55 protein-coding genes and 1 other RNA gene (1 of these 56 running past the window's edge) are annotated in these 56,495 nt (G+C 64.9%); 35 read left to right on the top strand and 21 right to left on the bottom strand.

The annotated features are described in order from the left end of the window. A protein-coding gene (locus TVC13_RS06280; RefSeq protein WP_422400369.1) for a DUF6541 family protein crosses the window boundary here: on the bottom strand, positions 1–692 show its 5' end (the start). It extends 1,276 nt beyond the left edge of the window; 692 of the gene's 1,968 nt are visible here — the first part of the coding sequence; its start codon is at positions 690–692; its stop codon lies beyond the left edge, outside the window. A 131-nt stretch (positions 693–823) separates the two neighbouring features. Here TVC13_RS06280 and TVC13_RS06275 point away from each other — a divergent pair, with 131 nt between their 5' ends. From TVC13_RS06275 to TVC13_RS06260, 4 genes are all read left to right on the top strand, one after another. Beyond that, positions 824–1,774: a glycosyltransferase gene (locus TVC13_RS06275; RefSeq protein WP_422400368.1), complete on the top strand. Its 951-nt coding sequence runs from the start codon at positions 824–826 to the stop codon at positions 1,772–1,774. A 107-nt stretch (positions 1,775–1,881) separates the two neighbouring features. Continuing rightward, positions 1,882–2,589, top strand: coding sequence for a glycosyltransferase family 2 protein (locus TVC13_RS06270; protein ID WP_422400376.1), 708 nt, complete (start codon positions 1,882–1,884; stop codon positions 2,587–2,589). Beyond that, positions 2,586–3,002, top strand: coding sequence for a DUF2304 domain-containing protein (locus TVC13_RS06265; protein ID WP_422400367.1), 417 nt, complete (start codon positions 2,586–2,588; stop codon positions 3,000–3,002). Before TVC13_RS06270 ends, TVC13_RS06265 begins: the two co-directional genes overlap by 4 nt. Further along, positions 2,999–3,745: a glycosyltransferase gene (locus TVC13_RS06260; RefSeq protein WP_422400366.1), complete on the top strand. Its 747-nt coding sequence runs from the start codon at positions 2,999–3,001 to the stop codon at positions 3,743–3,745. The genes TVC13_RS06265 and TVC13_RS06260 overlap by 4 nt, the downstream gene beginning before the upstream one ends. 81 nt (positions 3,746–3,826) lie before the next feature. Here the strand turns inward: TVC13_RS06260 and TVC13_RS06255 are convergent, their stop codons facing one another. Further along, positions 3,827–5,806 (bottom strand): GH25 family lysozyme, encoded by a 1,980-nt coding sequence (locus tag TVC13_RS06255; protein ID WP_422400365.1) that lies wholly within the window; start codon positions 5,804–5,806, stop codon positions 3,827–3,829. A 293-nt stretch (positions 5,807–6,099) separates the two neighbouring features. Here TVC13_RS06255 and TVC13_RS06250 point away from each other — a divergent pair, with 293 nt between their 5' ends. Genes TVC13_RS06250 through TVC13_RS06220 form a run of 7 tightly spaced genes read left to right on the top strand, consistent with a single transcriptional unit; the run spans position 6,100 to position 10,685 of the window. Then, a complete protein-coding gene (locus TVC13_RS06250; protein ID WP_422400375.1) occupies positions 6,100–7,326 on the top strand; it encodes a CpaF family protein in 1,227 nt (408 codons plus the stop codon). Continuing rightward, complete coding sequence (locus TVC13_RS06245) at positions 7,323–8,177, top strand: type II secretion system F family protein (protein ID WP_422400364.1); 855 nt, start codon at positions 7,323–7,325, stop codon at positions 8,175–8,177. Before TVC13_RS06250 ends, TVC13_RS06245 begins: the two co-directional genes overlap by 4 nt. A gap of 20 nt (positions 8,178–8,197) precedes the next feature. Next, the gene (locus TVC13_RS06240; protein ID WP_422400363.1) at positions 8,198–9,109 is read left to right on the top strand and encodes a type II secretion system F family protein; all 912 of its coding nucleotides are present in this window, start codon (positions 8,198–8,200) and stop codon (positions 9,107–9,109) included. 48 nt (positions 9,110–9,157) lie between these two features. Continuing rightward, positions 9,158–9,388 (top strand): hypothetical protein, encoded by a 231-nt coding sequence (locus TVC13_RS06235; protein ID WP_422400377.1) that lies wholly within the window; start codon positions 9,158–9,160, stop codon positions 9,386–9,388. Positions 9,389–9,428: 40 nt separating this feature from the next. Then, positions 9,429–9,773: a TadE family protein gene (locus tag TVC13_RS06230; protein WP_422400362.1), complete on the top strand. Its 345-nt coding sequence runs from the start codon at positions 9,429–9,431 to the stop codon at positions 9,771–9,773. Next, positions 9,754–10,212 (top strand): hypothetical protein, encoded by a 459-nt coding sequence (locus TVC13_RS06225; protein WP_422400361.1) that lies wholly within the window; start codon positions 9,754–9,756, stop codon positions 10,210–10,212. Before TVC13_RS06230 ends, TVC13_RS06225 begins: the two co-directional genes overlap by 20 nt. Beyond that, positions 10,209–10,685: a pilus assembly protein TadG-related protein gene (locus TVC13_RS06220; RefSeq protein WP_422400360.1), complete on the top strand. Its 477-nt coding sequence runs from the start codon at positions 10,209–10,211 to the stop codon at positions 10,683–10,685. The genes TVC13_RS06225 and TVC13_RS06220 overlap by 4 nt, the downstream gene beginning before the upstream one ends. Position 10,686: 1 nt before the next feature. Here TVC13_RS06220 and TVC13_RS06215 read toward each other — a convergent pair whose 3' ends face one another. Next, positions 10,687–10,983 carry a hypothetical protein gene (locus tag TVC13_RS06215; RefSeq protein WP_422400359.1) on the bottom strand — a complete coding sequence of 99 codons (297 nt, stop codon included), beginning with the start codon at positions 10,981–10,983 and terminating at the stop codon, positions 10,687–10,689. A gap of 159 nt (positions 10,984–11,142) precedes the next feature. On the opposite strand from TVC13_RS06215, the gene prfB reads away from it, so the two are divergent. From prfB to TVC13_RS06135, 16 genes are all read left to right on the top strand, one after another. Further along, positions 11,143–12,261: a peptide chain release factor 2 gene (gene prfB / locus TVC13_RS06210; protein ID WP_422400358.1), complete on the top strand. Its 1,119-nt coding sequence runs from the start codon at positions 11,143–11,145 to the stop codon at positions 12,259–12,261. A 240-nt stretch (positions 12,262–12,501) separates the two neighbouring features. Further along, positions 12,502–13,701 carry a substrate-binding domain-containing protein gene (locus tag TVC13_RS06205; RefSeq protein ID WP_422400357.1) on the top strand — a complete coding sequence of 400 codons (1,200 nt, stop codon included), beginning with the start codon at positions 12,502–12,504 and terminating at the stop codon, positions 13,699–13,701. A 12-nt stretch (positions 13,702–13,713) separates the two neighbouring features. Then, positions 13,714–14,472 (top strand): ABC transporter ATP-binding protein, encoded by a 759-nt coding sequence (locus tag TVC13_RS06200; protein ID WP_422400356.1) that lies wholly within the window; start codon positions 13,714–13,716, stop codon positions 14,470–14,472. Continuing rightward, the gene (locus tag TVC13_RS06195) at positions 14,472–15,236 is read left to right on the top strand and encodes an ABC transporter ATP-binding protein (protein WP_422400355.1); all 765 of its coding nucleotides are present in this window, start codon (positions 14,472–14,474) and stop codon (positions 15,234–15,236) included. The genes TVC13_RS06200 and TVC13_RS06195 overlap by 1 nt, the downstream gene beginning before the upstream one ends. 3 nt (positions 15,237–15,239) lie before the next feature. After that, a complete protein-coding gene (locus tag TVC13_RS06190; RefSeq protein ID WP_422400354.1) occupies positions 15,240–16,118 on the top strand; it encodes a branched-chain amino acid ABC transporter permease in 879 nt (292 codons plus the stop codon). Further along, positions 16,115–17,242 (top strand): branched-chain amino acid ABC transporter permease, encoded by a 1,128-nt coding sequence (locus TVC13_RS06185; RefSeq protein WP_422400353.1) that lies wholly within the window; start codon positions 16,115–16,117, stop codon positions 17,240–17,242. Before TVC13_RS06190 ends, TVC13_RS06185 begins: the two co-directional genes overlap by 4 nt. Beyond that, entirely contained in the window at positions 17,239–18,801 is a 1,563-nt protein-coding gene (locus TVC13_RS06180) for a class I adenylate-forming enzyme family protein (RefSeq protein ID WP_422400352.1), read from the top strand. Before TVC13_RS06185 ends, TVC13_RS06180 begins: the two co-directional genes overlap by 4 nt. Then, entirely contained in the window at positions 18,798–19,433 is a 636-nt protein-coding gene (locus TVC13_RS06175; protein ID WP_422400351.1) for a TetR/AcrR family transcriptional regulator, read from the top strand. Before TVC13_RS06180 ends, TVC13_RS06175 begins: the two co-directional genes overlap by 4 nt. Then, complete coding sequence (locus TVC13_RS06170) at positions 19,430–20,197, top strand: 3-hydroxybutyrate dehydrogenase (RefSeq protein WP_422400350.1); 768 nt, start codon at positions 19,430–19,432, stop codon at positions 20,195–20,197. The genes TVC13_RS06175 and TVC13_RS06170 overlap by 4 nt, the downstream gene beginning before the upstream one ends. Further along, positions 20,194–21,111 (top strand): alpha/beta fold hydrolase, encoded by a 918-nt coding sequence (locus tag TVC13_RS06165; RefSeq protein WP_422400349.1) that lies wholly within the window; start codon positions 20,194–20,196, stop codon positions 21,109–21,111. The genes TVC13_RS06170 and TVC13_RS06165 overlap by 4 nt, the downstream gene beginning before the upstream one ends. Positions 21,112–21,316: 205 nt before the next feature. After that, entirely contained in the window at positions 21,317–22,180 is an 864-nt protein-coding gene (gene ftsE, locus TVC13_RS06160) for a cell division ATP-binding protein FtsE (RefSeq protein WP_422400348.1), read from the top strand. Then, positions 22,177–23,088 (top strand): permease-like cell division protein FtsX, encoded by a 912-nt coding sequence (gene ftsX / locus TVC13_RS06155; protein WP_422400347.1) that lies wholly within the window; start codon positions 22,177–22,179, stop codon positions 23,086–23,088. Before ftsE ends, ftsX begins: the two co-directional genes overlap by 4 nt. Positions 23,089–23,138: 50 nt before the next feature. Further along, the gene (locus tag TVC13_RS06150) at positions 23,139–24,569 is read left to right on the top strand and encodes a peptidoglycan DD-metalloendopeptidase family protein (protein WP_422400346.1); all 1,431 of its coding nucleotides are present in this window, start codon (positions 23,139–23,141) and stop codon (positions 24,567–24,569) included. Between the two features lie 85 nt (positions 24,570–24,654). After that, positions 24,655–25,128, top strand: a complete 474-nt coding sequence (smpB, locus tag TVC13_RS06145; RefSeq protein ID WP_422400345.1) for an SsrA-binding protein SmpB — start codon at positions 24,655–24,657, stop codon at positions 25,126–25,128. A 94-nt stretch (positions 25,129–25,222) separates the two neighbouring features. Continuing rightward, positions 25,223–25,592: a transfer-messenger RNA gene (ssrA, locus tag TVC13_RS06140) on the top strand. Positions 25,593–25,870: 278 nt separating this feature from the next. Beyond that, on the top strand, positions 25,871–27,544 hold the full coding sequence (locus tag TVC13_RS06135; RefSeq protein WP_422400344.1) for a DUF726 domain-containing protein: 1,674 nt from the start codon (positions 25,871–25,873) through the stop codon (positions 27,542–27,544). Between the two features lie 67 nt (positions 27,545–27,611). Here the strand turns inward: TVC13_RS06135 and TVC13_RS06130 are convergent, their stop codons facing one another. The 5 genes from TVC13_RS06130 to TVC13_RS06110 form a co-directional block, all read right to left on the bottom strand. After that, on the bottom strand, positions 27,612–29,483 hold the full coding sequence (locus tag TVC13_RS06130; protein ID WP_422400343.1) for a hypothetical protein: 1,872 nt from the start codon (positions 29,481–29,483) through the stop codon (positions 27,612–27,614). Positions 29,484–29,604: 121 nt separating this feature from the next. Continuing rightward, a complete protein-coding gene (locus tag TVC13_RS06125) occupies positions 29,605–32,802 on the bottom strand; it encodes a type I restriction endonuclease subunit R (RefSeq protein WP_422400342.1) in 3,198 nt (1,065 codons plus the stop codon). Next, positions 32,803–33,924: a restriction endonuclease subunit S gene (locus TVC13_RS06120; protein WP_422400341.1), complete on the bottom strand. Its 1,122-nt coding sequence runs from the start codon at positions 33,922–33,924 to the stop codon at positions 32,803–32,805. It abuts the gene before it with no gap. Then, positions 33,924–35,537 (bottom strand): type I restriction-modification system subunit M, encoded by a 1,614-nt coding sequence (locus TVC13_RS06115; RefSeq protein ID WP_422400340.1) that lies wholly within the window; start codon positions 35,535–35,537, stop codon positions 33,924–33,926. Before TVC13_RS06115 ends, TVC13_RS06120 begins: the two co-directional genes overlap by 1 nt. Then, positions 35,537–37,582: a hypothetical protein gene (locus TVC13_RS06110; protein ID WP_422400339.1), complete on the bottom strand. Its 2,046-nt coding sequence runs from the start codon at positions 37,580–37,582 to the stop codon at positions 35,537–35,539. The genes TVC13_RS06115 and TVC13_RS06110 overlap by 1 nt, the downstream gene beginning before the upstream one ends. A 243-nt stretch (positions 37,583–37,825) precedes the next feature. Here TVC13_RS06110 and TVC13_RS06105 point away from each other — a divergent pair, with 243 nt between their 5' ends. The 3 genes from TVC13_RS06105 to TVC13_RS06095 all read left to right on the top strand — a co-directional run bounded on the left by TVC13_RS06105 (position 37,826) and on the right by TVC13_RS06095 (position 39,612). Beyond that, on the top strand, positions 37,826–38,335 hold the full coding sequence (locus TVC13_RS06105) for a hypothetical protein (RefSeq protein WP_422400338.1): 510 nt from the start codon (positions 37,826–37,828) through the stop codon (positions 38,333–38,335). Between the two features lie 77 nt (positions 38,336–38,412). Further along, complete coding sequence (locus TVC13_RS06100) at positions 38,413–38,997, top strand: hypothetical protein (RefSeq protein WP_400486659.1); 585 nt, start codon at positions 38,413–38,415, stop codon at positions 38,995–38,997. Positions 38,998–39,051: 54 nt separating this feature from the next. Then, positions 39,052–39,612 (top strand): hypothetical protein, encoded by a 561-nt coding sequence (locus tag TVC13_RS06095; protein WP_422400337.1) that lies wholly within the window; start codon positions 39,052–39,054, stop codon positions 39,610–39,612. Positions 39,613–39,846: 234 nt separating this feature from the next. Here the strand turns inward: TVC13_RS06095 and TVC13_RS06090 are convergent, their stop codons facing one another. Genes TVC13_RS06090 through TVC13_RS06080 form a run of 3 tightly spaced genes read right to left on the bottom strand, consistent with a single transcriptional unit; the run spans position 39,847 to position 42,682 of the window. Further along, positions 39,847–40,419, bottom strand: a complete 573-nt coding sequence (locus TVC13_RS06090) for a hypothetical protein (RefSeq protein WP_422400336.1) — start codon at positions 40,417–40,419, stop codon at positions 39,847–39,849. After that, complete coding sequence (locus tag TVC13_RS06085; RefSeq protein WP_422400335.1) at positions 40,416–42,317, bottom strand: hypothetical protein; 1,902 nt, start codon at positions 42,315–42,317, stop codon at positions 40,416–40,418. The genes TVC13_RS06090 and TVC13_RS06085 overlap by 4 nt, the downstream gene beginning before the upstream one ends. Beyond that, positions 42,314–42,682, bottom strand: coding sequence for a DUF6507 family protein (locus tag TVC13_RS06080; protein ID WP_422400334.1), 369 nt, complete (start codon positions 42,680–42,682; stop codon positions 42,314–42,316). Before TVC13_RS06080 ends, TVC13_RS06085 begins: the two co-directional genes overlap by 4 nt. Before the next feature lie 388 nt (positions 42,683–43,070). Between TVC13_RS06080 and TVC13_RS06075 the strand changes: the two genes are divergently transcribed. Continuing rightward, complete coding sequence (locus TVC13_RS06075) at positions 43,071–43,766, top strand: uracil-DNA glycosylase (RefSeq protein ID WP_422400333.1); 696 nt, start codon at positions 43,071–43,073, stop codon at positions 43,764–43,766. 13 nt (positions 43,767–43,779) lie between these two features. Here TVC13_RS06075 and TVC13_RS06070 read toward each other — a convergent pair whose 3' ends face one another. Beyond that, positions 43,780–44,154 (bottom strand): hypothetical protein, encoded by a 375-nt coding sequence (locus TVC13_RS06070; RefSeq protein WP_422400332.1) that lies wholly within the window; start codon positions 44,152–44,154, stop codon positions 43,780–43,782. A 91-nt stretch (positions 44,155–44,245) separates the two neighbouring features. After that, positions 44,246–44,743, bottom strand: a complete 498-nt coding sequence (locus TVC13_RS06065; protein ID WP_422400331.1) for a DUF1269 domain-containing protein — start codon at positions 44,741–44,743, stop codon at positions 44,246–44,248. A gap of 226 nt (positions 44,744–44,969) precedes the next feature. Here TVC13_RS06065 and TVC13_RS06060 point away from each other — a divergent pair, with 226 nt between their 5' ends. Beyond that, a complete protein-coding gene (locus TVC13_RS06060; protein WP_422400330.1) occupies positions 44,970–46,673 on the top strand; it encodes an alpha-glucosidase in 1,704 nt (567 codons plus the stop codon). A gap of 48 nt (positions 46,674–46,721) precedes the next feature. Here the strand turns inward: TVC13_RS06060 and TVC13_RS06055 are convergent, their stop codons facing one another. The 7 genes from TVC13_RS06055 to TVC13_RS06025 form a co-directional block, all read right to left on the bottom strand. Continuing rightward, complete coding sequence (locus tag TVC13_RS06055; protein ID WP_422400329.1) at positions 46,722–47,819, bottom strand: carboxylate-amine ligase; 1,098 nt, start codon at positions 47,817–47,819, stop codon at positions 46,722–46,724. Between the two features lie 118 nt (positions 47,820–47,937). Next, positions 47,938–49,035, bottom strand: coding sequence for a carboxylate-amine ligase (locus TVC13_RS06050; protein ID WP_422400328.1), 1,098 nt, complete (start codon positions 49,033–49,035; stop codon positions 47,938–47,940). Between the two features lie 112 nt (positions 49,036–49,147). Next, positions 49,148–49,930 (bottom strand): class I SAM-dependent methyltransferase, encoded by a 783-nt coding sequence (locus TVC13_RS06045; RefSeq protein ID WP_422400327.1) that lies wholly within the window; start codon positions 49,928–49,930, stop codon positions 49,148–49,150. A gap of 1 nt (position 49,931) precedes the next feature. Next, complete coding sequence (gene hisN, locus TVC13_RS06040) at positions 49,932–50,747, bottom strand: histidinol-phosphatase (RefSeq protein ID WP_422400326.1); 816 nt, start codon at positions 50,745–50,747, stop codon at positions 49,932–49,934. A gap of 88 nt (positions 50,748–50,835) precedes the next feature. Next, positions 50,836–51,954 (bottom strand): ribosome small subunit-dependent GTPase A, encoded by a 1,119-nt coding sequence (gene rsgA / locus TVC13_RS06035; protein ID WP_422400325.1) that lies wholly within the window; start codon positions 51,952–51,954, stop codon positions 50,836–50,838. 2 nt (positions 51,955–51,956) lie between these two features. Beyond that, positions 51,957–53,291, bottom strand: a complete 1,335-nt coding sequence (gene aroA, locus TVC13_RS06030; protein WP_422400324.1) for a 3-phosphoshikimate 1-carboxyvinyltransferase — start codon at positions 53,289–53,291, stop codon at positions 51,957–51,959. A gap of 5 nt (positions 53,292–53,296) precedes the next feature. After that, a complete protein-coding gene (locus tag TVC13_RS06025; protein WP_422400323.1) occupies positions 53,297–53,878 on the bottom strand; it encodes a DoxX family membrane protein in 582 nt (193 codons plus the stop codon). Between the two features lie 259 nt (positions 53,879–54,137). Between TVC13_RS06025 and TVC13_RS06020 the strand changes: the two genes are divergently transcribed. Further along, a complete protein-coding gene (locus TVC13_RS06020) occupies positions 54,138–54,911 on the top strand; it encodes a sigma-70 family RNA polymerase sigma factor (protein ID WP_422400322.1) in 774 nt (257 codons plus the stop codon). Next, positions 54,908–55,168 (top strand): mycothiol system anti-sigma-R factor, encoded by a 261-nt coding sequence (gene rsrA, locus TVC13_RS06015; RefSeq protein WP_422400321.1) that lies wholly within the window; start codon positions 54,908–54,910, stop codon positions 55,166–55,168. The genes TVC13_RS06020 and rsrA overlap by 4 nt, the downstream gene beginning before the upstream one ends. An 86-nt stretch (positions 55,169–55,254) precedes the next feature. Here the strand turns inward: rsrA and TVC13_RS06010 are convergent, their stop codons facing one another. Further along, on the bottom strand, positions 55,255–55,329 hold the full coding sequence (locus TVC13_RS06010) for a 50S ribosomal protein bL37 (protein WP_369299106.1): 75 nt from the start codon (positions 55,327–55,329) through the stop codon (positions 55,255–55,257). Positions 55,330–55,474: 145 nt separating this feature from the next. Here TVC13_RS06010 and TVC13_RS06005 point away from each other — a divergent pair, with 145 nt between their 5' ends. Next, positions 55,475–56,440: a zinc-binding dehydrogenase gene (locus TVC13_RS06005; RefSeq protein ID WP_422400320.1), complete on the top strand. Its 966-nt coding sequence runs from the start codon at positions 55,475–55,477 to the stop codon at positions 56,438–56,440. The last annotated feature ends 55 nt before the right edge of the window (positions 56,441–56,495 follow it).

The following is a 56,495-nucleotide window of genomic DNA, read 5'->3' as shown; positions in this document are numbered from 1 at the left end:
ACCACGATGCCGGCGCCCAGGACGGCCGCGGGTGCCAGGTTGGCGAGCCGGCGCACGGCGAACAGCACGCTCAGCGGCCAGACGGCGGCGGACACGGCAATGATTGCTGCACTGGTGGCCGCGGTCACCGGAACACCGGAAAGCTGAACAATCAAGGAAACGATCCCGTGCCAGGCGGCGGGATAGAAATACGCCGGCTGGTCCGCGGTAGTCATGGACGTCAGGGTGAGTGAGGAGGCGTTGCCCGTATCCAGGATGTAACGGACTGCGTTGAGGTGGAAATTGTTGTCGAAGGTCTGGGAAAAGTTCTCCGGGGCACCGATGACGTGCACCACTTGCCAGCCGATGAGCAGGAACGCTGCTGCCGCTGCAGCAAACCAAGGCCCCTGATGCCGGAGGAAGGAATGCTCTGCGGACCCTGCACTCCGTGCTGGGTACCAGGAGAAACGTGTGATGCCGTAGCAGGCAGCAAGGACCAGCACCGTGAGCACCAGGACCGGAAGGATGCTCCAGGCAATCCCGGCGAAGGGTGCCGCAATGGCGCTGACGCTGACAAGCGTGACCGTCACCAGCGGTGCTACCGCTACAGCGTCAAACAGGCGAAGCCTCAGGGTCAGGCTGATAGCCAAACCAGGCACGATAAGAAGTGCCAGGGCTATGAGTATTGCGGGAAGGGCCCCGAGCCAATCCATGCGTGAAAATCCTCCGGTGTGTAGGCGGGCTGCAAGGCCCCGCCAATTCTAGCTGTTTAGCGCGCAGAACCCCGATTCGGCCTTGCGGCAAAGTGGCGGGGGCTTAGCGAGTTCTATAGCCTGTAGCTACTATGCGTATACGTGGCGGGGCGTCAGAACCGCAAACCCGGCCGACACCAGCCATCACTACTGCCGGCACCGCGGCCGTCATTACTGCCTTCAACCCACCCGTCGAGCTGGCGGGCCGAGTGGCTTCGATGCTCGACGAGTTCCGCGCCGTGGCAGTCGTCGACGACGGATCAACGGACGGAAGCGGGGTATTGGCCGAGGTCGAACGCCTCGGCGCCACAGTCATCAGGCACGGCAGGAACGAGGGCATCGGTGCGGCCCTGAACACAGGCATAACGGCACTGCTGGATCGGCACACCGGCCTTTCCTACATTGTGACCTTCGACCAGGACTCTGAACCGCCCGCCGGACTGCTGCACAAATATGAGCAGGCACGTCAGGCTGCCGCTGCGGACGGACTCGCGGTGGGCTCCGTCAGCCCCGAAAGCGTCTCCGGGAGCCGGGTGCTGAGCCGGGGCGGAAGCGGCGGCTACCTGGAAGTCGCCGAGCCCATCCAGTCGGCCCTGCTTCTCTCACGGGCTGCACTGGACACTGTCGGTGGTTTCGATGAGGGTCTCTTCATCGATGGCGTGGACACAGACTTCTACTGGCGACTGCGGAAAGCCGGCTTCTCCGCGGTCGCTGCTCCCGGCGTCGCGCTGGAACACTCACTGGGAACGCGCACGCAGGCACGTTTCCTGGGCCGCCCGCTGCGGGTCCGGAACCAGCCTGTTGAGCTGATGCAGAGCGCCCCGTTCCGCTACTACTACATCGGCCGGAACCGCATCCACCTGCTGCGCCGGTATTTCAGCACCCAGCCGAGCTGGATGCTGCGCGGACTGGCCCTGGACCTAAGGCATGTGATTGTTGTCGGCTTCCTGGGAACAGAGCGCAGGCAGCGGCTGCGGTATTTTGTAAAGGGGACCGCCGACGGGCTGCGGGGCCGCACAGGCAAAGCCCAGGACACGAGGTGAGGAAGTCAATGGACGCCTCGGCAGCGAACACTCAACCACAGCAGAATAGGTATGCAGAGCGCGTGGAACAAGCTGAAAAACCAACGGCCGGACGGCTGCTGGTCATCATGCCTGCCTGGAACGAATCCGCCTCGGTAGGCAACACCGTTGCGGAAGTCATCCGGACAGTGCCCAACTGCGACGTCCTGGTCGTGGACGACGGATCAACGGACAACACAGCAGACCTGGCTGAAGCGGCAGGTGCTGCGGTGCTTCGGCTGCCCTTCAACCTTGGCGTCGGCGGCGCCATGCGCGCAGGCTACAAGTACGCGCAGCGGTGGAACTACAGCCAGGCGATCCAGGTGGATGCGGACGGCCAGCACGATCCCAAGGACCTGATCAACGTGGTCAAGGGGCTGGAAGTTGCTGACATCTCCATCGGAGCACGGTTCGCGGACAAGGGAAACTACGAAGTCCGGGGTCCGCGCAAATGGGCGATGGTCTTCCTCGGCTGGGCAATTTCCCGGATTGCCAAGACCAGGCTCACGGACGTCACGTCAGGCTTCCGGGCAGCAAACACCAAGGCCATCGCGCAGTACTGCGAGCACTATCCGGCTGAGTACCTTGGGGACACGATCGACTCGCTGGTCGTTGCAGTGCGTTCCGGCCTGACCGTAACGCAGGTGCCCGTGGAGATGCGTCCCCGGCAGGGCGGACAGCCCAGCCACAATCCAGCCAAGGCTGCCCTCTACCTGGGCCGCAGCGGATTCGCGCTGCTGATCGCCATGACCCGCAAAAAGACCCGGCTCGCCGGCACGGAAGGAGCAGCAGAATGAACACAGTGCTGCCGTTCATCCTGGCGCTCGCCGTCGTCGGTTCCGTCATCTGGCTGCTCCGCCAGCGCAAGCTGCGCGAGAAGTATGCTGCACTCTGGATCGTGGTAGGCCTGGTCACCCTGATCTTGGCGGGTTTCCCCCAGCTGCTCGACTGGGCTACCCAAATCTCCGGCTTCGCGCTGCCCTCCAACCTTCTTTTTATGCTGGCGATCTTCCTGCTGATGGGCGTGTGCCTGCACCTCTCGCTGGAAATCTCCGTGGTGGAGGACGAGACGCGTGCACTGGCAGAGGAAGCCGCCATCCTGCGCAGCCAGCTTGACGGCCTGCAGAACCAGGTGGAGCGCCTGCAGCATCAGGTCTCGGCCGCCGACGGCGGAAGCGCGGAGCAGCTGCCGCCGGGAGAACACCAGTGAGCGGAGAAGTACGGGCCAGCGTCTGTATGGCCGCCTACAACGGATCCCGCTGGATTGGCGAGCAGATCGAATCGATCCTCGCGGACCTGGGCCCGGAAGACGAATTGGTTGTCGTGGATGACAAATCCACGGACAACACAGCGGACGTCGTCGCCGAAATCGGTGACCCCCGGATCCGCCTGGTGCGGTCCGAAGTCAACGAACGCTACGTCCGGACTTTCGGCAAGGCAGCAGCCCTGGCCCGCGGGCAGTACATTTTCCTGGCGGACCAGGACGACATCTGGGTCCCCGGCCGGACAGCAAAGATGATCGATGCCCTCGGAAAGACCGCCATGGTTGCCGGGAATGTTGCCCTCTTCGGCGGGCCGGCGGAGAACGCACCATGGTCCTTGCGCGCCAGGGACTCAAAACGGCGCCTGGCCAACATCACCGGAGTCATGGTGGGGTACCGCCCCTACTACGGCTGCGCCATGGGCTTCCGCCGCGACTTCGCGGACGTTGTACTGCCCATGCCGCGGTTCCTCTACGAATCGCACGATCTCTGGATGGCGCTGGCCGGCAACCTGGCGGGTGAAATGACGCACCTGGGTGAACCGGTGCTGTACCGCCGGCTGCACGAGGACAACGAGACTCCACGCCACTGGCGCCGCCTGGACCGGATCCTCAAAGCACGCTGGATGCTTCTGCGGGCACTGGTCACCGCAGGTTACCGTCTCCGGCGGCGGAACCGCCGGGCTGCCTGAGCTCCAGCCTTTATCCCGTATAACAACAACAGCGGACTCCCCCGAAAGGGTGTCCGCTGTTGTTGTTGGTGTGCACGCTGCCTAACGCGCTACGCCAACGTTCGTCCCGGTGCCCCGGTCCCACCGCCCGGTTAGCGGGCGGTCCCCGGGGTTGCCGAACTGGAAGCTGGTGCTGGCCGTCGGCCGGATGTTGCTGTTGGTCAGGTACCAGTAGCTTCCGCGTTTTACGCCCACGGTGCTGAACCGGTCATTGTTCCAGTCCCCGGAGACCGGGGTGTCTCCGGCGTTGCCGAACAGGAAGGCTCCGGCAACACCGGGGCGGATGTTGCTGTTGGTCAGGTAGAAGCGCTGGGCAACGCCCTCCGGGCGGGCAACTCCGAGGGTGTCGTAGCCGTCTCCGTCCCAGTCTCCAACAAGGGCGGTGTCGCCGACGTCACCGAACGCGAAGACGCCGTCCGCTACGCCGCTGGTATTGGAGTTCTTCAGGTAGACCGTGCCGTTGCGGAAGACGCCGATGGTGTCCCGGCCGTTTCCGTCCCAGTCGCCGCAGATGGGCTGGTCTCCGGGGTCCCCATACCGGACCTCCTGCGCGGCTGCTGCGCCGGTCAGGGACTCGCGGATGTACCAGGTGCCTCTGCGGAAGGCCGCGGGGGTGGCGATGCCGTCCCCGTTCCAGTCGCAGGTCAGGTACTGGTCGCTGCCGTTTCCGTACTCGAGGCCCTTCACCGGGTTGCTGCGGAAGTACAGCTGTCCCGGGCGTCCCACCGAGGCCTGGCGCGCGAAGCTGCGCAGCTGGGCGACTGAGCCCTGGTAGACGTTTGAATCGCCTTCGAACGGGCCGGTGCTGCTGTACTGCCAGAGCGTGTATCGGGACCAGCCGTTGGGCAGGGCGCCGGGGCCGGTGGTGTTGTAGGCAGCGATGTGCAGGGGCTGCCCCGCGAAGGCACCGGAGTTGCCGGTGCAGGTGCGCCACCAGTCCGTGGTGGTGTAGATCATTGGCAGGCGCCCCGTGCGGGCTGCGACTGTCTGCGAGAAGTCCCTGATCCAGGACACCATCTGGCCGGCGGTCATGTTGTAGCAGGTGTTGCCGAGGGAGGGGTAGGGGTTGTATTCGATGTCCAGCAGCGGGGGAAGGGTATTGCCGTCGGGGGACCATCCGCCGCCGTTGTTCACGAAGTAGTTGGCCTGGGCGGCACCGCTGGAAACGTTGGGGATGGCGAAGTGGTAGGCGCCCCGCAGCATTCCCACAGACGAAGAGCCGGTGTACTGGCTGGAGAACAGCGGGTTCTTGTAGGACGTGGCCTCAGTGGCCTTGACGTAGGCGAAGCGCGCGCCCTGGTTCCAGGCGCGGCTCCAGTTGACGGCCGGCTGGTGGCTGCTGACATCCATGCCCTGCAGCCCGGCGGGCTGCCAGGTAGCGGCGAGTGAGATTCCCGGGGCGCTGGAGGTGTGCTGCAGTGCGGGGACGGCCAGCGGCACGCTTGCTTCTGCTGCGGCGGCCGCCGGCGAAGCAACCTCGGGGGCGTCACCCGCGGATACATCGCTGGAGAGATCCGTGGCGAGTTCCGGATCTGCCAGGCCGCTGATGATCAGTTTGTCCTCGGCATCGAGGCGCTCCGCGATTTCCCCGCTGCCGGGGGCCTGCGGATCACGGGTTTCTTCCAAGCGCTCAAGGCCCTGGCCCATCTTGGCGCCCAGGATACCGATGATTTCGGCAAGCTCCTCCTCGGTCAGCGCGGAGGGGTCCGGGACCTCGACCTCAGCGGGTTCCGGGACAGCAGGGGACGTAGACGGCGTGGCCTGTTCCGGTGTGGTTCCCGGAGCCGGGGCCGGCAGCTGCTCTGGAACTTCTGTGGGTTCCGGCGACGAAGGTGCTGGGTTCTCCGGCAGCGCCGGTGCGGATTCAGCGGGATTCGGAATCCCGGGTGACGGGCTGGCCGGAGCGGTTTCGGTGACGGCACTGTCCGGGGGGAGCTGTGCGGCAGCAGCGGGTGCCGTGGTGGCGGCAAGTGCCAGGCAGAGCAGGCCTGCCAGCACGGGAGCGGATGAACGGTATTTCACGGGGTCTCCAGATGCAGTGGACTTCAACCTGAACCTTACCGGGACTGGTGAGAATACTGTGACCCGTGACAGGTCTGGAATCTATAGCGGGAATGCCGGAAATCGAAAGGGTCCACGGCTGCTGTAAACGCGCCCGCGGCAAGTTCCCCACAAAGGTGTTTTCCACATTAGGCACCCTTCACTCTCGTCAGCCGGGGTTTATTCACCTATTCTCGCCGGCATGGCCGGACCGGCCTGGAGGTTCTGTCTCATTAAGCGGCAGGAATGCCGTTCGGATGACCCGGGGGAGCGCGATGGACGCGGTGCGTATTGTCGAAGACGAGGTGCGCGAGCTCATCCGTGTCCGTGGCCTGGACCCGGCACGCCAGGCCGGCGAGGTCCGGCGCCTGGTGGAAGCAGCGGTACAGGATTACGACGAACGCTCCCTGCTCGGAACCCTCCCGCCCCTGGGCCATCTTGATAAGGCCCGGAAGCATGTCTTCGACGCGGTCGCCGGGTATGGAGCGCTCCAGCCGCTGCTCGATGATCCAACCGTCGAAGAAGTGTGGATCAACTCGCCCGGTGAGGTTTACGTCGCCCGGGACGGGCGTTCTGAGCTGACAGCGCTGAACCTCTCATCGGATCAGGTCAGGGACCTGGTCGAGAGGATGCTGAAGTCCTCCGGCCGCCGGCTGGACCTCTCCTCGCCGTTTGTCGATGCTGCCCTGCCGGACGGCTCGCGCCTGCATGTGGTCATTCCGGACGTGACCCGCAGGCACTGGGCGGTCAACATACGCAAGTTCATCGTCCGGGCCAGCAGGCTGGACCACCTTGTGGAACTGGGGACCCTAACGCCCCAGGCCGCCCGGTTTCTCTCCGCGGCGGTGGCCGGCGGACTTAACATCCTGGTCTCCGGGGCAACACAGGCCGGTAAAACAACCATGCTGAACTGTCTGGCGGCATCCATTGGGGCCCGGGAACGGGTTGTCACGGTTGAAGAGATCTTTGAACTGCAGCTGCCCCTGCGCGACGTCGTGGGCCTTCAGTGCCGCCAGCCCAACCTGGAGGGGACAGGAGAGATCCCGCTTCGGCGCCTGGTCAAGGAGGCCCTGCGGATGCGGCCGGACCGCCTGATCGTGGGTGAGGTCCGGGAGGCCGAGAGCCTGGACATGCTGATCGCCTTAAATTCAGGCCTTCCCGGGATGTGCACGGTCCACGCCAACAGCGCGCACGACGCCGTCACTAAGATCTCCACGCTGCCGCTGCTGGCGGGGGCAAACATTTCAAGCGCCTTCGTTGTCCCTACCGTGGCTTCCTGCATCGACCTGGTGGTCCACTGCGCGCGCACCCCTGCAGGACGGCGCGAAGTTACCGAGATCCTTGCCTTGGGCCGCCGGGTGGAAAACGGGGTTATCGAGTCAACGCTGGTTTTTCAGCGGGAGAGCGGACGGCTGGTTGCCTCGCCGTCCTCGCTGCCCTCCCCGGACAAGTTTGCCCGGGCCGGAATGAACCTGGCTGAGCTCCTGGAGCCGGCAGCATGACCGCGGCTGCCGGACTGGCCCTGGGGCTGGGTCTGTTCCTCATCTGGTCCTCCTGCTGGGTCCTCCCGGAACAAGCGGCAAAGGTGCGCCGCCCGGGACGCATCGAAGAGCTGCTGAAGTCCGCGGGCATCAGCCGGGTGACCCCGGGAGGCCTGGTGCTGAGCAGCGTCCTGCTGGGCCTGCTGGTCCTGCTGACCGTTTGGGTGCTGACCGCATCCCTTCCCATCGCCGGCTGCTTTGGCCTCTTTGCCTCCGCCGTACCGGTCAGCGCGGTGCGGTGGCAGGCACGTCGGCGCAACGCTTCGCTGCTGGAGCTGTGGCCCGACGCCGTTGACCACCTGCGCTCAGCGATCCGCGCCGGAATGTCGCTGCCCGAGGCCCTGATCCAGCTTGGGGACAAAGGACCCGCGGAGCTTCGTGCACCCTTCCGCGAGTTCGGGGCGGATTACCGCTCCGGAGGCTCGTTCGACGGCGCTCTGGATAGCCTCAAGGAGCGGCTGGCAGATCCGGTGGGAGACCGAATCGTGGAGTCGCTTCGGCTGACCCGCCAGGTGGGCGGCTCGGACCTGGGACGCCTGCTGGGAACGCTGGCGGAGTTCCTGCGGGAGAACGCGAGAACACGCAGCGAACTGCTGGCCAGGCAGTCATGGACCATCAACGCGGCACGCCTGGCAGTAGCAGCGCCCTGGATTGTGCTGGTGCTGATGTCCGGCACTCCCGAAGCGGTGGACGCGTACAACACGCCGGCCGGAGCTGGTGTCCTTGCCGCAGGCATGATTATTTCCGTGGGCTGTTACCAGCTGATGCTCCGCATCGGTGCACTGCCTGCAGAGAAACGGGTTCTGCGGTGAACGGCGTCTGGCCTGCGGCCGTGCTGGCAGGAGCAGGACTGGGAGTGGGGCTGTGGCTGGCCGTTGTGCGCCTTCCTTTCCTCCGTCCGCTGTCCTTTGCGGACCGGATCGCACCGCAGCTGCGTTCAGTTACACCGGGGTCCAGGCTCCTTGTAGCACCGGATGTGACTCCGTTTGGTCCGCTGGAGAAGGTCTTCCGGCCAGTCCTCACAGAACTGGTCGGCAAGCTGGAACGCCTTAATCCGGCAGCCTCAGCGCTGCAGAAGCGTCTGGACCGCGCCGGCAACCGCATCACCATCCTTGAATTCCGCTCCAGCCAGCTGTTGTTTGCGGGTGGCGGCCTGCTGCTCGGCGGCACGGGAGCGGTATGGCTGGCTGCACAGGGCCAGGTTTCGATTCCGGCCGTGGCGGTGCTGTCCCTGGCCTCCGGGCTGGTCGGCTACCTGTTCCGCGATTACCTGCTTACCCGGGAGGTGGCACGCCGAGAGACGCTGATGCTCGCGGAGTTCCCCAGCCTGGCGGAAATGATGGCGCTGGCAGTCGGCGCCGGAGAGAGCGCCGGCGGCGCCCTTGAACGGGTTGCCCGTACCTCGCACGGCGAACTGGCGGGCGAGTTCGGAAGGACCCTTGCCGAGACCAGATCGGGAGTGCCGCTGCTGACTGCTTTGGGCAACCTGTCCAGACGCACTCAGCTTGCTCCGCTGTCCCGGTTCGTGGACGGAATCTCAGTCGCAATCGAACGCGGCACGCCGCTTGCCGACGTGCTTCGGGCCCAGGCACAGGACGTACGCGATCTCGCTAAGCGCGAGCTGATGGAAGAAGCGGGAAAGAAGGAAATCGCCATGATGGTCCCGCTGGTCTTCGGTGTCCTGCCGCTAACCGTCCTTTTCGCCATATTCCCCGGCCTGTCACTGCTCAGTATTGGTCTGTGACGGCCGGCAACCCGCAAAAGATGTGCCACCCCCAAGAAAGGAACCCCCATGAAAACCCGAACCGATCTCCGAACGCTGCCGGCCCTGCTGGCCGCCAGCCTGATGGTCAGGCTGCGCGCTGCCATGTTCCCGGAGCGGGGAGAAAACGAGCGCGGCGACGTACCCGGATGGGTAATGATCACCCTGATGTCAGCCGTCCTCGTTGCAGCGATCCTCACCGTAGCCAGGCCCGCGCTGGTGACCCTCTTTGAATCTGCGATCGCCCAGGTCCGGCAGTAGCGGCAGGGATGCCCCCGCCGGCGAGGAGGGATCCGCCGTCGTGGACTTCGTCCTGGTCGGGGCCCTGCTGACTGTTATTGTGCTGGCAGTAATTCAGCTTGCGCTCGTCCTTCATGTGCGGAACACCCTGATCGATGCGGCTTCCTCGGGAGCCCGCTACGGAACACTCGCCGACAGAAAGCCCCAGGACGGCGTGGAACGGACCAGCCAGCTGATTTCCCGAAGCCTGAATCCGGGATTCGCCCAGGACATCACCCACACACGCGTCACGGGGTCCGGCAGCTCAATGCTCCAGGTGAGAGTCCGTGCGCCGCTGCCGGTCATCGGCCTGATTGGCCCGCAGGGAGGAATCGAGGTGACCGGTCATGCGTACTGGCCTGACTGACCCCGCGGGCACAGTTCAGGGAGGCGGAGAGACGGAGGAGGGCAGCGCGGCGGTGGAGTTTGTCTTCCTGGGCGTCCTGCTGCTCATTCCATTGGTCTACCTAATTATTACGGCGGGCCAGGTCCAGGGGGCTGCCTACGCCGTGGTCGGCGCTGCTGACCACGCTGCCAAAGTGTATGCATCCGCGCCGCCGGGAGACGCACCGGGGGAACAGGCCACTGCGGCGGCGGAGCTGGCGCTGGCAGACTTCGGATTTGATCCCCGGGCCCTCGAACTGCAGATTTCCTGCAGCCCGGAGTGCGGTACGCCCGGGTCAACAGTGACGGTCACCGCAGCGATGGACGTTCCGCTGCCCGTAGTGGGTTCGGTGCCGGGCCTGAACCTGGCGCCGGTGCGCGTGGATTCAACCTCGATGCAGAAAGTGGAGAGGTTCGGATGACACCGGCAAGGCAGGGGAAACCGGAGAGCTCACCGGACAGCGGCGAGTCCGGCCAGGTGGGGGTCCTCATCATCGGGTACGTGCTGCTGGCGCTGCTGGTGATCACCGTCATCGCAGGGGCGTCGTCGGTATACCTGGGGCACAAGAAACTTCTCTCGGCGGCAGACGGCGCGGCGCTCGCCGCCGCAGACACCTTCTCGCTCTCACAGGTACAGGGCACCGGAGGAAGCACACCCGCCGCCGTGCTGGAGGGAGCCATGGTGAGGGCCGAAGTGCAGCGCTACCTGCAGGAAAGCCGTGCGGGGGAGCGAATTGCTTCGCTGCAGATCGCTCCCGAAACCGGCACTCCGGACGGCCGCACAGCGCGGGTGGTGCTCACCGCCGTCGTGCACCCGCCGATCGTGAACTTCCTGGTGCCGGACGGGATCCGCATTACTGCAGAGTCCGACGCGCGGGCCCGGCTGACGCGCTGAGCTAGGAGGCTTTGGCCTGCTCCACAGGCGGGTAGTGCCCCCAGCCGCCGTGGTCCACCTCCAGCAGCGTGCCGTCGTCGGCATAGCAGAGGGTGACCCGCTCACCGTAGAGGTCGCAGTCGGGGTCGGGGCAGCGGTCACGCAGTGAACCGGTGAAGTCAGCGGCGTCGTACTGGTCCCAGTCGTCCAGTTTGCCCAGAGCCCAGGGATCGCCCTGTTCCGCCAGTTCCTCCAGCTCCTCGCGGCAGTAGCTGTGTCCGCGCTCGGGATGGCGGATGGGTGAGGGGGAAGCGTTCATCGGATTCTCGAAGCTCCTTTCCGGATCGGACAGCACCAATGTACTCCCGGGGCCCTGACATCAAGGCGGTCATCGCCCGGTGCGCCGCAGGTCCGCTGTTTCGCCGGACAGACACAGTCCGGGCCGGGAAACCGGGGCATGGCGTAGTCTGTAATCACCATGGCTGAAATCGATTTTCCCGCAGAAATCCGCGCTCTCCGCTCAACGTTTGCCTCCATCGAGGACGTCTCCGACGTCGCTGCGATGAAGGAGGACATTGCTGAACTCAGCGAGATGGCAGGGGAGCCCAACCTCTGGGATGACCCGGACGCTGCGCAGAAGATCACCTCCAAGCTCTCGCACAGGCAGAGTGCACTGGAACGGCTGCAGAAACTCGAGGCGCGTATTGACGACCTGGAAGTCCTGGTTGAGCTCGCCCAGGACGAGTCCGACGCCGACAGCAAGGCCGAGGCCGTGGCTGAACTGGAGTCGCTGCGCAAGGCCCTGTCCGAGCTTGAGGTGGTGACCCTGCTCTCCGGCGAATATGACGAGCGCGAGGCGGTAGTGACGATCCGCGCCGGCGCCGGCGGAGTGGACGCCGCTGACTTTGCCGACATGCTGCTGCGCATGTACCTGCGCTGGGCCGAGCGCCACGGGTATCCCACCCAGGTCCTGGATACCTCCTACGCCGAGGAAGCCGGCCTGAAGTCGGCCACCTTTGAGGTTAAGGCCCCCTACGCCTTCGGCACCCTGGTGGTGGAGGCCGGAACGCACCGCCTGGTGCGCATCAGCCCGTTCGACAACCAGGGACGGCGCCAGACCTCCTTCGCCGCCGTCGAGGTCATTCCGCTGATCGAAGCCACGGACCACATCGACATTCCGGACAATGAGATCCGCGTGGACGTGTTCCGTTCCTCCGGCCCGGGCGGGCAGTCCGTGAACACCACGGACTCCGCAGTCCGCCTGACCCACATCCCCACCGGCACTGTCGTCTCCATGCAGAACGAGAAGTCCCAGCTGCAGAACCGTGCCGCCGCCATGCGCGTGCTCCAGTCCCGGCTCCTGCTGCTGAAGAAGGAACAGGAAGACGCCGAGAAGAAGGCCTTCGCCGGAGACGTAAAGGCGTCCTGGGGTGACCAGATGCGCTCCTACGTGCTCAACCCGTACCAGATGGTCAAGGACCTGCGCACCGAGCACGAAGTTGGAAACACCTCCGCAGTGTTCGACGGCGAGATCGACGACTTCATCGACGCCGGCATCCGCTGGCGTGCCAACGGCAGCGTCTCTGCCCGCAACTAGCGCTTCGGGGCGGGGAACGAAGCCGCCCGGCTCTACACCTGTTAAAGCCCGGGTCCTCTTCAGGGCCCGGGCTTTTGCGTGTGCGGGCAAATGCTTCCGAAAACCCCATTGACGGAAATGTGATCTGTGCCATACATTTTCCGTAACCTGAATCGCCTTTCAGGTTAGTGCACCAAAACCCCGGCCCGGGCCGGCACCGAATGCATCCACTGCAGCCACCGCACTGAAAGGCACACCACCGTGAAGGCAACAAAGAAGTTCCTCCTCACCACGGCTCTTACTGCCGGGCTGGCGCTGTCCGCCTGCGCTCCTGCCGCCGATTCCGGCACCTCGCCGGCCGACGGCGAAGCGCCGTCAAGCGTTGACGTCGGAATCGTCTACTCCAAGACCGGCCCGCTGGCCGCCTACGGCGAGGCCTACTACGAAGGCCTGCAGGCAGGCATCGACTACGCCACCGACGGGACCGGCAAGGTCGGGGACACCGAGCTGAACATCACATACCACGACGACGGCGGCGATCCGGACAAAGCAGTCACCGTCGCGAAGGACCTCATTGGGCAGGACTACAAGATCCTGGCCGGCACCGTGGTCTCCGGCATCGCCCTCAAACTGGCAGAACAGGCCGAGCAGAACCAGGTCCTCTACATTTCCGGACCCGCGGCAACGGACGCGATCCAGGGCATCAACAAATACACGTTCCGCTCCGGCCGGCAGTCGCTGCAGGACGTGGCAGCGGCAGGTTCCTTCGTGGATGATCTGGCCGGCAAGAAGGTAGTGGTCTTCGCCCAGGACAATGCCTTCGGCCAGGGAAACCTCGCCGCCGTGGAAGCAGTCCTCGGTGCCGAAGGCGCGGAAGTCTCCAGCGTGCTGGTGCCTGAAGACGCCACCGAGTTCACCCCGTTTGCCCGCCAGCTGATCGACGCCGCACCGGACATGGCCTTCGTGGCCTGGGCTGGAGCCACATCGGGTTCAATGTGGCAGGCACTGGACCAGCAGGGTGCCTTCGACGCCGCACCGATCGTTACCGGGCTGGGCGACGCCGCCACCTTCGGGGCCTACGGCGCTGCCGGCACCAAGATCTCCTTCCTCAACCACTACTTCCCGGGCGCCGGGAACAACGAGGTGGAGAAGGCCATGATCGAGTCCGTGGAAGCAGCCGGAAAGCAGGCCGACCTGTTCACTCCCGACGGCTTTGTGGCCGGGCAGATGATCGTCCAGGCCGTCCGCGAAGGCGGCAGCGACGTCGACGCGATGGTCTCCGCGCTGGAGGGCTGGAGCTTCGAGGGGCCCAAGGGCACCACCACAGTCCGCGCCTCAGATCATGCGCTGCTCCAGGACATGTACCAGGTCACCCTCAGTGACCAGGGCGGCACCTGGGTTCCCACCCTCGTGGAAACGGTCGCTGCAGACTCCGTCGCTCCGCCGGAAGCCGCAAAGTAGGCCGTGGACCCCATGGATGCACCCATCGCACTGGAACTCACCGGCGTCGGACTCAGCATTGGCGGGGCACGGATTCTCGACGACGTGCACCTGAGCGTCCGCCGCGGCGAAATGCTCGGCGTGATCGGACCGAACGGCGCCGGCAAGACCACGTTGTTCAACGTCATTTCCGGACTGCTGCGCCCCACTGAAGGCACCGTGGCGGTCTCGGGGAACGACGTCGGGCGGCTGGCCGTGCACCGGAGGGCGGCCGCCGGGCTGGGCCGGACGTTCCAGACGTCCAGCCTGTTCCCGCAGCTGAGTGTGCTCGAAAACGTGCGGCTAGCCGCCCAGGCCAAACTGGGCGGCAGCCTCTCGCTGCTGCGCTTCCCGCGCAGCGGTGACGAAGCCACCCGGATAGCCGCCGAAAGGATCGAGGAGGTTGGCCTGGGTGCGAAGGCTGCAGCCGGTGCCGGCGGCCTGTCCCACGGAGACAAACGCAAGGTTGAAATCGCGATGCTGCTGGCCGCGGATCCGGCAGTGATCCTGCTCGACGAACCCATGGCCGGGGTTGGCTCGGGAGACGTCGCTGGCCTCTCCGAAGTCATCCGCCGGATGCACCGCGAATCCGGGCGAACCGTGCTGATGGTGGAGCACCACATGGAAGTGGTCCTGGGCCTGGTGGACCGGGTTGCGGTGATGCACCACGGCAGCCTCCTGGCTGTCGACACCCCTGAAGCAGTCATGGCCAATCCGCTGGTCCAAAGCGCCTACCTGGGAGAACCTGTCTGATGAACACCGCCGCCGCGCCCATCCTGCGGGTGCACCGCCTTTCCGCCTCCATCGGCGGCCAGCAGGTCGTCGAGGACGTCAGCTTCGAGGTTCCAGCCTCCGGCGTCACCGCGCTGCTTGGCCGCAACGGCGTGGGCAAGACCAGCACCATCAAAGCCATCATCGGACTCATCTCCCGCACCGGGGAGGTGGAGCTCGACGGCGAGCGCATCGATGGTGCCGAAACGCACCGGATCATCGCCCGCGGCGTGGGCTACGTCCCGGAGGACCGGGAGGTGTTCTCCCGGCTCACGGTTGCGGAGAACCTGCGCCTCGCCGAGCGGGACGGACACCCCCGGCGGCAGCTCGTCGAGGACCTCTTCCCGGACCTGGTGAAGCGCTCCGCCCAAATGGCAGGCACACTCAGCGGCGGGCAGCAGCAAATGGTCTCCCTGGCCCGTGCGCTGCTGAACACCAACAAGGTGCTTCTGGTGGATGAACCCACCAAGGGACTGGCACCGAAGATCGTGCAGGAGGTCGGCGAGGCCCTCGCCGAAGCCGCCCGCACCGTGCCGATCCTGCTGGTGGAGCAGAACCTGGCCGTAGTGCGGCAGCTCGCCTCCACCGTCACCGTGCTCTCCGGCGGAAAAGTTGCGCTGACGGACATGGACGCTCGGGAGTTCCTCGATGACACGGATTTGAACCACCGGCTGCTGGGTGTGCACACCGGCACCGCAGCGGAGAACCCGAACCCTGCCGGCACCGCGGCACCGAAGGGAGCCTGAGGCATGAGCACCATCATCCTGCTCACCGTCACCGGCCTTGGCCTGGGCGCGCTGTACTTCCTGGTGGCCTCCGGGCTGTCCCTCATTTACGGGCTGATGGGCGTGCTGAACTTCGCCCACGGATCCTTCCTGACCCTTGGTGCGTTCATCGGCTGGCAGGCTGCGCAGGCGCTCGGTGCCGGGGGGTGGGGGGTCTTCTTCATCTCCCTGGCCGTCGGCGCAGCCACCGGCGCGGCGTTCGCCGCACTGACCGAGAGGATCCTCATCCGCCCGCTCTACCAGCGCCACATTGAGCAGGTGCTGGTGACCGTGGGCCTCTCCCTGGCCTCGGTGGCTCTGTTCGAAGGGATCTGGGGCACCGACCCGTCCTTTATCACCGGCCCGGCCTGGCTGAAGGAAACCACGGACCTGTTCGGGGCCCGTATCCCGAATGACCGCTTCGTCGCCATCCTGGCCGCAGCACTCGTGCTGGGCGGGCTGCTGCTGTTCCTGAAGAAGACCCGCTACGGCATGATCATCCGGGCCGGCGTTGAAAACCGGTCCATGGTCACGGCCCTGGGCATTGACGTACGCAAGGCGTTCACCCTGGTCTTCACCATTGGCGGGGCGGCAGCGGGACTGGGCGGTGTGCTGGCCAGCCATTACTTCGGCTACGTCTCACCGCTGCTGGGCGGTTCGCTGCTGATCTTCGCCTTCATCGTCACGGTGATCGGCGGCCTCGGATCACTCACCGGCGCAGCGCTGGCCTCCGTGGCCGTGGGGATCCTGCAGCAGTTCGCAAACTTCTACTGGGGTGTGGGGGACTTTGTGGTGGTCCTGCTCCTCGCCGCGGTCCTGCTGGCCCGACCGGCGGGACTGATGGGAAAGGCGGTAACGGCATGAGCGCGGCCCAGGTCCGGGAGGACACCAACACCCCACCCGCTGCACCGCCGGCAGGCAAGGCACGACGGCGGCCGGTCGCCTGGGCGGGTGGTGCTGCCGGAGTGCTCATCCTGGCCGTGCTGCCGCTGTTCAACCTCTCACTGCCCGGGCTGCTGCCCGGCCCCACCTACACGCCCGGGTCGCTGCAGCTGATGGCCCTGTGCATGCTGATGGCCGCCGCAGCCCTGACATACCACCTGCTTCTCGGCGTCGCAGGCATGCTTTCCTTCGGGCACGCCCTGTACTTCGGTGCCGGTGTGTACGGCCTGGCGATCATCCTGGACCGGACGGGCCTGCCGCTGCTGCCGGCGATGGCCCTGACCCTGGTGGTGGTGATCGTGCTGGCCAACCTGACCGGCGCCGTCGCCCTAAGGGTCACCGGCATACCGTTCGCCATGGTGACCCTCGCCTTCGCCCAGGCAGGGTCCGTGATGGTGCGCCGGAACCCGGACGGAGCCACCGGCGGAGAGGAAGGCCTCAGCCTGGCCACCGAGCACGTGCCGTCCTTCCTGGTGGGTGTGGCCAACACCCGGAACCTTTACTGGCTGGCACTCGCTGCCCTCGTGGCGGTGTTCCTGGTGACGGCCTGGATCCAGCGCAGCCGCGCGGGGCATGTCGCAGCGGCCGTCCGGGAAAACGAGATGCGTGTCCGGGTGCTGGGCCTGCAGCCCTACCTGGCCAAGCTGCTCATCTTCGTGGTGGCAGGAACCCTCGCCGGGGTGGTGGGCATGACCTACCTGCTGCTGCAGTCCGGTGCCGTGCCGCGGGCGGTTTCCTCCGACTTCACCATCACCCTGCTGGTCATGGTGGTTCTAGGCGGCGTGGGTTCCCGCTGGGGTGCCGTGCTCGGCGGAGTGGTCTATACCCTGCTCGACCAGCGTCTGACCGCGCTCGCCAACTCGGACGCGATTGCCGGACTGCCGCGGATCCTGCAGATTCCCCTCTCGGAGCCGATGTTCATTCTCGGTACCCTGTTCATCCTGGTGGTGATGTTCCTGCCCGGCGGGCTGGCCGGGGCCGCAGCACGGCTGCGCAGCCGTGAAGCAGCCCGACGGCCGCAGCAGATCCTGGAGGAAGCCGGATGAGTTCCCTGCATACGCTGGGCCGCTGGACAGCCGACCGTGCGCTCTCCACACCGGAGCGCACCGCAATCGATGACCGCGGTGTATCGCTGAGCTACCGGGACCTTGAAAACAGGTCCACCGCCCTGGCCCGGGCGCTGAAGGAGAATGGCTACCGGCGGGGAGACCGGATCGCCACGGTCACCGGCAACAGTGCCGACCACGTGGTGGCCTTCTTCGCCTGTGCCAAGGCAGGGCTGGTCCTGGTGCCGTTGTCCTGGCGGCTCTCGGCCCGTGAACTGGCAGCGCAGCTCGCGCTCGCGGACCCCGCCCTGCTCCTGGTCGAGGACGAGTTCTCCGCCGTCGCCATGGAAGCGGCTGCCCGCCTGGCTCTTCCGCCGTCGTCGGCCCCCCTTGGCCGTACCGGTGTGGAATCCGGTCCGCCGTCCCCGCTGCGGCGGCTGGAGGAAACCGGCAGCTCCGGGGACGAGGTCCTGGACAATGACCCTCTGCTGATGGTCTTTACCTCCGGTACCGAAGCTGATCCCAAGGCCGTGGTGCTCAGCCACGCGAACTGCTTCTGGACCAACCTCTCCCTCTCCCGCACGGCGGAGATCGGCAGCCGGGACGTGGTGCTGGCTGTTCTCCCGCAGTTCCACGCCGGAGGCTGGAACATCCAGCCGCTGCTGGCCTGGTGGACCGGCGCCACCGTGGTACTGGAACGCACCTTCGACGCCGGCCGTGTGCTGGCGCTGATCGAGGACCGGAAGGTCACCACCATGATGGGTGTTCCCGCGCATTACCTGATGCTCGCCTCCCATCCGCGCTTTGACCGGACGGACCTCTCCAGCCTGCGCCGCGCCGTCGTCGGCGGAGCGCCCATGCCGGCGCCGCTGCTGCGGACCTGGCATGCCCGCGGGGTGGCCCTGGCCCAGGGCTACGGCCTCAGCGAAGCCGGCCCCAACGTGCTCTGCCTGCCGGAGGAGGAAGCCGGTGCGCGCGTGGGCATGGCAGGCAAACCGTATCCACACGTGGACGTAGCCGTTGCCGACCCGGTGACCGGGGAACACCTGCGCGGACCGGGCACGGGGGAGCTGCTGGTCTCCGGTCCGGGAGTCTTTTCCGGCTACTTCCGCAACCCGGAAGCAACCGCAGCGGCCCTCGCCGGCGGCTGGCTGCACACCGGAGACCTGGTGGAGCGCGACGCCGACGGGTACCTGCGCGTCATCGACCGGCTCAAGGACATCTACATTTCCGGCGGCGAGAACGTCTCCCCGGCCGAGGTGGAGGCAGTGCTGCTCGAGCATCCCGCCGTGGCCGAAGCCGCTGTAGCCGGCGAACCGGACCCGCGCTGGGGAGAAACCGGCGTGGCCTGGGTGGTGCGCCGCCCGGGAACAGCCCCCGACGCCCTGGACATTCTGGAACACTGCGGTGCCAGGCTGGCCCGGTACAAATTACCGGCCCGCGTCTGCTTTGTGGACTCCCTGCCGCGCACGTCGCTGCACAAGGTGGCCCGCTCCCGGCTTCGCGGCCGCTCCGAAAATCCCCAACCCGCAACCCCCGACCGGCAGGACATCACATGAGCACCACACCCAGGACAGCCCGCGGCACCAGGACCCGTGCCCGGCTGCTCGAGGCCGCGGAGCAGGTCTTCGAATCGGTGGGTTACCACGACGCCTCGATCGTGAAGATCACGGAACAGGCCGGGATTGGCCTGGGGACCTTCTACCTGTACTTCGAGGGCAAGCAGGCGATCTTCGACGAGGTGGTGGAGGACCTGAACCGCCGCGTCCGCCAGGCCATGACCGAAGCAGCGAAAGCCGCCGGCAAGCGGATCGAGGCGGAACGGGCCGGATTCCGGGCGTTTTTCCGCTTCACCGCCGAGCACCCGGCGCTCTACCGGATCATCCGCCAGGCTGAGTTCGTTTCGCCCGGAGCCCTTCGCATGCACTACACACGGATCGTCAACGGCTACGTGGAAGGCCTCAAAGCAGCGCGCGACGCCGGCGAGATCCGTCCGATGGACGTGGACACGGTGGCATGGGCACTGATGGGCATCGGCGAGATGCTGGGCATGCGCTGGGTGCTGTGGCACGCGGACCGCTCCGACGGAGGTACCGCACCGGAAATCCCGGAGGCGGAGTTTGAAGAGATGATGCGGTTCATCGAACGAGGCATGGCGCCCGAGGCGCCGGCAGACGGAGGCGGAGCATGAGCACTGAAGCAGTGATCCCGGCGGGCCTGGAGGGAAGGACGGCGCTGGTCACCGGAGGCGGGTCAGGTATCGGCGAGGCCTGCGCCCGCACGTTCGCTGCCCTGGGCGCGAAGGTCACCGTAGCGGACGTCAACCGGGAAGCAGCGGAGCGGGTGGCGTCAGCCACCGGAGGAACGGCCTGGGAGGTGGACCTCAGTGACACGAAGGAGCTTGAAAACCTGTCCCTGGACACTGACATCCTGGTCAACAACGCCGGCATCCAGCGGATCAATCCGATCCAGGACTTCGACCCCGAAATGTTCCGGCTGATCCACCGCCTGATGGTCGAATCACCCTTCCTGTTGATCCGTGCAGCGCTGCCGGGGATGTACGAGCGGGGATTCGGCCGGATCATCAACATCTCCTCCGTCCACGGGCTGCGCGCCTCAGCGTTCAAGAGCGCCTACGTCAGTGCCAAGCACGCCCTCGAAGGACTCAGCAAGGTCACCGCGCTGGAAGGCGGAGAACACGGTGTCACGTCCAACTGCATCAACCCCGCCTACGTGCGTACCGCACTGGTCGAGGCCCAGATCGCCGACCAGGCCCGCATCAACTCAATTCCCGAAGAGGAAGTGGTTGCCTCGGTCATGCTCACCGAATCCGCAGTGAAGCGGCTGGTGGAGCCCGGGGAAGTCGCCTCCCTGGCTGCCTGGCTCGCCGGACCGGGGGCCGGGATGGTCACCGGTGCGTCCTACACCATGGACGGCGGGTGGAGCGCGCGATGAGCACCTACACCAGCGCTGAGATTCCCGTCCGCGGCGGTTCCCTGCACACCGGCATCTGGGGGCCGGACGACCCGGACGCCCCCACCGTCCTGGCCATCCACGGAGTCACAGCCTCCCACCGCACCTGGGGCATGGTCGCTAACGCACTGCCGGACGTGCGCTTTATCGCGCCGGACCTGCGCGGACGGGGCCGGAGCAACACCCTGCCCGGACCGTACGGAATGCCGGTCCACGCCGATGACCTGGCCGCGGTGCTGGAGGCACTTGCGGTGCCCCGCGCCGTCGTCGTCGGCCATTCGATGGGTGCCTTCGCAGCGCTCGTGCTGGCCAACCGGCACCCGCAGCTGGTCGATTCCCTGGTGCTGGTCGACGGCGGCCTGCCGCTGGATGTGCCGTCCGGGCTGAGCGACGAGCAGATCATCCAGGCCGTGCTGGGCCCGGCTGCCGAACGGTTGGAACAGGTGTTCGGCTCGCTGGCTGACTACGAGCAGTTCTGGGCCCCGCATCCGGCCTTCGCCGGGCACTGGAATGACCTGCTGCGGGATTACCTGGCCTATGACCTGCAGCCGCACGGGAGCGGGTTCCGTGCTGCCACCCGCACCGAGGCGCTGGTCGAGGACACCGCGGAACTGCACCGCGGCACGGCGCTTCTGCAGGCACTGGATGAGCTCGCCCATCCGGTGCGCCTGCTCCGTGCCCCGCGTGGGCTGCTGAATGAGGAACCCGGACTGTATTCCCCCGCGTATATCGGCTCCTGGCAGGAACGGCTGCCGGAGCTGGAAATCACCGACGTACCCGGCACCAACCACTACACGATTGTCATGGATGACCCGGGGGCTTCTGCTGTCGCTGCGGTGCTGGCGGAGCAGGCAGTTGGGGGACGGCTGCCGGCCGGTGAACAGCCCGCCGGCTGAGAGCGACGGTCCCGCACCACCAGCCGCGGGGGGGGGGGGGGGGCCCGCGGGCGCCCCCCCCCGGCCCCCCCCCCCCCCGCGACACACCACCTGATGCTCTGCCCGGCAGCGGGATCCGCTGGCTATAGTCGAAAGGCCGGTTCCCTGCTCCCCAAGGCCAAAGGCCCTTGCCGTTCCGGCTGCTACGTAAGGGCATGAAACAGCAATGATCACTTTTGACAACGTCACCAAGGTCTATGACAGGAACTCCCGGCCGGCCCTGAACTCGGTCAGCCTGGACGTGGACCGCGGCGAATTCGTCTTTCTGGTGGGCGCATCCGGCTCGGGCAAGTCCACGCTCATCCGGCTGGTGCTCAAGGAAGAGCACGCGACGCGGGGAACCGTCTACGTCGCCGGGTCCAACGTGGCCAAGATTCCCAGTTGGCGCGTTCCGCGCCTGCGCCGCGGCATCGGCGTCGTCTTCCAGGATTTCCGCCTGCTGCCCAACAAAACCGTATTCGCCAACGTTGCCTTCGCCATGCAGGTGATTGGCCGTTCCCGTGCCGTAATCCGTGATTCGGTTCCCGAGGTGCTGAAGACCGTTGGCCTGGAGGGCAAGGACAACCGCCTGCCCCACGAGCTGTCCGGCGGCGAGCAGCAGCGCGTAGCCATCGCCCGGGCCATCGTGAACCGTCCCGGCATCCTGCTCGCTGACGAACCCACCGGCAACCTGGACCCCACCACGTCCCTGGGCATCATGAAGGTCCTGGACCGGATCAACCAGAACGGCACCACCGTGGTGATGGCCACGCACGACCACGACATCGTCAACGCCATGCGCAAGCGTGTGATCGAACTGCGCAACGGCAAGGTGGTCCGCGACGAACGCGAAGGCATCTACCTGGCGACGGCGATGCAGCCCGTGGTTCCGGCTGCCGGCACCGATGCGGCAGCCTCGGGTGCTGACTCGGCTTCTGCCCCCGCTCCTGCCTCCGGCGCGGATACCGCCGCTGGAAGCCCCGCCGGCAGTACAGAAACTCCCGGCACGGCGAAACAGAACAGCTCCGCCGGATCGGAGGTCTCCGAATGAGGATGGCATTTGTCCTCGGTGAGATCGGCTCCGGTATCCGCCGCAACCTTTCCATGGTTGTCTCCGTCATTCTGGTGACCTTCGTGTCGCTGACCTTCGTGGGCGCGGCCGGCCTGCTCCAGATGCAGATCAACCAGATGAAGGGTTACTGGTATGACCGCGTGCAGGTGGCGGTCTTCCTCTGTGTGGACAATGACGTCTCGGCGTCGTGCGCCTCTGGTTCGGTTACGGATGAACAGCGCAGTGCGATTGAAGCCAAGCTGAACTCCGCGGAGTTCGAGCAGTACATCGACTCTGTGCATTATGAAGACCAGGAAACGGCCCTGGGCCACTTCCGCGAACAGTTCGCCAATTCGCCGATCGTGGACAGCGTCACCGCGGACCAGCTGCCGGAGACGTTCCGTGTCTCCCTCGTGGATCCGGAGAAGTACGAGGTCATCAATGAGGCGTTCTCCTCGATGCCCGGCGTGGAATCGGTCAGCGACCAGCGTGAACTGCTGGAAAAGGTCTTCTCCTTTATGAACATCGCGTCCCTGGTGGCGCTGATCATTGCGGTGCTGATGCTGGTCTGCGCGATTCTGCTGATTGCCACCACCATCCGGCTCTCCGCCTTCAGCCGGCGCCGGGAAACCGGCATCATGCGGCTGGTCGGTGCCTCAAAGGCGGTGATCCAGCTGCCCTTTGTACTCGAAGGCGTGATCGCAGCCCTGATTGGTGCGGTCCTCGCTTCCGGAACGCTGTGGGCAGTGGCACACTTCTTCATCGGCATGCTGGCCCGCCAGTATCCGGCAACTGCGTTCATATCCGCACGTGAAGTACTCCTTTTGAGCCCGATCCTGCTTATTTTGGGTACATTACTTGCGGGTGTGTCATCGCTGCTGACGCTTAGGCGCTATATCAAGGTCTAGAGTGTCACTGGTCAAACGAAAGCAGAAACGTTTAATGGATAGTCTCGCCAATGCATAGCCGCCGCGATTCCCGGCCGCGGGCGGCAGCACCAGCTGCTGCGCCGCTGGACAGCGTGCGGAAAACGGCTGCGGCCGGTGCCGCCGTGCTCCTGGCGCTGGTGCTGGCCTTTGCCACTGTGCACGCGCCTGCCCAGGCTGATGAGCTGAACGACCGCAAGAATGCGCTTGAAGCGGAGCAGCAGCGGGTCCAGGAAGAGTACGAGTACCTGGACGAAGACATTGCCCGGACCGTGGCCCAGCTGAACATTTACCAGAACGAAGAACTGCCCGCAGCGCAGTCGGTGCTGGCCGACGCCGAGGGCAGGGTCAGCACTGCGTCCGCCAAGGTAGCGGCGCTCACGGACCGGGTTGCCCTGGCCCAGGAAAGCCGGAACAAGATCGCCGCGCAGATCGAAGAAGACCAGAAGGCGCTGGATGAGACCCAGAAGGTCATTGGCCAGATCGCCAGCCAGGCGTATAAAAGCGGGGGAGTGCCCTCCAGCCTCACCCTGATGTTTGGGGCAGAGGGTGCAGACAGCCTGACCGACTCCATGGGAATGGCAGGCCAGGCACTGCGCGGCCAGAACGCCGCCGTCGAGCGCCTCTCCCAGCAGGCAGCGACCAACGTGAATTCCGAAGCGCGGCTCACCGCGGTGGAGGAAGAGATCTCCTCGCTTAAGGCACAGGCAGAGGAAGCCCTGCGTGCCGAGCAGGCAGCCCGCGACGAAGCGGCAGCCGAGAAGGAGAAGGTGGACAAGCTCATCGCCAGCGCGGAAGCGCTCAACGGTGAACTGGAGGCAAAGAAGCCCGTCATCCAGGCGAAGCTCGCTTCCATCCAGTCGGAGCAGGCCGCCGTCCAGGCAGAAATAGCCGAACGCCAGCGCATCCTGCTTGAAGAAGCACGCCGAGCCGAGGAAGCCCGGATCGCCGAAGCTAACCGCCGTGCTGCGGAGGAAGCTGCACGCAACAATCAGCCGGCACCGCCGCCGCAGACCGTCCAGCCGACCAACCCGTCCGCGTTCGGACTGCGCTACCCGGTCAGCGCACCGCTGACCTCAGGTTTCGGCTGGCGGGCGACGCCGGCAGGCACCATCGATTTCTCCGGAACCGGCGGCTACCTGCACTCCGGCATCGACTTTGGCGCCCAGTGCGGCACTCCTGTTTACGCCGCAGCTGCCGGAGAGATCTGGCGCTCGGACACCGGCGGCGGTGAAATGATCGGAACCGGCAACCGGATCGTAGTGAACCACGGCGTGATCGGCACCAGCGCCCTGGCCACGAACTACTACCACCTGAGCAGCCGGATCGTTTCTGCCGGCCAGTGGGTAAACGCCGGCCAGCTGATTGGCTACGTCGGTACCACCGGCAACTCCACCGGCTGCCACCTGCACTTCGAGACCATGCTCAACGGGCAGCTCGTAAATCCCATGGGACTGCTCTAGGGCCTAGAATGGGTGTTTCGCCTCCGGGAACGTCACCGGAAGCGAAGTTGACCCAAAAAGCGACGCTATGAAGGAGAGTTGAACCGTGCCCAAAGAAAGTGGCCGAAAAGTCGTGGCCACCAACCGCAAGGCCCGGCACAACTACGAAATCCTCGATACCTACGAGGCCGGGATGGTGCTGATGGGCACCGAGGTGAAATCCCTGCGTGAGGGACGCGCCTCCCTGGTGGACGGGTTCGCCACGTTCTACAACGACGAGCTCTGGCTCGAGGCCGTCTACATTCCTGAGTACCTCAACGGCAGCTGGACCAACCACTCCGCGCGCCGCCGTCGGAAGCTGCTGCTGCACCGCGAGCAGCTGGACAAGATCTCGCAGAAGATCCGCGAGTCCGGCTTCACGATCGTTCCGCTGCAGCTGTACTTCCTGGACGGCCGCGCCAAGGTTGAAATCGCCGTCGCCCGCGGTAAGCGCGACTATGACAAGCGTCAGAGCCTGCGGGAGAAGCAGGACAACCGTGAGGCGCTGCGCGAAATGCGTGCCAAGAACCGCGGAGCATAGCCGCCGGGGTCCGGTCTGACGTTCCAGCGCAGATGCGCTATAGTTAACGATCCGGCTGGTAGCAGCCGGACAAATCAGTTTGGTAACTGAATACGGGGATGACAGGTTTCGACGATGTTAGTCGCGACAGGTGAAGCGGGCCGAGGATGCAGGGTTATCTCGTAAACGCTCTCTGCAAACCAATAAGTGCCGATTCTAAGCGCACTGACTTCGCTCTCGCTGCCTAAGCAGCGGGCATAGTCCGTCAGACCGGGAATGCTCTCGTCCCGGATCCTGGCGTCATTTAGAGGGCCACTGCTGAGTACTCTCGCCGTTGGAGTGCTCGGGACTTTTAGACGGCTGGGCCCGGATCAGCCACTTGTTCACATGATGGCTGGGGCCGAGAAAATCCGACGTGAACTGCGCCCGGAGAAGCCCTGACAACACGACATCGGACGGGGGTTCAATTCCCCCCATCTCCACCATTGAAAAGCACCTCGGCCTTCGGGCCGGGGTGCTTTTTGTGTTCCGTCGTCTCATCGGCGCCTCCTGCTGGTCGGCAGGAGAACCCGGGACGGCGGCAACGAAAATCACTGCTCGCAGGGCTCGCAGCGATTATTAAAGCCGCCTTCCCCCGGGTCCTCCGGCCTTGAGGATGGCTTAGCAGATGCCGAACTGCCAAGCGTCGATGGGGCATTCCCGCCGGTGACACGTACGCATAAAGTAAACCGGTTTGTCAGTGGGATCTGAGAGGATCGTCACTATGTCTAAATCTCAGGTTCTCTTCCGTGTCCTTGACACGGGTCGCATCCAGTGCGACGTCGTTTCTCCCAAGGGTTACAAGCTCACCCTGTCCGGCACCCACACAGACGCCGAGCCTGAAATCGGGCAGGGCATTCTTGGGGAAAACCAGTCGCTGATCAGCAACGCGTGGGCATATGCCCTAAACAGGTATGCCGCCGTGAACCTGCCTGACGAGGATCTGCAGAAGGCAGCAGACAAACGGGCCAAAGCGTTTAAGAAGGCTGTTGCCTGGATTGCCGAGTTGGCTGAGGACCTGACGCTGGAGGAGAGAACTGGTTGGTGCTCCTCCTGCTTCGGCAAGCATGGGCACCGTAAGGCAAACCGTCCCGTGGGACAGCTGCCCGCCTATATTTGCATGGGGTGTGGGGGGCCAACGCTTCCCTGTGCGGCGGTGATGTGCGCGAACATGGCGGTCCGGGAAGAGGGCGCGATTCGGGTCCAGCGCTACTGTGCCGAGCACCGGCATGAGATCCCCGGCTTCGAGAAAGCCGACCGAAAGATGGGCGCACTCAACGACTATAGGGAGTTCCTGAGTTACGAAAAGCCCAACCTGGCGAAAACGGTCAAGGTGGTGGGACTCGCAGGCGCCGGCGTTGCAGCAGCTACTCCTTTCGCGTTCCTCGCGGCACCCGCCTTTGGAGGTGCTGTGGGAGCTGCTATCGGAGGTTACAGCGGCATTGTGGCGACTAACTTTGGGCTGGCATTGCTCGGCGGTGGTGCTGTGGCGGCCGGCGGCTTGGGTATGGCAGGCGGAACGGCCGTGGTCACCGCCGTCGGAGCAGCTCTGGGTGCGGCTCTCGGGGGCACGATCGCGAACGCCTACGTGCGGCAGGACAAGTCTTTCCACATCGAAATGCTCCAGGATGGAACCGGGGTTCCGGTCATCGTTTGCAACGGCTTCCTCAGCGAAACCAAAACCGGATGGGGTGAGTGGCGCAATATCGTGATGGACTGCTATCCGGATTCACCCGTCTACCGCGTCCATTGGGGCGCGCGTGAACTCCGGCACCTCACATTGTTCGCAGGTGCGAACGTGGGCAAAGCCGCCGCAGGTGCAGCGGTGAGAGGAGCTGCAGCAAAGGCGGCCAAGGTGGCCGCCAAACGGTTGGCCCCGGTCGCCCCGGCTCTGATCGCTGCCGACCTGGCCAAGAACCCCTGGCACATGGCGAAGAACAGGGCGGAGAAGACCGGCGTCATCCTCGCCGACCTGCTGGCTCGAACCGAAGCCGACTCCTACGTGCTGATTGGCCACAGCCTCGGCGCCCGGGCCATGGTGGTTGCGGCGCAGGCGTTGTCCAGCAAGAAGGGTGGACCGCGTGTCCAGGCGATGCACCTGCTGGGAGCAGCCATCGGTGCAAAGAGCGACTGGCACAGCCTGACGTCTGTCGTCGATGAGGCTGTCTACAACTACTACTCGTCAAATGACCAGGTTTTGAAGTTTGCTTACCGTGGGACCCAGCCGGGCGAGAGGGCTGCAGGTGAGGTGGGCTTCCGGCCAGCCGACGCAAAACTCCAGAACGTGGACGTTTCCGCGAACGTCAAGGGGCACTCCCAGTACCATCAGCACGTCCGGCTGCTGACTGAACCGATGATCCGGTGGGACCCGGCCGGGATAGGGTCTTCGGTCCGCTGAGATCTGTTCCTCTGGGACGGCGCGCCGTCCCAGAGGACATCGAAGCTGCAATCGTAGGTTCTGGCACCTACCTCCTGATAGTGACTACCGGCAGCAGCTTCATATCGGCGAAAGCCCCTCGTCCCCCTCGGATGTGGCCGCTGACAAACTCCGTCCGCGGAGCGTTGGGTGCTGAACCTTTGGGGCGCCTGTAGAAAGGGCGCACCTCGGAGGGCTTCTTGTCATCGGGGGAGCTGAAGAAATCCTCATCCAGAGTGGTGTTGACCTGCCCATCAGTGATGGTGATAGGGACCAGCCAAGTGCTCTCGGGCCGGTATCCAAGTTGCCGTGGAGGGGAAAGGGGCGACTGTGTGCCGCGTGTCGTATCCATTGCGGGAAGTCCGGAGGTTGCCTTCTTCCCTCGCACGCCGCGAACACCTTGTCTCAAGTTCCCGGCCACTTCCACCATGAACTTCACAATGTCCTGGTCACGTCTGGACAGGTCCGAGGAAACCGGGTTTTTGTAGGTTCCCAAGGGAATGTGATGCGTCGTAAGGGGGACGTACTCGCCGGCTTTCAAACCCTCTACCCAGTCGAGGGTATCCTCGAACCGGACTTCGAGCAGGTCCCAGGTCTTACCGACCCGCCACAGCACGAACCTATGATGGCTCATGTCTGTCAGCACACCCATATACATGGGACGCAACTTTACTAAGCCATTTTTGATGTTCCTGGCTGAAGGGGACGGCGCGAGGCGGGCGATCCGGCCAAGCTTGGCGCCAATGTCAGCGTAGGCGAAAATCCCATACTTGTACTCACATACTTCATTTATGATCCTTGCATGTTCCGGGTTCGTGGTCCCGTAGTTCTTTCTCCGGCCCATGGCCTGAGCAATCCTTCGATCCAGCTCGAGAGCTTCTCGGAACTGGTCAAAGAACTTCGAGTACATGCTGGGATGAAACTCTCTGAGCGTTTGCTGGAGACCGACAACTGCGGTCGAATTGGTCCCGATCGAGGTTTTGAAAGATTGAAAGGCCGACTCAGGCGCGGACCCGGTGTGCAGGCCGCCCTCAATTTCCTTGCGGATAAGTCCGGTGACACCCTGATTCTGGAGCCGCAACACGGAGGCTGGTTTTGGCGGAATCAGAGCTGTTGCCGTTGCTGTCGTGATTCGTGGCCGTCCGAGAGCGGACGGCTCTCGGCTTGGTGCCGACGTAGATGAGCCCGAGGCGGAGACCACGGAGGACTGGGCCTTTGACTGTGTGGAGCGTGAGTGTGTTTTCAGGTGGATAGGTGGGGTTCGACCCGAAACCGTGTCCCGGGCAACTTGCTGTTGATCCCGAACCTGGCGAAAGTGCTTGATTATTTGTCCCCACTCACGGTCCGGGTATCTGACCATCTCGCTCAGGGAGGGGAGGAAACCAGCCTTTACAAGTCCTTCACGGATACGGACGGGAATCCGCTGGTAGGTTTCGAAAGAGATCTTTCCGTCCGGTGAGGGCCTGTAGACAACGGGTATCCTTTGACGGGATTTGGTCCGTTCCGCGAAAAAACTCGTTAAGATCTCCACTTCTTCGGAGGTGAGAGGGAGAGAGGACTTGGCATGTTTCCTGGCGACGCCACGGCGGATGACCTCCTCCGCCACGTCGTGCCTCGGGACTCCGAGTTCTAAAGCGAGTGCCTTGATCGTTACGGGGGCAGGTTCGCGTCTCTTAGGACGAGGAGCCTCCTCCCTCTGATGCGCCGTTCTCACGCTTGATTCTTGTGCGGATGTGAGACGGGAGCTCTCATCCATGTCGCGAAAATCACCACCGGTCTTACGGATGACCCACTGGATTGACCGGTTCAGCTCTTTTGCCAGCCGGTACACGGGCGTCTTCAGGTCGTACTCCGGATCGGTCACGCGAGCGAGATCGTCTCGAAGCGGCTGAAGTTTTTGACGGAGTTCTTTATCTAGCACGGTGGATCATCTTTCGGGCAGCACGTCATCGTTGACGCGGAAGGAAAAAGAGAAGCTGGACAGGGCGGTGGCCCGGCACAACTGCCGGACCACCAGGGATGAAATGAGAAGAACGGGAAACCTACCCCGCCCGGGCCTCCGCAAACCGCGGCGCCATGGATTCCATCTGCTCCATGACGAGCTTGATCGCGGCAGGCTGCTTGTCCGGCGGATAGCCGTTCTTGACGAGCAGCCGTTTGATGGAGGAGCGGAGCTTGGCACGGACATCGTCGCGGACCGTCCAGTCCGTGCGGACATCGCGCCGCATCACGGCGACCAGGTCACGGGCGATATTCGCGAGGACGCCTTCACCCTGAACATCCACGGCTGAAGCGTTTTGGTACACGGCGTCGTAAAAGGCCAGTTCATCCTGGTTAAGTTCAGGGTTGAACTGCTTGCCGCGGTTCTTCTCCTGTGAGACTTCCTTGGCAAGTTCCACCAGAGCTGCAATGACCTCCGCCGAGGTCAGCTGCTGGTTGGTGTACTTGTTCATCAGCTCCGTGATCCGCTCGGAGAACGCACGCTCCCGGATGGCGTTGTTCCGCGTCGTCCGCAGGGCCTCTTCGGAGATGAGTTTCCTCAGTGCCTCGATGGCGAGCTGCGGGTTCCGCGCCTGCTGGGTCTTCGCCATGAACTCGGGAGTGAGGTCTTCGAGGGAAGGCTTGGGCATGCCGGCAGCCTCGTAGATATCCATCACCTCGCCCGAGACCGTTGACGTGGCAATCAGCTGGCCGAGCAGGCGGGAGATGTCCTCCGGTACGGGGATCCCGCGGGACTGGCGGTCTTCGGCGTCCCACTTCGCCATCCACACCCGGATCTCTTCGTACACCTTGATCTCGGGCAGCAGGTGCGCCAGATGCGCCGACCCTGAACAGAGTGCCCAGGCCCGGGCCAGCTGGCCCGAATACCGGCGGTACTGGGAGGCCAGGGTCTCACTGTCGGGGGCGGGCTCGTTGCCGGGCGTCAGCGGGTCACGGAGGTAATTCACGGCACCGGTGACAGCGTGCAGGAAGGCCTTGGGCCCGCCTTTGTTCAGTGTGGCCTTCCAGTTGTGCCCGGCCAGCAGTTCGCGGAGCTTCTCGACCAGTGTTTCGGTGAGCGCAATCGCTTCGTCAATGTTCTTGCCCAGCGGCTGCTGCTTGCCATCCTGGCGGCTGTATTCCTTCAGCGCCGCCGACAGGTTCTCCGCCAGGGGGGCGTACGCCACCAGCAGGCCGTCTTCCTTTCCCCGGTAGGTGCGGTTCACCCGCGCCAGGGTCTGCATCAGCAGTGCGCCCTTCAGCGGCCGGTCCAGGTACAGGGTGTGCAGGGGCGGGGAGTCGTAGCCCGTGAGCATCATGTCCTTGACGATCACCAGCTCCAGCTCATCGTCCGCGTCCTTGAGCCGCTGCTTGATGGTGGCGTTCTGCGAATCGCGGCGCACATGGTCGGAAACCGGGGGAGTGTCCGAGGCAGTCCCTGAATAGACAACCTTGATCTTTCCCCGTTCCAGATCATCGGAATGCCAGTCCGGGCGCAGCTGAACGATCGCCGAATAAAGATTCGCGCAGATCTCGCGGGTGCCACCCACGATCATGGCCTTGCCGGGGGCATCGATGAACTTCCGCATCTGGTCCCGCCGGTTCTCCCAGTGCGCCACCAGATCTTCGGCCAGCTTGGCGATGCGCTCCGGCGCGCCGTATACGGCATTGACGACGGCGACGCTCTTCTCGATGCGCGCCCGTTCCGTGTCGTCCAGGCCTGCGGTGACTTCATCGGCGGCCTGGTCCAGGGACTCCTCGCTGACCCCGTCGGCCAGGCCCACCTTGATCAGGCGGGGCTCGAAGTAGACGGGGACGGTGGCGCCGTCGTCCACGGCCCGGTTCAGGTCATAGATGTCGATGTAGTCGCCGAACACGTCACGGGTGTTGCGGTCCTCGAAGGAAATCGGCGTACCGGTGAACGCGATCAGCGTGGCATGCGGCAGGGCATCGCGCAGGTGCCGGGCATACCCGTCCAGGTCGTCATAGTGGCTTCGGTGGGCCTCGTCGACGACGACGATGATGTTGCGGCGGTCAGAGAGTAGCGGGTGCTCCGCACCGGCGTCGCGTTCTGCCTTGCTGCGCCCGAACTTCTGCAGCGTGGTGAAGTAGATGCCACCTGTGGTGCGGCTGCTGAGTTCCTCCCGCAGCTCGGAGCGTTTGCGGATTTGCCGTGCCGTTTCGGGCAGGAGCTGGCTGCGGACGAAGGTCTCGTAGAGCTGGCCGTCCAGTTCGTTGCGGTCGGTGATGACGACGACGGTCGGGTTGCGCAGCTTCGGGTGCCGGATCACCAGGTTGGTGTAGAGCTCCATTTCCATGGATTTGCCCGAGCCCTGGGTATGCCAGACGACGCCGGCTTTGCCGTTGCTGCCCACCGCCTGCACGGTGCTTCCCACGGCTTTGGTGACGGCGAAGTACTGGTGCGGTTTGGCGATGCGTTTGATTAGTCCGGAAGCGCCTTCGTCGAACGCGGTGTAGCTGTTCATCAGCTGCAGGAAGCGTTCCTGGTTGTAGAGGCCCAGCAGCGCAGTGTCCAAACCGGTGACGGGTTCGCCGTCGAGCAGCGCGCCGGGAGGCACGGGCTTGCCGTCGTCGTCGACGTTCCAGGGCGAGAAGTGGTTCAGCGGGGTGAAAGGGGTGCCGTAGCGGGCGAACAGGCCGTCGGAGGCGAGCGTGAAGACGCAGAACCGGAATGCCATGGGGAATTCACGGACGTAGGTGGCCAGCTGGTTGTGGGCGGCGGCAACATCGGCGGACTTGCTGCCTGCTTTTTTGAGTTCGATGATGCTTACCGGCATGCCGTTGCAGTACAGCACCAGGTCGAAGCGGCGTTTGTAGTCGCCGTGCTGGATGGTGACCTGGTTGACGGCGAGCCAGTCGTTGTCGTCGGGGGAGTGGCTGACCAGGCGCAGGGTGGGGCTGACTTCCGTGCCGTCGGCGTCGATGTAGGTGAGGCGGAAGCCGTTGGTGAGGTAGTCGTGGATGCGTTGGTTCTCGGTGATCGCATCGGTGGACGTGGGAGCCGAGATCTCCGCCAGGGCCTGCTTGAGGTACTGGACGGGGACTTCGGGGTTGAACTTCTGCAGGGCGGCCAGCAGCCGGGGTCGGATGAGCAGTTCATCCCAGGAATCGCGTTCGCCGGTGCCGGGTGCAATGTCGTGTCCGGTTTTCGGACGCCAGCCGAGCGGTTCAGCGAGCATTTCCAGTGCGTCGCCTTCCCAGTCGGCTTCGGAATACCCCAGCTGCTGTGCCTGTGCCATTTAGACCATTTCCCCCATGGTGTTTTCGATATCTTTTACTCGCAGTTTTCCGGACATCAGCTGCGGGAGCAGTGCGTCGCGGGTGGCTGCGAGGGTCCTGTTTTCCTGCTCATACTCCGCAGCAAGCTCAAACAACGGCGCCGCGGCGGCACAGAAGTTCGATATGGCTGGGTAATCGACCTTCTGAACCTTTGTAGCTAGTGCTTCGGCCCGATTCAACCCGGGGACTGCAGAGTCCGAGTTCATCTCGGCCAGCCGTAGGGATTTCAAAACGTGGTAACAGAATGGAAGCGTCTCTGAGCCCAGCTTTGGATCTACGTAGTAGGTGGTATCGATCGGGAAGAACGGTCCCGGTGACCAATAGACCATTCCCGCCGAACCCTTCCGGCCGACGACAATTCCAGGTCCATCTTTCAAGGCCTCATTGTGGGCCCCGACGACGCCACCGCTACCGTAAACAGCAACATGGCCATGTGCCCTTTTTGCCGCTGGGAGTGCCTTGCCATATTCGAGGTTGAGCAGCTCGCCTAGGGTGGTTAGCTCACTGGAAGCGGCAATCAGTTGCTGGAACAAGGCCTGCGATGTGGTCGATGAGGTCTCAGCGAGTTTGGAGTTGGCGGCGATCTTGTCGTCGAGGGCCCCCAGTACCTCCGCGATCGCCCGCTGCTCGCTGACCGACGGGACAGCGTACGAAAACGACTTGATGGTCGTGCCGCTGAGGTTTTGCTGTGCCGCCCCGTTGGCTCTCGAAACTATGTGCTCCCGGTCGTTTAGAAGTGCGTAAAAGAGCCACTTCCCGTGGCAGACCTCCGGATCTGCTATGAGCGCGCAAGAAGCTTGATTGCATGTGGCTGGGCTCGACAAGATCCCCAGCTTGCCAACGGTCGCCCCGTACATCGCCATCAGGATTGTTCCTGAGGGCAGCAACTTGGCCGATGAGTTTGCAAGCCCCTGCTGTGAAATTGATTCCTCATAGCGAGTCACGAGCCCGTCGGTAAGCTCCCCGGTCTTGATCCATGGAATTTCGGGCGGCGAGTAAAACTCAGGATGGCTTCGGTTCGGGGTCCCACCGCTCGTGACTGTCTGACAGAGTTCCTCAACGGTTTTCGTTACCCAAACCATCAGATCCGCCCCAACTGCTCGCGGACGACCTTCGCGAGCCGGTCGGATTCCTCGAACTGCTCGAACAGCTCCTTCTTCAGCCGCTCGATCTTCTCCTCGATCGGCTCGCCGTCGTCTTCAATCGCAGCAGCACCTACATATCGTCCCGGAGTCAGGGCGTAGTCGGCCGCCTTGATCTCCTCCAACGTGGCCGAATAGCAGAAGCCCGGCTCGTCGTCGTACTCCAAGCCGGCCTCAACAGCGGAAGCCTTGCCGCGCCAGGCACGGAACGTGTTGGCGATCTTGTCGATGTCCTCATCAGAGAGCGCACGCTCGGCGCGGTCCACCATGTGCCCCAGATTGCGGGCATCGATGAACAGGACCTGGCCGGAACGGTCGATGGAACCGTTGGGACCGGCGGTTTTGTCCTTGGCGAAGAACCAGGTGCAGACCGGGATGCCGGTGCTGCGGAACAGCTGGGTGGGCAGGGCAATCATGCAGGAGACCAGATCGGCCTCCACCAGCTGGGCGCGGATCTGGCCTTCGCCGCCGGAGTTGGAGGACATGGAGCCGTTGGCCATGACCACGCCGGCCTTGCCGCCCGGCGCCAGCTTGGAAATGATGTGCTGGATCCAGGCGTAGTTCGCGTTGTTGGCCGGCGGCACGCCGTACTTCCAGCGCGGATCGGACTCGGAACGGGCCCAGTCCTTGATGTTGAACGGCGGGTTGGCCAGCACATAGTCGGCTTCCATCTCCGGGTGCTGGTCCCGGGCGAAGGTGTCGCCCCAGCGGGAGGCAAGGTTGCCGTTGAGCCCGTGGATGGCCAGGTTCATCTTGGCCATGCGCCAGGTGCGCTCGTTCAGCTCCTGCCCGTAAACCGAGATGTCCGAGCCCTCTTTTTTGTGGGCTTCCAGGAACTTCTCGGTCTGCACGAACATGCCGCCGGAGCCGCAGCACGGGTCATAAACACGGCCGTGGTCCGGTTCCAGAACCTCCACCAGCACACGGACGACGCCGGCGGGTGTGTAGAACTCGCCGCCCCGCTTGCCTTCGGCACGGGCGAACTTCTCGAGGAAGTACTCGTAGACCTCGCCGAGCAGGTCGCGGGCCTTCTTGGCGCCGTCGCCGGTGAACCGGGCGGAGTTCAGCAGGTCCAGCAGCTCGCCGAGGCGTCGCTGGTCCACGTTGTCGCGGTTGTAAATGGTGGGCAGGGTGGCGGCGAGGGTGTGATTGGCACCCATGATGAGCGTCATTGCGTCATCGATCAGTTCACCGATGGACTTCGCCGGGGCGTCGGCGGAGGCCTGGGTGCCTTTGGCATTTTCAGCCAGGTACTGCCAGCGGGCCCGGGCCGGGACCCAGAAGACACCGCGGCCGGTGTACTCGTCGACGTCGTCAATGAACTGGGCAATCTGGTCCTCGTTCATCCCATCGGCTTCGAGCTCCACTCGGATCTGCTCGCGGCGCTCGTCAAAGGCGTCGGAAACGTACTTCAGGAAGACCAGCCCCAGGATCACGTCCTTGTACTGGGACGCATCCATGGAGCCGCGCAACTTGTCGGCGGCCTTCCAGAGCGTGTCCTTGAGTTCCTTCATGGTTGACGGCGCGGCCGCAACCTTTGTCTTCGGGGGCACTAGGTGATTCCTTCCATTGGGGCGTGAGTGGCTGTCACGGTGACGGTTCCACCGGCTACGCCGTCCAAGACAAGCGTAGTGAGTTCATCGAGTTGTTTCAGTCGGGCACGCGCCTGGGCACGCTGGGTGTCGAGCTCCAGCAGGAGACTGGAGACCTCCGGTCCGGGGTCGGCAGGGATCTGCCGGACCGGCCAGCGCCGCCAGCTTCCCGGGGTGTCTGCTTGGGCGTTGATGTCCGCTGCCACCAGCTCAGGCAGCACCCCGGACCGCTTCGTCTTGTTTACACGCAGCACACGGGCCGGGTACTGAACGACGGCGCCACCCGCGGCATCGACGAACGCTGCGGCCTGCGGACCGGTGCAGAACACGACGTCGCCGGGTTCCGTCCTGCGGTCGACCACGTGGGCATAAAAGTCCAGCAGTTCCATACGGCGGGTCCCTTTCGGCTGGGTGCCGAGCAGCTCGGGAGTTCCATAGACCGGGACACTGCCCGCAGCGCTGACCAGACCGTCCGCAAGCCGGGTCCCCGGCACATACGTGACTATGCCCTCTTCCATGAGCCGCCCGAGCGGGCGAGGACGGCGCCGCGTTCCGCCGTCGGGCGTGGGTTCCACGGAGTACCTGTACAAATGGTCCTGGGGAGAGCCAGTGCTCAGTCCCTCCAGTAGCTCGTCCGCCCGCAGAGCAGCAGCCGCACCACGCGGACCGGATACCGGAGGCGCGGCGTGGGCTGCGGCGGTTAGCGCCGTGCTGCCCGGCAGGATGACCCGGGTAAGGACAGGCCGGGCGAAGCGGAAGGAGTGGGCGCGGACATGCTCCTGGGATCCAAGGCTCGCAGCCACGTCGCTGATGAGGTCCTTGGCCGTGGCGGGATTGAGTTTTTCGCCAGACAGATCCGCTACTACGGTCCAGCGGTCCGCGATGGGCACGTCAGGGTGCGCCGGACCCAGCACCCAAAGAGCCAGTGCCTGCCGGGGTTTGCTGCGGAGCAGGCCCTCCGGCAACCGCACTATGGCCCGAACACGGCCGTCACGGATCAGCCCGGCGCGGACCTCCCTCGCGTCGCCCTTGGGCAGTACATCTGACAGGACAGCAGCAGGTGCCAGAACAACCCCGCGCTGGCGGTCATCCATTTGCAGCACTGCCTGGTCCACTGCCGTGAGGATCTCCAGTGGAGTCATTCCGGGACGGCCGGGGGAGGGGTAATGCGCCAGGTGGACGGCGGCGCCGTCGATCCCGAACTCCCCGGAGGGATCAACGGTGAGGGTGCGGCCGGATATGCCGTGGACGCGGAGCCGCCGGCGGACCAGCCGCGCGGTCTCTCCTCCTCCGCTGCGCGTCACGAGGGTGGCATCGGCCGCGTCGCCGAGGGCGGCGGCAAGTGCGAGCAAAAGGTCGCTGCCGCCGTCGGACGGGTCGGCGAACACTGGCTCCGGGAGGCCGGCGGCCAGTTCGACAGCGATCCCGGCGACCAGCCGGGCTGCTTCATCTGTGAGTGCAGTATCAGTGTGGCTTCGCAGGCCGGCACGGAACCGGTTTGCCATCAACAGTTCAAAGGCGGCAGCCGGGTTGAACGCGGCGTCTGCCAGCTCGGAAGCGAACCGTGCCAGGACAGGCAGGTCCGCCTGAACGGCTTCCAGCTCGCGGTAAAGGAGCTCGTCATCGGGGTCGTGTTCATCTGCAAGGTCCAGCAGGTCTTCAGAATCCCAATGCGGAAAGGGCTCGCCGCTCATGGCCAGGAGGGTCAGAAGTGATGTCAGGGCCTGGAATGCCAGCGGGTCCTCCCGGCGGCCGCCGGCCAGCACGGCAAACGCCGCAAGGTCGTCCTGAGCCTGCGGATTGTTTCCATGACCTGTCTCGACCAGCCACGCAGCAACCTCGTGCGCATCAAACAGTTCCTGGCCGCCGGTCTGTGTCACCGGGGCCGGGAAGGGGCGTTCCTTGCTGCGGAACCGGGTCCGCCACATGGAAACCACTGCGCGCTGGACTCTTGCAAGGGAAGCCACATCGGAAAGGGAGATGTGCAGTGCTGATGACGCCGTCATTGCATCTCCCTTCTCTGGATTAGTCCTGTGGTTACAGCTTAGGGGCTAGCCAATCTATGCGGAGCATAATCCTGATAAGAGGGGTTATCAGCAACCGCGGCTCGATATCAGGGTGACGCGGCTTAGGTTGATGGAACGGGAACGGCCGGCGAGCTGAACCCGGGATCCGCGGTTGCTAACGGTTGGGGGGGAGCAGCCGCGGGTCCGCCTCTTTCTCCCGCTCCCTGTCACGAAGGAACAACCATGACACAAGAAACCAGCAACCAGCCGGGGCCCGGCACTGATGCCCCTGCAGCAGCGCCGCAGGGTCCTGGTGATTCTGAGGGCACCCATAATCCGTTCCTCAAGACACCCGGCAAGAAGACGCCCTTTCTCTGGGCGGGGGCTGGGCTGGCCGCAGGACTGATCCTGGGCATCGGAATAGCGCAGATCGATCTGGGCACCCAGTCACAGGCGCTGAGCCAGGCCGTGGCTGAGTGCGGAGTAGAGGATGAAATCTGGATCGAGCTGGGCGACGAGGGCCAGAGCCTCTCCATGGACACCGAGGGCGAGGAAACATCCGGAGCCTCCTATTCCGACGTCGTCTGTGTGCTGGATGAGCTGGGGATGCCGGACAGCGTCAGCAGCCGGATGGGAAACACCCGGGCTCTGGACGGCCGGCAGGAAGCGCAGTGGGGTGAATTCTCCGCTACGTGGGGCTATCACCCGGACAGCGGAATGAACGTCGTCATCGAAGTCGTGGAGGCGAAGTGATGAATGCTCATTGGCCGCCCGGCGTCGGGAAAGCGCCTACTCGGGAACCGGAACAGGCCTCCGGGACCCCTGCAGGGATGCCAGTGCTGGAAGAGGAGCTTCCGGAGCCGAAACGCAAGCGTCGTTGGCTGGGACGCACCACAGCCGTGGTGCTCCTTGTTGGCGTGGGAGCCGTGTCCGGTGTCCTCCTCACCGATCCGACAGCCAGCGAAGAATACAAAGTCCTGGCCGCCGAACTGGAAGAGGCGATTGGGGACTACCAAGATCTCGACGCGCGGTACGTACGTCTGTCGGCCGGGATGAGCAGCCGCGAGGACGCTGTCGCCGAGAAGGAAGAGGCACAAATCGCCCAGGGACTGGAGCTGGTGAAGCGGGAGGAAGCGGTCAAAGCACGCGAAGAGGCGGTTACGGGAGCCGAGAAAGAGAAAGCGGCGAACACGGTTTCCGACGGTACGTGGACGGTTGGGCGCGACATCACTCCAGGCACGTACAGATCCTCCGGTGAGGTCGGATCCCGGTGCTACTGGGCGGTGCTGCGCAGCGGTTCCAACGGTGCGGACATCCTCGAAAACGACATCCCGGGTGGTGGACGCCCGGTGGTCACGCTGGCAGAAGGCCAGGACTTCAACACGGCCCGCTGCGGTACGTGGGAGAAGCAGTAACGCTCCCGGCGCAAAGAACAACCGGAAAAGAATCAACAACAGTTAGGAAGAACGATGAACATTAATCACATCCGCAAGCCGGCGCTCGCCGCCTCCGCAGCGCTGATCCTGGGGCTGACCATGTCGGCCTGCTCCGCTGAAACCGGCGGCAGCGGAACAGACGCTGGACAGCCTGCCGCGACCGCTCCCGAGACCGTGGAGACCCCGGCGCCGGAGGCACCAGCTGCACCTTCGGTGGGCGTTCCCTTCACCGCCGACATGGGAAATGGGAACACAGCCCGCATTACTGTGGTCTCCGCTGAGTACAGCGACACGGCCAGCACCCAGTCCTTCGCCCCGGCGGCGCAGAACGGAGGGTTCCTCGTTCTTGACGTGCTCTGGGAAACCGAAGCCGGAGTCACCTCGTCCAACCCGCTGTACTTCAACGCAAAGGATGCTGAAGGCCGGGCAGGGGAGTACTACATGTTTGCCGATAACCAGCTGGCCAGCGGAGAGGTTCAAATGGGAGACAAGTCCCGCGGCACGGTCGTTTTCGACATCGCTCCGGGCCCGGCGACAGTGGTGATCACCGATCCTCTGCTTCAGGAAGCCGCGCGGATCCAGGTTGGCGGCTGAGAAACGCAATAAGTTGAGGGTTCTCCTGCTGCTGGGGGGCAGGAGAACCCCAGCAATGTCAGACCTTGGGCGAAATGCCGTCCAAACCCTCAGCAGACCAGAAGCTCATGGCCATGGTCGAACAGGTGGGAAGGTGCACGCGAACTACGCGGCTCGCAGACCCCACACAGCGTCTTCATAGCGCAGAGCTGGAAGGTGTGGCGGCAGCAGAAGCAGTCCTAACCGGGTGGGGATTTACGCGCCGTCCTGGTAGTACTGGCTGGAGATGCCGTAATCCGGATCAAGCTCGGAGCGCTGCATCTGGTGTTCCGGCGGGTTCTCCCGGCAGGGCGTGTTCGCCAGAACTTCCACCCACGGTTGTCCGCTTTCCCGGTAGGTGGCAGTGAGGACCACATCGTCCTGGGAATACACCAAGACCCGGATGTCGCCGCGTTCCTTAGGCGGAGAGGTGATCTCATCCTGGAGTTCCCATCCTTCAGCGTCCAGCCATGCTCCTACACGGTCTAGTGCGGCGTTGGCTGTGTCGCTGTCGGGCACCGAGTTGGCAGCGATGCCAAGCCACCTGGTTTCCAGATGCTGCTCCTCGATCTCAGGGCGCAGGCAGGACTGCTCCCGCAGGTCCTCGATAAGGAGTCCGGCGTCGGCCTGTTCCACCAGGGCGGGAAAGACCTGTTCAAACCGGGACAGATAATCCGGGGATGTCTCTCCGGCAGGATCAGGTGTTCCTTCGGTGTTCATGGCACAGCCTCCCAGGGATGCGGTCAGGACGATTGCTGCGGAGATTGCAGCGGCTGGACGCAGGTTCATTTTTCGAGACTCTCGGTGCTCACAGTCGGCCACTTTCTGATCGTGTAATCTTCCGGGCGGTCTTCCAGCGGGCTTTCCCAGTAGGAGTAGCCGAATCCGTAGTGGAATACCTCTTCAACGTACAACCTCACCTCACCTCCATCGATCACAGCCTCGATGTTTGCCGCGGACGTTGACCGCTCGACGAAGTAGTCCGTGTGTCCCTTCATCAGCGCATCCGTCCGGGCCTGGTCCAGGAACCCGGACTCCAGGCGCACGGCGCCCATTTGAGTCTTGGGATCTCCGCCGCTCCAGAACGACCCGCTGTGGAACCCGCCGCCGGCCACCTGCGCTACCGTGATCGGGTCATCACGGGTCTGGATCCAATAACGGTTGGCGTCCGGGTTGGCGGTGTCCTGAGGACTCGATACTTCGTAGCCGGTTCCGGCGGTCGCCACGTAAACGATGTTCGTGGCATCCAGGCCCAAACGTTCGCCGGTGCCCAGCAGCGAGCCGCCGGCGCTGTAGCCGATATAGGTGCTGCGGGTGTCAGGGGGAACTTCAAGATCCAGCGCATGGTCGAAGGCCGCCAGCAGCGGACCTCCCTCCTCGTTATAAGAGCTGGTGAGGTTGTGGTGAAGTTCGTCCGGCAGGTCCGATCCCTGCCAATAGAAGGAGAGTTTTTCCGGCCCGGCGTCCCCGTCCACGGCGTTCAGCCGGTCCGTGTAGCTTTCCACGCTGCCCAAGGCGGCTTCAGTCCCCGGCACCAGGACAGCCGACGTCGTCACCTCCGCGGAGGGCGTGCCCTTCATGGTGACGATCCGTCCGTCTCCTTCGGTGCTGACCATGACTACCTGTGCGTCGGCGCTGATCAAGTAGTCCAGTCCCTTGAGTTCGCCAGCCAGCCGGCCGTGTTCAGCTTCCCACGCTTCGTAATCACGCTGCCAGAGGATTACAGCTGCCTCTGTATGCCCGTAGTTGGAGAGCAGCGGTTTCTTCAAAGCATCCAGCTCCTGCTTTACGGTGTGCCGGTAGCCGGCCACCGTGATGGTGTTGGCGTGCGCCCGGGACGCAAACGGCACGCCGTTGAGCGCTCCGAATACGGCGGGGTAGAGGAGCAGGAGCTTCTCCTGGTCTGCTGCCGGGAGTTCCAGCCAGGCACCGCGGATTGCGGCGATTCCCGCTTGGGACAGGCTGTCATTCATCACGGCGGACATGGCTGCTTCCGGGCTTCCGGGGGAGAACGGCCCCATTGGCGTGTTGGCGGCCAGCAAAGCGGCGGCCTCCGGATTGGCTTCGGTCCAGGCCTTCAGCTCGGCCTTGTCCAGCCCCCGGAGTGACTCCAGCAGCTGACCGGGGGTTACGGCACCCAGTCGATCATCGAGGGTGACGGTCAGGGCAGCCCAGTCCACCTTCGGGAGCACGGGTCCGCCGGCCCGGGCGTGAATGGGCAACCCCTCTCCGGTGCCACCGGAGACGGAGGCGAGCCGGGCGGCTGTCTCCTGCTGGAGGGTGTTCCACCGCTGGGTGAGGTCACCCGCGCGCGAGTTGAATTCATCGAGGGCGCGCTGGGCAGAGGGATCGTCTTCAGCAGGAGCGGCCGCGGGCCGTTCAGCCTCGAGTGTCCGGCACTCGGCGCGAAGATAGCCCGCGGCCGCAGCGAAGTCCTGGATGATGCCGGCAGCGGCAACGAGGGCCGACCGCCAGCCGGCCATGGGATCGGCCAGCGAATCCATTGCCGTGTGCACCAGGTCCTGGGTTGCCGGTTCCTGGTACGCCGGAATCACCCTCTTCCACGCGGCCGCGGCGTCGGTCAGGTAGCTCTCAGCCACTCCAGCCCGCACCCGCAGGTCCTCGGCGGCGGCTTCTAGGTCCGAGAAGTTCCCACTGATGTCCGGGAGCGCGGCGCCTGCCATCATTCCTCCATGAACCGGAGCCGGCCCGTCCGCGGCGGGGAGGCAGGGGAGTAGGTTGTGGGCAGCTTCGCCAGCGCCGACTCGGCAGCAGCGCTCATCTGGCCGTCAGCGTCCACAAAAGCCGCGGTGGCGTCTGCCAAGGCAGAGGTCTTGCGGAAGACCAGGCTGGCGACGTTCTGTGCGACATCCCGGCGCGAATCCCAGAACGTGGAAAATGCCCCGGCGACCGTTGCCGCGGAACCAAAGCTTCCGGCGAGCTGGTCAGCGCTGCTCCCGGCATCCCTGCCGGCGTCGAGCAGAGCCTGGCCGTCCGCAGCGATATCCACGATGGCCGCATGGATGACACCCGGCTGGATCTCGTACTGCATGTTCCCCCTGGAGATGATGGACATCTTCGTTACCGGAGAGTCTGGATCCTTTCCCTGCCGAAGTCGATGGGCAGAACTACCCATGTCAGGGCCTTGGGCCGGGAGCGGGAACGCAGGAAGACCCCGCGGCGGGGCTGCAGCGGACCATATTTGGCACCGGTCCCGGCCAGCCCTTGGTAAGCTTGGAAGAAGCCCTTCGCCCGCCGCACTGCCCACAGCAGTGTCCGGCTTCCGGCGCGGAGGCGCCCCTTTCCACCGCACCCACCACTGACCTGCTGCTCCGCTCTGCCCTGCGCCTTCGCAGGTGCCGCCAGGCCGGAGCAGCTGCACTGTGCCCCACGCCCCGCGGCGGGAAGACACGCAATACCGTAGGAGAAGCGCCACCCCCATGCAGTCCGCCCCCGCAGAAACGTCCGCAGACGCCCACGAAGATTCCCCCGCGGAAACCCCCGCAGAATCATCCGCAGATTCAAGCGCGCTGTCCCTGTTCGACCGCCGCTACGAACCCAATGTCGCTGAAGTAAACCAGCTGTGCGACACCCTCGCCGGACTCAAGCCCGGCAGCGAAGTTCCCTATATCGATCCGCAGCATGACGTGGACGAAGCCCGGATCGTGAGCCTGTTCTCAAACAACGGCCCAGCTCACCCGTCGGGCTTCATCACCGCCGGCAGTGACGAAGCCGTCACCCGCCTCCTCGGCGTTCACTGGCAGGTGGGCCTGCAGCCCAAATACGTCATGCCGTGGAACGTCCACCCCTGGTACACCCCGGGAGAGCCGCACACCAAGCTCACCAAGGAAGAAGTTGCCGAGGGCCTGAAGCCGCTGCTGCGCTTCCTGGCACTGGTTCCCCGGGCATCGGTCATCGTTGCCCACGGCACCGAGGCGCAGCGGCTGGCAGCAGCATTCCTGAAGACTGAAAACAGGATGATCTACCGCCGCAGTTTCAAGGTCTACAAGGCACGCTCTGCCGAAGGCCGTTCGTTCGGCGCCACAGAGGAACGCCAGCAGGAATCGCTGGCCGAAATGCGGATCGTCTACAAGGACGCGATGGCCCGCACCGGTCTGGCTGCGACCGGCCGCTAGAAAAGCTCGAAAGCTAGTTCGACCCGCTCACCGGAACATCGACGATTCCGGTGAAGCGGGAGCCAACACCCTCATATTCACTGCGGACGCTGCCTTCAGGAACTGCCGGCAGTTCCCGGCCGCTGTGGTCGTCACAGGCCACAAAAGTAAACTCCGGCCACCACTTCTTCGGACGGGCCGTTTCGCGGAAACCGCACACCGCGCATTCCAGCTGTACCCAGACGGGCCGCTTGCCGGTGCGGTTGGCGCGCGACTGTGCCAGCCAGGCCGGAGGATTGGCGTCGAGCTCGTTGAGCTCGGCCTGTTCCAGCCGCGCCGGGATGCCGTGCTTGGCGGCCATTTCGAGCGGAATATCAAGGTACTGGGCTGCCTGGCGTCGAGTAATCATCACTTCAACGATACGGCCGGGGGGGGGGGGGGGGGGGGGGGGGGGGCGGGCGCCCCGGGCCGCAGGTTTCGCAGCCCTTAGCTGCCGGAACCTAGTCTGCCTCGGCGAAGGCCTGCCGCAGATTCGCTTCCTGGTCCTTGGAGAGGTTGGTGGCGATCAGCGTCGCACCCGGGAAGCCATCCTTGAAGGCATCAAGGACCCTGTCCTCCACAGCATCGGAGGAGAGCACAAACAGGGCCGAGGTGCCCGGAGTGACTTCCTGGCGGACCTGCTTGATGAAATTGTCGTCGATGCCGACGTCCACCATGGAGCCGGTCAGGGCACCGATAGCAGCTCCGACAGCTGCACCAATCAGCGGGATGAAGAAGATCAGCCCAAACAGCAGGCCCCAGAAACCTCCTCCCAGGGCGCCGGCGCCAACCATGTTGTGCTCCTGGATGGTCCGGGGCTTTTTCTTGTCCTGGGGCCAGGTGACAATGGCCTCGTCCTGCACGGTGATGAGGCTCTGGGACTCAAGGCTGGCCAGGGTTTGCGTTGCCCTTTCAGCTGCGTCCGCGTCGGGGAATTTCCATACGGTAAGTGTTGCCATGGCAGATGCTCCAAACAGTTGGGATCCAGGCACTATCCGGCGTGTGCCGGGCACACGGACGGTTAGAGTAGGTGCCACGCTAGCCAGCGCCGGCCGCCCGCGGCAAGGGAACAGGGCCCGGGAAGCCCGCTGCCGCCCAAGTCTTCCCGCTGTCTCTGTCCCGCAGGGTTGTGCGGTCGTAGACTCAGTTCTGCGGCACGCCCGGACCGCCGACCCAGGAGCCTGAATGAGGGACCTTTCCCGCCCGGCATGGTGGACCAACGCGGTGGTCTACCAGATCTATCCGCGCAGTTTTCAGGACACCACGGGCGACGGCATCGGTGACCTGACCGGCATCATCAGGCGGCTGGATTACCTGCAGGAACTCGGGGTTGACGTTCTCTGGCTTTCCCCAATCCACGAGTCCCCGCAGCGGGACAACGGCTACGACATCAGCAACTACTGGAAAGTTGATGCGTTGTTCGGCACAGAGGATGAATTCGACGAGCTGCTCTCCGAGGTTCATGCCCGCGGCATGAAGATGATCATGGACCTGGTCATCAACCACACCTCCACTGACCACGATGCTTTTCAACGGTCCGTCTCCTCCCGTGAGAGTATTTCCCGGGACTCCTACTACTGGCGTGATCCGCGCCACGGGTTCCGCGGCGGCGAGCCCGGTGCGGAACCCAACAACTGGGGATCCCTTTTTGGCGGCTCAGCGTGGACGTGGCATGAGCCCACACAGCAGTACTACCTGCATATCTTTTCGCGCCACCAACCTGATTTGAACTGGGCTAGTACCCGGGTCCGGAACCGGGTCTACACGATGATGAACTGGTGGATGGACAGGGGAATTGACGGTTTCCGGATGGACGCCGTGAACTACATATCCAAGGATCAGCGCTTCCCTGACAGCATGATCCAGTTTGGCGGCGTGTGGGGCGACGGTGCTCCCTTCTACACCTCGGGGCCCCGGGTGCATGAGTTTGTGCAGGAGATGATGCGTGCGGTGTTTGCACACCGCAGCGGGGACTATCTGGTTGTTGGGGAAACCACCGGAGCAACCGTTGAGGAAGCACGGCTGTTCACCGATCCCTACCGGAATGAGCTGGACATGCTGTTCCAGTTCGAACACGTGAACCTGGACCACGGACCGGGCGGCAAATGGGACCGTCGTCCGGTAAACCTGCGGGACCTGAAGACCAGCTGGAACCGCTGGCAGCACGGTTTGGCCGAGCGGGGCTGGAACAGCCTGTACCTGAGCAACCACGACCAGCCACGCCATGTGTCCCGGTACGGGAACGACGGCGTCTTCCGCTACGAGTCAGCCACTCTGTGGGCGACCCTGCTGCATATGCAGCGCGGAACGCCCTTCATCTATCAAGGGGAAGAAATCGGCATGACGAATGCCGGCTTCGCCACCATTGAGCAGTACCGTGACGTTGAATCCCTGAACTACTACACAGAGTCCACCGCAAGGGGCATGGATCCTTCGGCGGCCCTGGAGATCCTCCGGCACGCCAGCCGGGACAACGCCAGGACACCCATGCAGTGGACCCCGGGACCGGGTGCCGGGTTTACGGACGGAGTGCCCTGGATCGGGATCGGCCCCCGGTATAAAGAAATCAACGTGGAACGCGACCAGGCCTCGGAAAAATCGGTCTTCCGCTACTACCGGCAGCTCATCCGGATGCGCCACGAACTGCCGGTTGTCGCGACAGGGGACTTCCAGCTCCTCCACGCCAACCATCCGGCCCTTTTCGCCTTCAGACGCAGCCTGGGGGAGATGAGTCTGGGCGTCATGGGCAACCTCTCGGGCCGGGATCTAGCCGTGCCGGCGGACCTCCAACAGGGTGAGCTGATCCTCAGCAACTACGGACCCGGCCGGCAGGAGACAGTCCTGGGGCCCTGGGAAGCCCGCGTGGTGGACATCAGCGGGCAGCCATAAGCCCTGTCCAGCGGGAGGCCGCTGGACAGGGAGCGGTGAAGCGGCGAGTCACTCAGCGGTGAGCGCCGCCCCGTACAGCTCAAGCAGCCGTGCCGTTCCGCCGCTGGCCATGGCACAGCGCTGGCGTTCCGCACCGGTACCGGATTCCCAGATGTCCTGAAGCCCGGCACGTACCCAGTCCGTGTCATTCTCGGCGTCGAGTGCACCGGCAGTGAAGTCCAGCAGGGCCTGGATCCTCTCCTTCGCCGGAACCAGCGCGGCACTCACCGGATCCACCAGCTTGCCGGTCAGTCCTTCACGGGCGGCCTGCCACATGGCAGCATCGAGCAGCTCGGATTCGGGCACCGGACGGTCAATCCCGCGGGCTGCCTCGTCGACCGCGGTACTTACCAGCCCCCGGATCAGGGCGGCGATCAGGACGGAATCCCGGGCCCGCAGCTGGGCATCACCGGCGCGTACCTCCAACGTCGGATATGAATCAGAAAGCCGGGCCATCCAGGTCAGCACACCCCGGTCGAGGATGGCGCCGGTGGACACCAGCTGTGCAACCCGGCGTTCGTAGTCCGCTGCGTCCTGGAACGTGGGAGGGCAGCCCTGGACCGGCCAGCGGCGGTAGTGGACTACGCGCCAACTGCCGAAGCCGCTGTCCCGGCCCAGCCAGTAGGGGGAGTTGCAGCTGAGGGCGACAATGGCCGGCAGCCATTCCCGGATCCTGTTCAGTGCCTGGACCCCGGCCTCGCGGTCCGGGATGGAAACGTGGACATGGAGGCCGTTCACGAACTGGTCCCCGACGATCCCCGGAGCGCTGTCCCGCAGCTGACGGTAGCGTTCCTTGTCCGTCAGCTCAGGGTAGTGGTCTTCGATGACCGGCGCGGAGGCCGTTCCTGAGGCCACCACCCCTGCCTTGCGGGCTGCTGTTTCAAGCTGGCCGCGGAAGTTCAGCAGGTATTCCTCAGCCTCCGTCAGAGTGGCCGAGACCGGCGTGGCGGTTTCAATCTGGCAGCTGAGCAGTTCACGCTGGATTTCGCCGTCCGTGACCCGGGGCGAGCGGTGCAGATAGCCTGCGACTTCCCCGGCCTTGTGCACCGGAAGCCCGGTGACCGGGTCCAGCAGCAGGTACTCTTCCTCGATGCCCAGTGTCGCCATGCATCCCTCCAGATCTTTTCCGGCTGCAGGCATCCACCTGCAGCACTTCCTCGAAAAGACTAGGGCCGAAGGGCACCCCGAAGCCAAATGAGAAGCAGGCTGAGGTTTTGTTGCGGCGTTACGCTTCGGCGGTCAGGGCCGACCCGAAAAGGCTGGTAAGCCCGTCCCAGCCCCCGGAAGCGTATGCGGCACGCTGGCGTTCCGCGCCCGTTCCGGAAACGAGCATCCGCTGCACCCCGCGGTGGACATAGTCCAGGTCTCCGCTGTCCTCCAGCGCCGGACGAATGTGCTCCAGCAGCATTCCTACCTGGTCCGCTGCAGCGGATGAATCGCCCATGGCCCCCATCAGCCGTCCCCCCAGCCCGTACCTCGCCGCCTGCCATAGTCCGGCGTCGAGCAGCTCGGGTTCAGGGGCAGGCCCCGGGGCCGCCGTGGCTGTTAGAACCAGTCCGCGCACCAGGGCCGCCAGCAGCACGGAATCAGCGGCCTCGAGCTGCGCATCACCCACCCGCACTTCCACGGTGGGGTAGCGCTGGGACAGCCGGGCCGCCCAGCCGATGTGTCCGGCGTCCAGAACAGCATCAGAGTCGAGCAGGCGGGTCAGCCTGCGGTCGTAGTCCGCAGCGTCCGCAAACTCCGGCGGGCACCCCTGCACGGACCAGCGGCGGTAATGGATCAGCCGCCAGCTGGCGAAGCTGGTGTCCCGCCCGCGCCAGAAGGGGGAGTTGCCGCTCAGCGCCGCGAGTGTGGAGAGCCAGGGGCGGAGCCTGTTCAGCGCAGCGATGCCGGTTTCGCGGTCGGGAACTCCAACATGGACGTGTGTGCCGTTGAGATAGTGCTCCCCGGCGACCGCCCCGGTCAGCGAGCCCATCGCCTGGTAGCGCTCGGTGCCGGATACTTCGGCGGGACTGTCCGCAATGCGCGGGGCGGCCCCGGAGAGCACGACGCCGATTCCGGCCTCTGTTACGGCACCGGCTATCGCGGTGCGTGCGCTGAGCAGGGAAGCGGCTGCCTCCTCCACCGTCTCGCAGATGACAGTGGAGGTTTCAAGCTGGCAGGCGAGGAACTCCGCCTGCCCGGCTGGTGCGGGTGTGCCCGGGGGCAGGACGGCAGGGGCAGCGGCAAGGGCTCTGGAGATTTCCGCAGCGCGGGGGGCCGGGAACCCCGTGGCCGGATCGACGAGCAGGAACTCTTCCTCGATGCCGAACGTCGCCATGCGTTGCCCCTGGTCGCCGAAGAATCCGGGAGATGCCTGCCCGTCGGCTCAGTTTAGAGCAGGTCCCGGTGCGGCCGGGAGGGGGTTGGAGGAACTATCCGTTGCATGGGGCTCAGGGCCGGACCGCACGCCAGGTAAAGGTGAGATATGGCAGCTGCAGCTCTTCGCCCGGAGCGTGCCCAAGGTGGTCGTGGAGGTACCAGGAGAGGTTGGCCAGGACCTTGGCCCGGGTGGGCTCTGAGGCAGAGAGGTAGTAGGCGCGGGACTGGGCAAGTTCCGCCAGGTCTTCCGGCGTCATGGCCGCCGACCAGGAGGTGGTGTGGAATTCCTGCAGCTTCAGCTGCGTCCCCAGGGCGGGGCGGAAACCCGGCCGCAGAACGTCGCCGGCGTGGATGATCCGGGAAAACCGGTGCACCCAGGGCACGCTGACATCCAGCTGGTTCCAGATCAGTCCGGCAAAACCCCCGGGAGCGAGGATCCGGTTGAACTCCGCGGCCGAAGCAACCGGGTCGCACCAGTGCCAGGCCTGCGCCACGGTGACTGCGTCGAAGGATGCGTCCGGAAGACCCGTGTGCTCGGCCGTGCCCTCGGTTACCGGAACTGCGGGCAGCGACCGCGAGAGCTGGGCGAGCATGTCCGCCGAAGGATCAACGGCGTGAACCCGGAAGCCTGCTGAGGCGAGGGCAGCCGTGTACTTTCCCGTCCCGGCGCCGATGTCCGCCACCGAGACGGACGCAGCAGCTCGTCCGGCGATCGAGGGAACGTCGAAGAGCCATTCCACCGCTTCAACCGGGTAGCCGGGGCGGATCCGGTCATAGTGTTCGGCACCGGTGCGGTAGCTGCCGCCGAGCTGCCGGCGGCGCAGACCGTCGAGCTTGGGTCCGCTGGAAGCCAAATCAGTCCTGGAAAAGGTCGTCAAGGTCGGGGTTGAGACGCTGCAGTACTTCGTTGTGAAGCATGCCGTTGGTGGCCAGGGCATTGCCGCCGAAGGGGCCGTCTTCGCCTTCGAGGGAGGTGAAGCGGCCGCCGGCTTCGGTCACGATTGGAACCAGTGCAGCCATGTCGTAGAGGTTGAGCTCGGGCTCGCAGGCAATGTCCACCGCGCCCTCAGCCACCATGCAGTAGGACCAGAAGTCGCCGTAGGCACGGGTCCGCCACACGGACTCAGTCAGGCCCAGGAACTCGTCCAGGGTCCCGCGCTGCTTCCAGCCGGTGAGGCTGGAGTAGGACAGGGACGCGTCGCCGAGGTTGGAGACATCCGATACCCGCAGCCTGGTTGCCGACGCCAGGGAACGGCCCATGTAGGCGCCGGTGCCCGTTGCGGCCCACCAGCGTTTGCCCAGCGCGGGTGCACTGACGACGCCGACTACCGGAACGCCGTCGTCCACCAGCGCGATGAGGGTGGCCCACACGGGGACGCCGCGCACAAAGTTCTTGGTGCCGTCGATCGGATCGATGATCCAGCGCCGTGGCCCGGAGCCGGTTGAACCGAATTCCTCGCCCAGGACGGCGTCGCGCGGCCGGGCACGGGAGAGCTGGCCGCGGATGGCGTCTTCGGCTGCCTTGTCTGCGTCCGTGACGGGTGTCAGGTCCGGCTTGGTCTCGATGCGGAGGTCCTGGGCCTTGAACCTGGACATGGTCTGGTCGTCCACGGAGTCGGCCATTACATGGGCGAGACGCAGATCATCGTTGTAGTTCTGAACGAACGGCATACTTCAACTTATCGCTATTGCCGCTGCGCTGCCCACGTTTACGCGGGCGCGCGGCGTGTGCCTGCCTGGAAGGGGCTCCAGGATGTGCTTACTGGGTTCCCAGTTCCTTGGCCTGGGCACGGTTCTCCGTGCGCAGCCCGCCCGATCCCAGCAACCGGCGCAGGGAGGCCAGCCGGGCGGGACCGGCAGCCCCGGCGCTGCCCGACTCAACCCAGGCGTCAAGGCCGCAGTTCACGGCGTCGTCGTCATGGCGGCAGCCGCGTTCGCAGGCTTCGGTGCCCGGTTCCAGATCGGGGAAGGCGCTGAGGATCCGGTCCGGATCCACGTGCGCGAGCCCGAAGGAGCGGATGCCGGGAGTATCGATGATCCAGCTGCCCGCCGGGGCGTCCTGGACCTTCAGCGCGAGTGCAGACGAGGAGGTGTGCCGGCCGCGGCCGGTCACGGCGTTGACTCCGCCGGTGGCGCGGCGGGAGCCGGTCAGCGCGTTCACCAGCGTGGACTTCCCGACGCCGGAGTGGCCCACCAGGACGCTCACCTTGCCCAGCAGGTGCTCGTGCAGGGCCGCGACGGCGCCTCCTGACAGCCGGGCGGAAAGACCGTCGTCGGATTCCGAATCGACGCCCGCGTCCTCGTCCGAGGCCGTGCGGCTGATGAGGACCTTCAGGTCCAGGTGCTCATAGTTGGCCAGCAGCTCGGCCGGGTCCTTCAGGTCTGCCTTGGTGATGCAGAGCAGGGGAGAGATGCCGGCGTCGTACGCCGCCACCAGGGCACGGTCGATGAACCCGGTGCGCGGCTCCGGATTGGCAGCGGCGACCACGATCACCAGCTGGTCAGCGTTGGCCACGACGACGCGTTCCACCGGATCCGTGTCATCGGCAGAGCGGCGCAGCAGGGTTGCCCGCTCATTGACCTTGACCAGCCGGGCGAGGCTGTCCGGAGAGCCGCTGACATCGCCGACCAGTCCCACCAGATCTCCGGCGACCACGGGGGTGCGCCGCAGCTCCCGGGCCCGGGCCGCGGTGACGATCCGTTCCTGCGGGGTGTCTTCGTCCACGATCGCGGTGTAGCGGCCGCGGTCAACGGTGATGATGCGCCCGGTGACGGCGTCTTCGTGGGCCGGACGGTCCTTGGTGCGGGGCCGCGAGCCCTTTTTGTTCGGGCGGATGCGGACGTCTGATTCGTCCCAGCCTGAGGTGCCTCGTGCCACGGCTACTCCTCCCGCGCCGCCGTCGGCCCGGTTCCGGCCACGAGGGCGGTCCAGAGCTGCGCGAATTCGGGCATGGTCTTTGATGTGGCTGCGATGTCCTCCACCACGACGCCGGGGACCACGAGTCCCAGGATCGCTCCGGCGGTGGCCATGCGGTGGTCCGCGTAGGTGCCGAAGATCCCGCCGTGCAGCGGAGCCGGCTGAATGGACAGGCCGTCAGCTGTTTCCGTGACGTCCCCGCCCAGAGAATTGATTTCGGTCTTCAGTGCCGCCAGCCGGTCAGTTTCGTGTCCGCGGAGGTGGGCAATGCCGGTGAGGACCGACGGCGAATCCGCCAGTGCGCAGAGCGCAGCGACGGTCGGGGCAAGCTCGCTGGTGTCCGCGAACGTGCCGCCGCGGATTTCTCCGGTGCCGGTCACTGTCAGCACGCCGTCGGCCAGCTCGGCGGTGGCACCCATCTGCGGAAGAATGCTCCGCCACTTATCGCCCACCTGGGTTGTGCCGGACGGCCAGCCGGGAATGCTTACGCTGCCGCCGGTGGCCACAGCGGCTGCCAGGAACGGACCGGCGTTGGAAAGATCGGGTTCAATGTCCACGTCGAAGGCCTTGATGGGCCCCGGTGCCACCTGCCATTCGTTGGGCACTGAGTCCTCCACCTCCACACCGCACTGGCGCAGCACCTGAATGGTCATCGCGATGTGGTCAAGGCTGGGAACGGTGTCCCCGGTGTGGATCAGATGCAGTCCATTGGTGAAGCGCGCGCCGGCCAGGAGAAGGGCGGAGACAAACTGGGAGGAGGCACCGGCGTCGATCTCCAGCCGTCCGCCGGGAACGCTGCCGCGTCCGGTGACGCTGAACGGCAGGGCGCCGCGTCCGCCGTCGTCCACCTCAATGCCCAGGCCGCGCAGGGCCTCGATGGTTGCCCCCATCGGGCGCTGGCGGGCGTGCGGATCACCGTCGAAAGCGGCCGTGCCGGTGCGCAGGGCGGCAAGCGGCGGCACAAAGCGCATCACCGTTCCGGCCAGGCCGCAGTCAACTTCCGTGTTTCCGGAAGCGGACGCCGGAAGCGGCTCAACCAGCAGGTCGGGACCGAACGGTCCGCTGCCGGGAGCTTCGGTGACCTTGGCGCCGAGGGACCGCAGCGCCGTGACCATCAGGGCGGAGTCACGTGAGTGCAGGGGCGCGCGGAGGCGGGAAGGTCCGTCGGCCAGTGCGGCCAGGACCAGGTAACGGTTGGTGAGGGATTTGGAGCCTGGAACCCTGACCACCCCGGTAACGGGGCGGCCAGGGGTGGGGGCCGGCCAGCCTTCAGCGACGGGCGCGGATGTTTCAGTCATGGTGCTTAGGAACCTGCAATATCTGATGCGGCGCTGCGGACGGCGCGGTCTGCCTTGGCCAGCTGCTTACGGGTCTGCTTGGTGACCTTGCGGGAACGGCGGCCGGCGTCCTTGCCCATGGCCCGCACGCTGCGCTGTGTGTCCGAGACCAGGTGCTCGGCCCGCCAGGCCAGTCCGGGACGGCCGTTGGTGTCCACTGCGGCAAGCAGGACGCCGCCGATCAGGGACATGTTCTTCAGCAGCTGGGTGCGGCGTTCCTTGCGGCCTTCGGCGGTGGTGGCATCGCCGTTGCGGTATTCCACCAGCGTGTTCACGCCTGCGGTGGCTGCCAGGACAAGTCCTGCGAGCCGGGAGAACTTGCCCAGGCCCAGCATGGCTGCAGCGCCGAGCTGGGTGGCGCCGAGGACCCGGGCGACGGCGGCCGGGTTCTCTGCGAGGCCTGCGGCGGACGGCACTGCCGAGCCCAGCCGGTTCAGGGTGGGGGTGAGCTGCTGGGCGGTCTGCTCGGCGTTGCGCAGCCGCTCCACACCCGCTGCCACAAAACCGGCGGCGAGGAGCGGGCGGGCTAGGGTTCGGACAATGCTCATGCGTGGCCTCCTGGGTTACGCCGGACCGGCGTGCGTTCAAAGATGATACGGCTGTGTCTCGCGGGACACGCCGTACGCAACGGATACCCCTAGTCTGGCACCTTTGGTGCCCTTGTACACCTCAGGGCCTTTAACGCCGGCGAAGCTCCAGCCGAGGAATATCCGCAGGCGGGCGGCCGTTATGGCTCATGTCGGTCCTGCACCGGCAGGGCCGGCGCGCACGCCGCCGGGCAGTCGGAAACGGAGTCGGAGGCTAAGGATGGCGGGTTCGCTGGTCCAGGAACGGAACACGGCAGAGGGGGCCGTGCCCGGGTTGCTGGCGCGTACACGCCCCTTACACTTGGACTTAATGAGAACTGATGTGCCGGAAGGCAGCCCACAGGTGGAAGATCCGGGCCTCGACGTGGCTACCGAGCCGGAGGAGGCCCGCAAACTGCGGTTCGAGCGCGATGCCATGCAGTACGTGGACCAGCTCTATTCGGCTGCCATGCGCATGGCCCGCAACCCGGCCGATGCCGAGGACCTGGTGCAGGAGGCCTACACCAAGGCTTTCTCGGCATTCCACCAGTACAAGCCCGGGACCAACCTGAAGGCCTGGCTGTACCGGATCCTGACCAACACGTATATCAACCTGTACCGCAAGCGCCAGCGCGAGCCGCTGCAGGCAAATTCGGACGGCGTGGAGGACTGGCAGCTGGCCAGGGCAGCTGAGCACAGCTCCTCCGGTCTGCGTTCAGCCGAGGCTGAAGCGCTGGACCACCTGCCCGATTCCGACGTCAAGAGTGCGCTGCAGGCCATCCCGGAGGAGTTCCGCCTGGCGGTCTATTTCTCCGACGTCGAAGGCTTCGCGTACAAGGAAATTTCAGAAATCATGAACACGCCGATCGGCACTGTGATGTCACGGCTGCACCGCGGACGCAAGATGCTCCGCGAGCTGCTGGCCGAGTACGCCTATGAACGGGGCATCAAGGGCAAGGCACAGAAGGCTGCCTCCGGAGCGGCGGAAACCGAGAATCAGGGGAAAACACTATGAGCGATTGCCAGAGCCTGGGTGATTGCGATGACGCACGCATCGAACGGCTGTATGAATACCTGGACGGTGCGCTCTCGCATAAAGACCTGGTGGAAATCAAGGAGCACCTCGACGGATGCCCGGAATGCGCCGAGGAACACGACCTCGAGTGTGTGATCCGCTCGGTCGTAAAGCGTTCCTGCACGGAAGAAGCGCCGCAGACGCTGAAGGCGAATATCCTCGCAAGGATCAGCCAGATCCAGTCGGCGGACCACTAGCCTGACGTAAAAAGGAAACCCCCGCTGCCGGAAGGCTGCGGGGGTTTTCTTTCGTTAGCGCGGAAAATCCGGCCAGACGCCCGAACTTAAGTGTTGGGACGCTTGCCGTGGTTTGCGCCGCCGCGCTTACGGTCACGACGCTTGCGTGCTCGCTTGCTCATGGCTGCCTCCTTCTTTCGCTTTCAAGTTCTGCCCTTCAGTCTCCCACACACTGCGCCCGTTGGCATAAATGCAGGCCCGCTGCATGCGCGGCCGCGCCGGCGCTTCGCCTAGGATGAATCAACCAAGCGACCAAAGGAGTTCATCATGCGAGCCGTGTACGCCCAGTCCCAGTCCCAGGAGGACCCGCTCAGCGGCCTGGTGGTAGGTGAGCTTCCCAGCCGTGAACCGGAGCCGGGCTTCCGGCGTGTGCGGGTGAAGGCATCGGCACTGAACAGGCACGACCTGTGGTCCCTGCAGGGCACGGGCCTGCCGGCTGACCGCCTGCCGATGGTCCTGGGCTGCGATGCCGCGGGAGTGGACGACGACGGCAATGACGTAATTGTGCACTCGGTGATTTCAACTCCCGGCTGGGACGGTGACGAAACCCTTGATCCCCGCCGCACCTTGCTCTCCGAGCGCTACCCGGGCACCATGGCAGACGAGGTCTGGGTTCCTGAACGCAACCTGGTTCCAAAGCCTGCCCAGCTGAGCTTCGAGGAAGCTGCCTGCCTGCCCACGGCGTGGCTTACGGCCTACCGCATGCTCTTTACCGTTTCACCTGCTGCTCCCGGATCCACGGTGCTGATCCAGGGAGCCGGGGGAGGGGTATCAACGGCCCTGACAGCGCTTGCTTCGGCTGCGGGGTTCCGGGTCTGGGTGGCCGGACGCAGCCCGGCCAAACTCGAGGACGCACGGCGGCTGGGCGCTGAGGCGGTCTTTGAATCCGGTGCCCGGCTGCCAGAGCGCGTGGACACTGTGTTTGATTCGGTGGGTGAAGCGACCTGGAGCCATTCGCTGAAGGCCCTCAAGCCCGGCGGAGCCCTGGTGACCTGCGGTGCCACGTCCGGTCCGAACCCTCCGGCCGACCTGAACCGGGTTTTCTTCCTGCAGCTAAAGGTCCTCGGTTCCACCATGGGCACCCGCGCCGAGCTCCAGCGCCTGGTCCAGTTCCTGCTGGCCACGGGTGTGCGTCCAGAGATCGACTCGGTGCTGGGGCTTGAGGATGCTGCCAAGGGATTCCGCCGGATGCACGACGGCGCTGCCACCGGAAAGATCGTCTTCCGGCATTAGCGGGGTTCGGATCCGCAGACAGAAAAGGCGGGCGCCAACCCGCGCCCGCTTCTCT

The sequence above is a fragment of the Arthrobacter sp. 3Tela_A genome, assembly GCF_049311025.1.
Lineage (GTDB): Bacteria > Actinomycetota > Actinomycetes > Actinomycetales > Micrococcaceae > Arthrobacter_B.
Note: the sequence above shows the minus strand (reverse complement) of the source record. Positions and strands in the feature narration are given on the sequence as shown.

Coding starts and splice junctions, on each gene's coding strand:
- ftsE (WP_422400348.1), top strand. CDS start 21,317: ATGATCACTTTTGACAACGTCACCAAGGTCTATGACAGGAACTCCCGG.
- TVC13_RS06025 (WP_422400323.1), bottom strand. CDS start 53,878: ATGAGCATTGTCCGAACCCTAGCCCGCCCGCTCCTCGCCGCCGGTTTT.
- prfB (WP_422400358.1), top strand. CDS start 11,143: ATGGCTGAAATCGATTTTCCCGCAGAAATCCGCGCTCTCCGCTCAACG.
- TVC13_RS06020 (WP_422400322.1), top strand. CDS start 54,138: ATGGCGGGTTCGCTGGTCCAGGAACGGAACACGGCAGAGGGGGCCGTG.
- TVC13_RS06125 (WP_422400342.1), bottom strand. CDS start 32,802: ATGGCACAGGCACAGCAGCTGGGGTATTCCGAAGCCGACTGGGAAGGC.
- TVC13_RS06110 (WP_422400339.1), bottom strand. CDS start 37,582: ATGACGGCGTCATCAGCACTGCACATCTCCCTTTCCGATGTGGCTTCC.
- TVC13_RS06050 (WP_422400328.1), bottom strand. CDS start 49,035: ATGGCGACGTTCGGCATCGAGGAAGAGTTCCTGCTCGTCGATCCGGCC.
- TVC13_RS06215 (WP_422400359.1), bottom strand. CDS start 10,983: ATGAACGCTTCCCCCTCACCCATCCGCCATCCCGAGCGCGGACACAGC.
- TVC13_RS06265 (WP_422400367.1), top strand. CDS start 2,586: ATGAACACAGTGCTGCCGTTCATCCTGGCGCTCGCCGTCGTCGGTTCC.
- TVC13_RS06225 (WP_422400361.1), top strand. CDS start 9,754: ATGCGTACTGGCCTGACTGACCCCGCGGGCACAGTTCAGGGAGGCGGA.
- TVC13_RS06270 (WP_422400376.1), top strand. CDS start 1,882: ATGCCTGCCTGGAACGAATCCGCCTCGGTAGGCAACACCGTTGCGGAA.
- TVC13_RS06150 (WP_422400346.1), top strand. CDS start 23,139: ATGCATAGCCGCCGCGATTCCCGGCCGCGGGCGGCAGCACCAGCTGCT.
- TVC13_RS06070 (WP_422400332.1), bottom strand. CDS start 44,154: ATGATTACTCGACGCCAGGCAGCCCAGTACCTTGATATTCCGCTCGAA.
- TVC13_RS06135 (WP_422400344.1), top strand. CDS start 25,871: ATGTCTAAATCTCAGGTTCTCTTCCGTGTCCTTGACACGGGTCGCATC.
- TVC13_RS06120 (WP_422400341.1), bottom strand. CDS start 33,924: ATGGTTTGGGTAACGAAAACCGTTGAGGAACTCTGTCAGACAGTCACG.
- ftsX (WP_422400347.1), top strand. CDS start 22,177: ATGAGGATGGCATTTGTCCTCGGTGAGATCGGCTCCGGTATCCGCCGC.
- TVC13_RS06090 (WP_422400336.1), bottom strand. CDS start 40,419: ATGAACCTGCGTCCAGCCGCTGCAATCTCCGCAGCAATCGTCCTGACC.
- TVC13_RS06055 (WP_422400329.1), bottom strand. CDS start 47,819: ATGGCGACACTGGGCATCGAGGAAGAGTACCTGCTGCTGGACCCGGTC.
- TVC13_RS06175 (WP_422400351.1), top strand. CDS start 18,798: ATGAGCACCACACCCAGGACAGCCCGCGGCACCAGGACCCGTGCCCGG.
- TVC13_RS06235 (WP_422400377.1), top strand. CDS start 9,158: ATGAAAACCCGAACCGATCTCCGAACGCTGCCGGCCCTGCTGGCCGCC.
- TVC13_RS06185 (WP_422400353.1), top strand. CDS start 16,115: ATGAGCGCGGCCCAGGTCCGGGAGGACACCAACACCCCACCCGCTGCA.
- TVC13_RS06190 (WP_422400354.1), top strand. CDS start 15,240: ATGAGCACCATCATCCTGCTCACCGTCACCGGCCTTGGCCTGGGCGCG.
- aroA (WP_422400324.1), bottom strand. CDS start 53,291: ATGACTGAAACATCCGCGCCCGTCGCTGAAGGCTGGCCGGCCCCCACC.
- TVC13_RS06105 (WP_422400338.1), top strand. CDS start 37,826: ATGACACAAGAAACCAGCAACCAGCCGGGGCCCGGCACTGATGCCCCT.
- TVC13_RS06095 (WP_422400337.1), top strand. CDS start 39,052: ATGAACATTAATCACATCCGCAAGCCGGCGCTCGCCGCCTCCGCAGCG.
- TVC13_RS06275 (WP_422400368.1), top strand. CDS start 824: ATGCGTATACGTGGCGGGGCGTCAGAACCGCAAACCCGGCCGACACCA.
- TVC13_RS06180 (WP_422400352.1), top strand. CDS start 17,239: ATGAGTTCCCTGCATACGCTGGGCCGCTGGACAGCCGACCGTGCGCTC.
- TVC13_RS06250 (WP_422400375.1), top strand. CDS start 6,100: ATGGACGCGGTGCGTATTGTCGAAGACGAGGTGCGCGAGCTCATCCGT.
- TVC13_RS06195 (WP_422400355.1), top strand. CDS start 14,472: ATGAACACCGCCGCCGCGCCCATCCTGCGGGTGCACCGCCTTTCCGCC.
- TVC13_RS06005 (WP_422400320.1), top strand. CDS start 55,475: ATGCGAGCCGTGTACGCCCAGTCCCAGTCCCAGGAGGACCCGCTCAGC.
- TVC13_RS06100 (WP_400486659.1), top strand. CDS start 38,413: ATGCCAGTGCTGGAAGAGGAGCTTCCGGAGCCGAAACGCAAGCGTCGT.
- hisN (WP_422400326.1), bottom strand. CDS start 50,747: ATGCCGTTCGTTCAGAACTACAACGATGATCTGCGTCTCGCCCATGTA.
- TVC13_RS06220 (WP_422400360.1), top strand. CDS start 10,209: ATGACACCGGCAAGGCAGGGGAAACCGGAGAGCTCACCGGACAGCGGC.
- TVC13_RS06165 (WP_422400349.1), top strand. CDS start 20,194: ATGAGCACCTACACCAGCGCTGAGATTCCCGTCCGCGGCGGTTCCCTG.
- TVC13_RS06170 (WP_422400350.1), top strand. CDS start 19,430: ATGAGCACTGAAGCAGTGATCCCGGCGGGCCTGGAGGGAAGGACGGCG.
- TVC13_RS06075 (WP_422400333.1), top strand. CDS start 43,071: ATGCAGTCCGCCCCCGCAGAAACGTCCGCAGACGCCCACGAAGATTCC.
- TVC13_RS06065 (WP_422400331.1), bottom strand. CDS start 44,743: ATGGCAACACTTACCGTATGGAAATTCCCCGACGCGGACGCAGCTGAA.
- TVC13_RS06085 (WP_422400335.1), bottom strand. CDS start 42,317: ATGATGGCAGGCGCCGCGCTCCCGGACATCAGTGGGAACTTCTCGGAC.
- rsrA (WP_422400321.1), top strand. CDS start 54,908: ATGAGCGATTGCCAGAGCCTGGGTGATTGCGATGACGCACGCATCGAA.
- TVC13_RS06060 (WP_422400330.1), top strand. CDS start 44,970: ATGAGGGACCTTTCCCGCCCGGCATGGTGGACCAACGCGGTGGTCTAC.
- TVC13_RS06080 (WP_422400334.1), bottom strand. CDS start 42,682: ATGCAGTACGAGATCCAGCCGGGTGTCATCCATGCGGCCATCGTGGAT.
- TVC13_RS06245 (WP_422400364.1), top strand. CDS start 7,323: ATGACCGCGGCTGCCGGACTGGCCCTGGGGCTGGGTCTGTTCCTCATC.
- TVC13_RS06200 (WP_422400356.1), top strand. CDS start 13,714: ATGGATGCACCCATCGCACTGGAACTCACCGGCGTCGGACTCAGCATT.